At 48.6% G+C, this 57,671-nt stretch carries 45 protein-coding genes, 1 rRNA gene, 1 riboswitch and 1 other annotated feature (1 of these 48 cut by a window edge); of the genes, 31 read left to right on the top strand and 15 right to left on the bottom strand.

The window, feature by feature from the left end:
* Positions 1-2,331, bottom strand: the 5' portion of a protein-coding gene (gene acnA, locus ABGV42_RS18010) for an aconitate hydratase AcnA (RefSeq protein ID WP_347382862.1). It extends 384 nt beyond the left edge of the window; only the first 2,331 of its 2,715 coding nucleotides appear in the window; its start codon is at positions 2,329-2,331; the stop codon falls past the left edge of the window.
* A 383-nt stretch (positions 2,332-2,714) separates the two neighbouring features.
* Here acnA and ABGV42_RS18005 point away from each other — a divergent pair, with 383 nt between their 5' ends.
* The 14 genes from ABGV42_RS18005 (at position 2,715) to ABGV42_RS17940 (ending at position 18,295) form a co-directional block, all read left to right on the top strand.
* Positions 2,715-3,713: an amidase domain-containing protein gene (locus tag ABGV42_RS18005; protein WP_347382861.1), complete on the top strand. Its 999-nt coding sequence runs from the start codon at positions 2,715-2,717 to the stop codon at positions 3,711-3,713.
* A 131-nt stretch (positions 3,714-3,844) separates the two neighbouring features.
* Positions 3,845-4,945, top strand: a complete 1,101-nt coding sequence (locus tag ABGV42_RS18000; protein ID WP_347382860.1) for a D-alanine--D-alanine ligase — start codon at positions 3,845-3,847, stop codon at positions 4,943-4,945.
* Between the two features lie 61 nt (positions 4,946-5,006).
* On the top strand, positions 5,007-5,330 hold the full coding sequence (locus tag ABGV42_RS17995) for a hypothetical protein (protein ID WP_347382859.1): 324 nt from the start codon (positions 5,007-5,009) through the stop codon (positions 5,328-5,330).
* 156 nt (positions 5,331-5,486) lie between these two features.
* Positions 5,487-6,488 carry a UV DNA damage repair endonuclease UvsE gene (uvsE, locus tag ABGV42_RS17990; RefSeq protein ID WP_347382858.1) on the top strand — a complete coding sequence of 334 codons (1,002 nt, stop codon included), beginning with the start codon at positions 5,487-5,489 and terminating at the stop codon, positions 6,486-6,488.
* A gap of 107 nt (positions 6,489-6,595) precedes the next feature.
* Complete coding sequence (locus ABGV42_RS17985; protein ID WP_431523626.1) at positions 6,596-7,459, top strand: inositol monophosphatase family protein; 864 nt, start codon at positions 6,596-6,598, stop codon at positions 7,457-7,459.
* 228 nt (positions 7,460-7,687) lie between these two features.
* Complete coding sequence (locus ABGV42_RS17980; protein ID WP_347382856.1) at positions 7,688-7,954, top strand: hypothetical protein; 267 nt, start codon at positions 7,688-7,690, stop codon at positions 7,952-7,954.
* Positions 7,955-8,177: 223 nt separating this feature from the next.
* Entirely contained in the window at positions 8,178-9,500 is a 1,323-nt protein-coding gene (locus ABGV42_RS17975) for a stalk domain-containing protein (protein WP_347382855.1), read from the top strand.
* Positions 9,501-9,712: 212 nt separating this feature from the next.
* Positions 9,713-11,500: a cache domain-containing sensor histidine kinase gene (locus ABGV42_RS17970; protein WP_347382854.1), complete on the top strand. Its 1,788-nt coding sequence runs from the start codon at positions 9,713-9,715 to the stop codon at positions 11,498-11,500.
* Positions 11,475-13,028 (top strand): response regulator transcription factor, encoded by a 1,554-nt coding sequence (locus tag ABGV42_RS17965; RefSeq protein ID WP_347382853.1) that lies wholly within the window; start codon positions 11,475-11,477, stop codon positions 13,026-13,028. Before ABGV42_RS17970 ends, ABGV42_RS17965 begins: the two co-directional genes overlap by 26 nt.
* Positions 13,029-13,249: 221 nt before the next feature.
* Positions 13,250-14,533: an ABC transporter substrate-binding protein gene (locus tag ABGV42_RS17960; RefSeq protein ID WP_347382852.1), complete on the top strand. Its 1,284-nt coding sequence runs from the start codon at positions 13,250-13,252 to the stop codon at positions 14,531-14,533.
* Between the two features lie 139 nt (positions 14,534-14,672).
* Positions 14,673-15,575: a carbohydrate ABC transporter permease gene (locus ABGV42_RS17955; RefSeq protein WP_175395411.1), complete on the top strand. Its 903-nt coding sequence runs from the start codon at positions 14,673-14,675 to the stop codon at positions 15,573-15,575.
* A gap of 2 nt (positions 15,576-15,577) precedes the next feature.
* Positions 15,578-16,417 (top strand): carbohydrate ABC transporter permease, encoded by an 840-nt coding sequence (locus ABGV42_RS17950; RefSeq protein WP_347382851.1) that lies wholly within the window; start codon positions 15,578-15,580, stop codon positions 16,415-16,417.
* 123 nt (positions 16,418-16,540) lie between these two features.
* The gene (locus ABGV42_RS17945; RefSeq protein ID WP_347383283.1) at positions 16,541-17,707 is read left to right on the top strand and encodes a rhamnogalacturonan acetylesterase; all 1,167 of its coding nucleotides are present in this window, start codon (positions 16,541-16,543) and stop codon (positions 17,705-17,707) included.
* A 171-nt stretch (positions 17,708-17,878) separates the two neighbouring features.
* Positions 17,879-18,295 (top strand): sensory rhodopsin transducer, encoded by a 417-nt coding sequence (locus tag ABGV42_RS17940; protein WP_347382850.1) that lies wholly within the window; start codon positions 17,879-17,881, stop codon positions 18,293-18,295.
* 65 nt (positions 18,296-18,360) lie between these two features.
* On the opposite strand, the gene ABGV42_RS17935 is transcribed toward ABGV42_RS17940, so the two are convergent.
* The 5 genes from ABGV42_RS17935 to ABGV42_RS17915 form a co-directional block, all read right to left on the bottom strand.
* A complete protein-coding gene (locus ABGV42_RS17935) occupies positions 18,361-19,518 on the bottom strand; it encodes a Ger(x)C family spore germination protein (RefSeq protein WP_347382849.1) in 1,158 nt (385 codons plus the stop codon).
* Positions 19,515-20,984, bottom strand: a complete 1,470-nt coding sequence (locus tag ABGV42_RS17930; protein ID WP_347382848.1) for a spore germination protein — start codon at positions 20,982-20,984, stop codon at positions 19,515-19,517. Before ABGV42_RS17930 ends, ABGV42_RS17935 begins: the two co-directional genes overlap by 4 nt.
* On the bottom strand, positions 20,965-22,071 hold the full coding sequence (locus ABGV42_RS17925) for a GerAB/ArcD/ProY family transporter (protein ID WP_347382847.1): 1,107 nt from the start codon (positions 22,069-22,071) through the stop codon (positions 20,965-20,967). The genes ABGV42_RS17930 and ABGV42_RS17925 overlap by 20 nt, the downstream gene beginning before the upstream one ends.
* A 127-nt stretch (positions 22,072-22,198) precedes the next feature.
* Entirely contained in the window at positions 22,199-23,194 is a 996-nt protein-coding gene (gene trpS / locus ABGV42_RS17920; protein ID WP_347382846.1) for a tryptophan--tRNA ligase, read from the bottom strand.
* 159 nt (positions 23,195-23,353) lie between these two features.
* Positions 23,354-23,681 (bottom strand) — a binding site (T-box leader).
* A gap of 27 nt (positions 23,682-23,708) precedes the next feature.
* Positions 23,709-24,644 (bottom strand): DMT family transporter, encoded by a 936-nt coding sequence (locus ABGV42_RS17915; RefSeq protein WP_347382845.1) that lies wholly within the window; start codon positions 24,642-24,644, stop codon positions 23,709-23,711.
* A gap of 166 nt (positions 24,645-24,810) precedes the next feature.
* Between ABGV42_RS17915 and ABGV42_RS17910 the strand changes: the two genes are divergently transcribed.
* Positions 24,811-26,190, top strand: coding sequence for a PLP-dependent aminotransferase family protein (locus tag ABGV42_RS17910; protein WP_347382844.1), 1,380 nt, complete (start codon positions 24,811-24,813; stop codon positions 26,188-26,190).
* 98 nt (positions 26,191-26,288) lie between these two features.
* On the opposite strand, the gene ABGV42_RS17905 is transcribed toward ABGV42_RS17910, so the two are convergent.
* Positions 26,289-27,614, bottom strand: a complete 1,326-nt coding sequence (locus tag ABGV42_RS17905) for a glutamate-1-semialdehyde 2,1-aminomutase (protein WP_347382843.1) — start codon at positions 27,612-27,614, stop codon at positions 26,289-26,291.
* A 97-nt stretch (positions 27,615-27,711) separates the two neighbouring features.
* Complete coding sequence (locus ABGV42_RS17900) at positions 27,712-28,755, bottom strand: LCP family protein (RefSeq protein ID WP_347382842.1); 1,044 nt, start codon at positions 28,753-28,755, stop codon at positions 27,712-27,714.
* A 212-nt stretch (positions 28,756-28,967) separates the two neighbouring features.
* Here ABGV42_RS17900 and ABGV42_RS17895 point away from each other — a divergent pair, with 212 nt between their 5' ends.
* From ABGV42_RS17895 to bcp, 4 genes are read left to right on the top strand one after another with little or no spacing between them, the layout of a single operon-like run.
* Positions 28,968-30,014, top strand: a complete 1,047-nt coding sequence (locus ABGV42_RS17895) for an ABC transporter ATP-binding protein (protein WP_347382841.1) — start codon at positions 28,968-28,970, stop codon at positions 30,012-30,014.
* Complete coding sequence (locus ABGV42_RS17890) at positions 30,015-30,809, top strand: ABC transporter permease (RefSeq protein ID WP_095362146.1); 795 nt, start codon at positions 30,015-30,017, stop codon at positions 30,807-30,809.
* Positions 30,810-30,813: 4 nt separating this feature from the next.
* Positions 30,814-31,599: an ABC transporter permease gene (locus tag ABGV42_RS17885; protein ID WP_347382840.1), complete on the top strand. Its 786-nt coding sequence runs from the start codon at positions 30,814-30,816 to the stop codon at positions 31,597-31,599.
* 46 nt (positions 31,600-31,645) lie between these two features.
* The gene (gene bcp / locus ABGV42_RS17880) at positions 31,646-32,110 is read left to right on the top strand and encodes a thioredoxin-dependent thiol peroxidase (RefSeq protein WP_347382839.1); all 465 of its coding nucleotides are present in this window, start codon (positions 31,646-31,648) and stop codon (positions 32,108-32,110) included.
* Positions 32,111-32,168: 58 nt separating this feature from the next.
* Here bcp and ABGV42_RS17875 read toward each other — a convergent pair whose 3' ends face one another.
* Genes ABGV42_RS17875 through ABGV42_RS17855 form a run of 5 tightly spaced genes read right to left on the bottom strand, consistent with a single transcriptional unit; the run spans position 32,169 to position 37,417 of the window.
* Positions 32,169-33,290 carry a GerAB/ArcD/ProY family transporter gene (locus ABGV42_RS17875; RefSeq protein WP_347382838.1) on the bottom strand — a complete coding sequence of 374 codons (1,122 nt, stop codon included), beginning with the start codon at positions 33,288-33,290 and terminating at the stop codon, positions 32,169-32,171.
* Positions 33,291-33,313: 23 nt separating this feature from the next.
* On the bottom strand, positions 33,314-34,417 hold the full coding sequence (locus tag ABGV42_RS17870; RefSeq protein WP_347382837.1) for a GerAB/ArcD/ProY family transporter: 1,104 nt from the start codon (positions 34,415-34,417) through the stop codon (positions 33,314-33,316).
* A 19-nt stretch (positions 34,418-34,436) separates the two neighbouring features.
* Positions 34,437-34,670, bottom strand: coding sequence for a hypothetical protein (locus ABGV42_RS17865; RefSeq protein WP_095362151.1), 234 nt, complete (start codon positions 34,668-34,670; stop codon positions 34,437-34,439).
* A gap of 8 nt (positions 34,671-34,678) precedes the next feature.
* A complete protein-coding gene (locus tag ABGV42_RS17860) occupies positions 34,679-35,881 on the bottom strand; it encodes a Ger(x)C family spore germination protein (protein ID WP_347382836.1) in 1,203 nt (400 codons plus the stop codon).
* A gap of 21 nt (positions 35,882-35,902) precedes the next feature.
* Positions 35,903-37,417, bottom strand: a complete 1,515-nt coding sequence (locus ABGV42_RS17855; protein ID WP_347382835.1) for a spore germination protein — start codon at positions 37,415-37,417, stop codon at positions 35,903-35,905.
* A 177-nt stretch (positions 37,418-37,594) separates the two neighbouring features.
* Here ABGV42_RS17855 and ABGV42_RS17850 point away from each other — a divergent pair, with 177 nt between their 5' ends.
* Positions 37,595-38,839, top strand: coding sequence for an MFS transporter (locus ABGV42_RS17850; protein ID WP_347382834.1), 1,245 nt, complete (start codon positions 37,595-37,597; stop codon positions 38,837-38,839).
* Between the two features lie 40 nt (positions 38,840-38,879).
* Here the strand turns inward: ABGV42_RS17850 and ABGV42_RS17845 are convergent, their stop codons facing one another.
* Entirely contained in the window at positions 38,880-39,530 is a 651-nt protein-coding gene (locus tag ABGV42_RS17845; RefSeq protein ID WP_347382833.1) for a DedA family protein, read from the bottom strand.
* 308 nt (positions 39,531-39,838) lie between these two features.
* Here ABGV42_RS17845 and ABGV42_RS17840 point away from each other — a divergent pair, with 308 nt between their 5' ends.
* From ABGV42_RS17840 to guaA, 5 genes are all read left to right on the top strand, one after another.
* Positions 39,839-41,158 (top strand): polysaccharide deacetylase, encoded by a 1,320-nt coding sequence (locus ABGV42_RS17840; RefSeq protein WP_347382832.1) that lies wholly within the window; start codon positions 39,839-39,841, stop codon positions 41,156-41,158.
* Positions 41,159-41,258: 100 nt separating this feature from the next.
* On the top strand, positions 41,259-42,248 hold the full coding sequence (locus tag ABGV42_RS17835) for an AAA family ATPase (RefSeq protein WP_347382831.1): 990 nt from the start codon (positions 41,259-41,261) through the stop codon (positions 42,246-42,248).
* A complete protein-coding gene (locus ABGV42_RS17830; protein WP_347382830.1) occupies positions 42,245-43,477 on the top strand; it encodes a DUF58 domain-containing protein in 1,233 nt (410 codons plus the stop codon). The genes ABGV42_RS17835 and ABGV42_RS17830 overlap by 4 nt, the downstream gene beginning before the upstream one ends.
* Positions 43,464-45,776, top strand: coding sequence for a DUF4129 domain-containing transglutaminase family protein (locus ABGV42_RS17825; protein ID WP_347382829.1), 2,313 nt, complete (start codon positions 43,464-43,466; stop codon positions 45,774-45,776). The genes ABGV42_RS17830 and ABGV42_RS17825 overlap by 14 nt, the downstream gene beginning before the upstream one ends.
* Before the next feature lie 295 nt (positions 45,777-46,071).
* Positions 46,072-47,610: a glutamine-hydrolyzing GMP synthase gene (gene guaA, locus ABGV42_RS17820; protein ID WP_347382828.1), complete on the top strand. Its 1,539-nt coding sequence runs from the start codon at positions 46,072-46,074 to the stop codon at positions 47,608-47,610.
* A gap of 166 nt (positions 47,611-47,776) precedes the next feature.
* On the opposite strand, the gene ABGV42_RS17815 is transcribed toward guaA, so the two are convergent.
* Complete coding sequence (locus ABGV42_RS17815) at positions 47,777-48,718, bottom strand: ArsR/SmtB family transcription factor (protein ID WP_347382827.1); 942 nt, start codon at positions 48,716-48,718, stop codon at positions 47,777-47,779.
* 298 nt (positions 48,719-49,016) lie between these two features.
* Here ABGV42_RS17815 and ABGV42_RS17810 point away from each other — a divergent pair, with 298 nt between their 5' ends.
* The 6 genes from ABGV42_RS17810 to ABGV42_RS17785 all read left to right on the top strand — a co-directional run bounded on the left by ABGV42_RS17810 (position 49,017) and on the right by ABGV42_RS17785 (position 57,609).
* Positions 49,017-50,000 carry a glycoside hydrolase family 43 protein gene (locus ABGV42_RS17810; protein WP_347382826.1) on the top strand — a complete coding sequence of 328 codons (984 nt, stop codon included), beginning with the start codon at positions 49,017-49,019 and terminating at the stop codon, positions 49,998-50,000.
* A gap of 309 nt (positions 50,001-50,309) precedes the next feature.
* Positions 50,310-51,527: an extracellular solute-binding protein gene (locus ABGV42_RS17805; protein WP_347383282.1), complete on the top strand. Its 1,218-nt coding sequence runs from the start codon at positions 50,310-50,312 to the stop codon at positions 51,525-51,527.
* Between the two features lie 109 nt (positions 51,528-51,636).
* Entirely contained in the window at positions 51,637-52,512 is an 876-nt protein-coding gene (locus ABGV42_RS17800) for a carbohydrate ABC transporter permease (RefSeq protein ID WP_095293154.1), read from the top strand.
* Positions 52,513-52,557: 45 nt separating this feature from the next.
* Positions 52,558-53,403: a carbohydrate ABC transporter permease gene (locus ABGV42_RS17795; protein ID WP_347382825.1), complete on the top strand. Its 846-nt coding sequence runs from the start codon at positions 52,558-52,560 to the stop codon at positions 53,401-53,403.
* 212 nt (positions 53,404-53,615) lie between these two features.
* Positions 53,616-53,716, top strand: a riboswitch (purine riboswitch).
* 178 nt (positions 53,717-53,894) lie between these two features.
* Positions 53,895-55,271 (top strand): NCS2 family permease, encoded by a 1,377-nt coding sequence (locus tag ABGV42_RS17790; RefSeq protein ID WP_347382824.1) that lies wholly within the window; start codon positions 53,895-53,897, stop codon positions 55,269-55,271.
* A gap of 786 nt (positions 55,272-56,057) precedes the next feature.
* A 16S ribosomal RNA gene (locus tag ABGV42_RS17785) occupies positions 56,058-57,609 on the top strand.
* Positions 57,610-57,671: the final 62 nt, after the last annotated feature.

Here is a 57,671-nt window from a genome sequence, read left to right as displayed (position 1 = left end):
AATAACGATCAGGTTCTGACCTTCGTCCTGATACTTCATGGAAGCATCGTAGATGGACATCTCTTCATCCGTTGGCAGGTACTTCGTAATACCACCTTCCGTACCCGGAGCTACCTGGTTACGAATGCGAATGTTGGCAAACGTACCACGCATCATGACTTCATGGTTACCACGGCGTGAGCCGTAAGAGTTGAAGTCTTTGCGTTCAACGCCATGCTCTTTCAGGTACAGTCCAGCTGGACTGGATGGAGCAATATTACCCGCTGGCGAGATGTGATCCGTTGTTACGGAGTCAGCCAGCAATGCCATAACGCGTGCAGAGCGGATATCTGCGATATCGGTCAGTTTGTCGCCAAGGTTTTGGAAGAATGGCGGGTTCTGAATATAAGTGGAGTTTGGATCCCACTCATACAGTTCGCCTTCCGGTACAGGAATGTTATTCCAACGCTCATTAGCCGTAAATACGTTCTCGTATTTGTTGCGGAACATCTGAGCATTCAGTGAGCTTGCAATGGCATCCTTGATTTCCTCGGAGCTAGGCCAGAGGTCTTTCAGGAAGACAGGCTCGTTATTCGTATCATAACCGATTGGATCGGTAGCAAAATCAATATTAACCGTACCCGCGAGAGCATAAGCTACCACGAGTGGTGGAGAAGCCAGGTAGTTGGCTTTTACCTGAGCATGTACACGGCCTTCGAAGTTACGGTTACCGGACAATACAGCTGCTACAGTCATATCGTTCTCGGAAATTGCTTCGCTTACTTCGTCTGGCAGTGGGCCGGAGTTACCGATACAAGTTGCACAACCGTAACCGGCAACGTTAAATCCGAGCTGATCGAGGTATACGTTCAGGCCTGATTTTTCGAGATACTCGGTAACGACGAGGGAACCTGGAGTCAAGCTGCTTTTTACGTAGCCTGGTTTGGTCAGACCGCGCTCAACTGCTTTTTTCGCCAGAAGACCCGCTCCGAGCATAACGCTTGGGTTGGATGTGTTGGTGCAGCTTGTGATCGCTGCAATGACAACCGCGCCTGCTTTCAGTTCACTAGTGGAACCGTCAGGGTGCTTCACAGGCACTGTTTCTTCAATCTTCTCATCGCTCAGCCCGTATCCGCCTTTATCGACCGGGGTACGAATGATGCTGTTGAAGCTATCCTTCATTTGTGTCAGCTCGATGCGATCCTGCGGACGCTTAGGACCTGCAAGGCTTGGTACCACGGAAGCGAGATCCAGCTCGATCACATCGGTGAATTCTGGATCAACCGTGCTGGAAGTCCGGAACATGCCTTGTGCTTTGTAATAAGCTTCAACCAGATCCACTTGCTCGTCGGAACGTCCCGTACTGCGCATGTAGTTCAGTGTCTCGCTATCGACAGGGAAGAAACCAATCGTAGCGCCGTATTCCGGTGCCATGTTGGCAACAGTCGCACGGTCAGCGAGGCTGATGTTAGCAAGGCCTGGACCGTAGAACTCGACAAATTTGCCGACTACGCCTTTTTTACGAAGCATTTGAGTGACAGTGAGTGCCAGATCCGTAGCTGTTGCGCCTTCGCTCAGGCTGCCAGTCAATTTGAAACCGATAACGTCAGGTGTTACAAAATAGAGCGGTTGCCCAAGCATGCCTGCTTCGGCCTCAATTCCGCCAACACCCCAACCAACAACGCCGAGACCGTTGATCATGGTGGTGTGGGAGTCCGTACCTACGAGGGAATCCGGGAACACGACAGTTTCGCCGTCAATCGTTTTGGTTGCAGCGACGGAAGCCAGATACTCCAGGTTGACTTGGTGAACGATCCCTGTGGATGGCGGTACAGCACGGAAGTTGTTGAATGCCGTTTGTGCCCAGCGCAGGAAGCGGTAGCGCTCTTCGTTACGCTCGAACTCAACCTTGATATTGTAGTCGAGAGCGTCGTTGGTTCCGAATGCATCAACCATAACGGAGTGGTCGATAACGAGGTCAACCGGCACGAGCGGATTGATCTGTTTTGGATCGCCGCCTGCCTTTTTCACCGTATCACGCATCGCGGCAAGATCCACGACAACCGGTACGCCAGTGAAGTCCTGCAGGACGATACGTGCAGGGATAAACGGAATTTCCTTGTTATTGTCACGGCCTTCTGCCCAGCCGGTAAGTTGTTTCACATGTTCTTCGGTAATTGCGCGTCCGTCGAACTGACGAACTGCTGCTTCGAGCAGCACTTTAATGGAGAAGGGAAGCTTGGAAAGGTCGCCGTAGCCGCCTTCCTGAAGAGCATCGAGACTGTAGTAGCGGTAAGACTTGCCTCCGACCTCAAGACTGCGGGCTGCGGAGAAATGGTTCTTGGCTGACATACATGTACCTCCTTAAAATGTGTCGGTGAGATGAAGATAAAGTTCATTTAGGTGGAAGAACAGGCCTTCATCGTTCCGTGTCCTTGTTCGTTGGTTTCATCAGATGAAACGTAATTTCATAATTGCAACTTTAGTTTTAAGTATACCGTTTTCACCTCCGTACGTAAAGGGCTTTTTGCCTGTCCAAACAAGCTTTGAGAACAATGAAGGCGTTTTCGTGAATATTGGTTGGTTGCGATACTTCCTGCCTGCGAAGACTCCGAATTTCAGCCTTCGATCCGTGGTCAGAACACATACAACCGTTATACGCCTCATATGATTAGAAGTAGTTTGCACAGCTGAATTTTCCAGAGAGAACTCAAGTGCCAAAGGGGGACACAGGCTTGGAACGGGAATGGAAGAGTGCCTTATACACCTATGTGAACCAGTACAACCGCTGCGAAATCGACTATCGTCCACAGACGAGCGAGCGGATCGTCACCGATCCGGAATTTGTGCTGGAGCGGGGAGAGCGTATGGCCAGACTGGACGACTGGTATCGTAAACGGCGTGCAGTGCCTCTTCGCAGCGAGACCAGTGCCAAGCTTGTGCGTACGGTTACGGAAGGTCCGGAAGAATCGGTCGTGGATGTTCAACTGTACAGCAGGCTTTTCTATGAGAAGAGCGGAATCACCCACCGGGAGGATCGGATTGAGCGGGAACGGTTGACCTTTTTGCGGCAGGGCGGATCCTGGATGATTGGACGGGTAGAGAGAGAAGTGCCGGAGCGGCGTCCGGCAGGGGAGGGAAGACCCTTTCAGCAAGCCGATTTTGTACAGGCGAATAATCGGCCGCTGCTGAACAGGGAAGTGCTTGGCCAGGGAAGGAGTTCAAGGCAGCAATTATACCGGAGAGACCTGGCTGTCGCTTATGCAGATCGATGGTGGAATGCAGGAAACCCGGCATTTGAGGAATTCGAGGTAGACTGCACCAATTACGTCTCCCAATGTCTCTTTGCAGGGGGAGCACCCATCCACTATACTGGTAGAAGAGAAGCGGGCTGGTGGTACAAAGGCTATGTGAACAGCACCGAAATGTGGAGCTACAGCTGGGCCGTATCCAACAGTCTGGAGCGGTATCTGGGGAGCAGCAGCTGGGGTCTGACAGCAACTGAAGTCGATCGTCCGGAGCAACTCATGCTCGGAGATGTCATTCTCTACGATTGGGACGGAGACGGCAGGTTCCAGCATAGTACCGTTGTGACTGCCTTTGATGCGGGAGGCATGCCGCTTGTCAATGCACATACAGTCAGCAGTCGCCACCGCTACTGGGATTACCGGGATTCTTACGCTTGGACAGAGCGGACGGTGTACCGGCTTTTTCATATTGCAGATGAGTTCTAAATGAAGAAAGATATACAGGGATTTGGTGACGCGGACATTCAGTTCCGTGTAAAATAACCCTAAGACAAGAATAAAATTGATGCTGAACATGAGGTATGACGGCATCATGCACACATAATCGGAGGTAACGCATGAGTATGGATAAATTAACAGTTGGCGTCGTTTACGGCGGAAAATCAGGGGAACACGAAGTATCGCTGCAAACGGCGTTTGCTGTAACGAACGCTTTTGATTATGAGAAATATGAACTGGTTCCTTTCTATATCTCCAAGCAGGGGACATGGAAAAAGGGAGCTGTGATGCACGCGCCATTCGCGCAGATCGAGGACCTGAAGCTGGAGCAGGCAGCGGGCGGAACCCAGGAAGCGCTGAACGCCCTGTTTGCACGTTTGTATGGTGGAGAAGATGCACTGGACGTCATGTTCCCGCTGCTGCACGGTACGTTTGGTGAGGATGGTACGATCCAGGGGATGTTCGAGATGGCGGATATGCCTTATGTGGGTGCAGGTGTACTGGCTTCGGCAGGCGGTATGGACAAAGTGGTTATGAAAAAGCTGTTTGCACAGGCTGGAATCGACCAATGTGCCTTTACTTATTTTAATGCGACCCAGTGGAAGCAGACCGAGCACGACATGATCCTGCAAGTGGAGGAACAGCTGGGCTACCCATGTTTCATCAAACCGGCGAACCTCGGCTCCAGCGTAGGGATTTCCAAAGCACGTAATCGGGATGAACTGAAGACGGCCGTCGAATTTGCACTGCGGTACGATACGAAGGTTGTCATTGAGGAGTTTGTTGAGGCGCGTGAAGTAGAAGTGAGCGTACTTGGTAATGATGAGCCGATGGCTTCGGTGCCAGGAGAAATCGTATCCTCTGGTGAATATTATGACTATGCAGCTAAATATATTGATGGCCAATCACAGATGCTGATTCCCGCTCCGCTGGATCCTGAAGCCGCTGATCGTATCCGTGAGGCAGCCTTGCAGGCATTCCGTGCGATTGAAGGCAACGGTATTTCCCGGGCTGACTTCTTCATTCGCAAATCGGATGGGGCATTGCTTATTAATGAAGTAAACACAATGCCTGGCTTTACGCCGTATAGCATGTATCCATTGCTGTGGCGCGAGACAGGGGTATCGTATGCGGAACTGCTGGATCGCATGATTGAGCTGGCTTTGGAGCGTTATAACCGCAAGCAAGCACTGAACTACGAGAACGGCGTGCAGGCTTAAATTCTAAGTTGGAATCTTCAATTACACATTAACGTAGAAGACTTTACAAGGAGGGATATGGATGGGATTTCAGACTGAATTCAATTCCGTATGCAAATTCAAGAGCGAGCAGGAGCTGTTTGAACTGCTGGAATACGGCCGCGGCAAAATGGTAAAACAGGGCTTCCGAGTCTTTCCGACCGGTCAGAAGGTTATTGCCTATACACCTGACAATGTGGCGGTAGCCATCGTGAAGATCGTTGCCTCCATTGCGGAGATCAACTTCCAAGGGCACGAAGTGACTGAAGTGGAGATGCTGCTCATCCGCAAGCTGGATGAGGAAGAATCCCGCGTTCAGACTAAACTTGCGGACGAGATGTTCTTTGGTGAACAGGCGCAGGGATAAACCGTATTTCATGAATGGGACCATTGAACGACAATTGCACGGCAAGCGATTACGGTCTTTCTTTTAGGGTAAAACTTGGTTATATACAGTGACGGGAAAACCTGACGGCAGCAGATGCCGGACAGGAATTCCGCCCTAACAGAGAGGAAGAACACCATGCTTGTACGTTTTGGTTATGTGGCGATGTCTGTGCTGGTAGAGAATGCGTCTCCTTCCCGCACGATGACCATGGCCAGCTTCAAGAAAATCGATGACAGGGATGCAGCCATTCGCAAGCTGGAACGGATTGCAGCCGAGAATTTGCATAATACGTTACGTTTGCTCAGACATAACAAGGGCAGCCATATTCATGTATACCGCTTCTCCTCCAAATTGATTCCACTGGCAACCCATGAGGATCTGATGGATTGGGATCCATTCCCGGCACTCCAGTCTGATTTTGCTGCTATTGGTGATTTTGTGAAGGAGAATGGAATGCGCGTATCCTTCCATCCGGATCATTTTACCGTCCTAAGCACCCCGCGGGAGGAAGTGCTCCGGAATTCTATGCGTGACCTTCGTCATCATGTTCGGATGCTGGATGCCATGGGTCTGAATGCCACTGCCAAGAACAATATACATATTGGTGGTGCATACGGGGACAAGCCTAGTGCAGCGCTGCGCTTTGAGGAAAATTTTCTGAAGCTTGATCGGGATATCCAGGAACGAATGACACTCGAAAATGATGATAAAACATTCAACGTACCCGAAACGCTGGCCGTATGTCTGCATTTGGGACTGCCGATGGTGCTGGATATTCATCATCAGTGGGTCAATAATGAAGGCGAACAGCCATGGGATTTGTGGCCTGACATATGGAAGACGTGGCAGTCCCCGCTGGCACAGGCAGATTCCCCTGCAGATCGGCCATTGCCGCCGAAAATTCACGTCTCGAGCCCGAAGAGCGAGAAGGATATCCGTGGGCATGCGGATGGCGTTGAGGTGGAGCCGCTGCTATCCTTTTTGCGCCATATCGCTGCAGATACGCCGGAACTTGATGTCATGATTGAGGCTAAGCGCAAGGATGAAGCACTGGTGCAGCTCATGCAGAAGCTGGCATTTTACCACGAAGAAGGCGTGGAATGGGTGGACGAGTCTACCGTCATTATCCATCCCTAGAGCCAAAAGGGGCCTGGGCAGCAAGAAACTTTACAACCTGTGAGGCGTATACTTTTAACAAGTATTTTAACTTTTCGTAGATTGATATAGAAAGTAGAGTGAACGCTTTGAATGAGAAGGAAAAAACACCTTATGTCGTGACAAGCAAAAGCTATACTGCCGTTGCCATTAATGCGGCGTCCAAGGCGGGTGAATGGATCAAGAGCCGTCTCGGTACCATAGGAGAACCCGGAACTAAATATTCTCCGCAGGATCTTGTAACCGAAGTGGATAAAGGAGCGGAGCAGATGATCCGCCGCCTGATTTTAACCCACTTTCCCGACCATGTCATTCTTGGTGAAGAGGGTGTTGAACCGGGACCGGAAGCTTCTGCGAAAGCACTGAAAGAGGCACAGGAAGAGGAATTCCTCTGGATCGTGGACCCAGTGGACGGAACAACGAATTTTGTCCACGGATTTCCATTTTATTCGGTTTCCATCGCCTTGGCTCATCATGGTGAAGTCATTGTAGGGGTCATTTACGATCCTTCCAGAGACGAACTGTTTGTAGCTGAAAAAGGAAAAGGAGCTTACGTCCACGGAAACCGGATGGCTGTGTCGGATGAACAGGGGCTGGGTCAGAGCCTGGTTGCAGTGGGCTTCCCGGCAGATACAACCTATGCCCTGCCAGTCAATATGGCGGCTGTACAGGCCCTTGCACCGCAAGTACGAAGCCTGCGTGCAGGTGGGTCGGCAGCCTTGCATTTGGCGTATGTTGCTGCGGGTCGCCTCAGTGCATACACCGAAGTAGGACTGAAACCGTGGGATATTGCGGCAGGGGCACTGCTCGTTGAGGAATCCGGCGGCAAGGTAACCGATACAATCGGTACACCTTATCAGTTGTCGGTCAGTCATGTGGTTGCCACGAACGGCAAAATTCATGATGTCTTGACAGATGTACTCAAGGAAGCCAAAGCAACCGGCCTGGAGTGAGTTTATTAATTTCTTAATGGATTGAACAAACTTATATTGTACATGAACGAGGGGCAGAAAAAATCTGGAGAAGCGAAGCGTTCGCCTTTATCCTCGAATTTTTCCCTTTGAAAAGTAAACAAGAAAATTTGGGGATAACAGCGATCGGAAGATTGTTCAGACCATCGAAGTTTAGGTGCAATAGTATTTGCTCGTGCATTATGAACTTAATTAAAGGAGCGATGAACGATGGATGAATCCAAGGAACTGGAACGACGTTTGAGTGAAATGCTGACTGAAGGGGAGATGGAAGAGTCCGGCGACGCGAACAAGCGTGAACGCCAGCTGATTCCTCCCAAATATGAGGTGCGCATTCAGACGGAACGGGACCCGATTGTCGAAGAGACGTTGATGTACCGAAATATGGCCCGTGAAGTGGACGATCGTTATGATCGTTATCTGGAGCGTTCTGCGGAGAAGAAAAACGAAGCAGAACCTGAAAGAAAAGACCACTAATCTACACGGTTGTAACAAGCATACAAAGGGCTAGGAGTATAGGTTAACAGACTTCCCATAGAAGGGAAGTCTGTTATTTTGTGAGCAAGCCGGAGTCCTGCGACATGGCTACTTTTTAATGATAGAATAGAAATAGATGAACGTCTGCTACCGGAGACGAACCTGTGTAATAAAGTTCAAGTTATCATTTTATAGATGTGAGAAAAAGGGAGTGTTACCACGAATGAAGCGTACACGTACATGGAACAACACGTCGGCAGCATTGACAGCATGCATGTTGGCGGGAATGATGCTGTTTGCATCAACGGCACAGCCAGCACAAGCCGCCGATAACAGCACCAGCACATTACCTGCTGGTACAACCTCGGCAGCTGCCTCTTCAAAAAAGGATGCTGCAGCCGTAACGAAGGAATTCCGGATTGTCACCTTGGGAGATTCCATCACGGTAGGATACGAGCCAAATGCAAAGGGCTTGCCTTATGGTTATGTAGAGCGCTTGCAGGAGCAAGGTTTGCTCCACGGCCGTACTCAGGTGGATAACTACGGTATTGCCGGATTGAAGAGTATTGGCTTGAAGAATTTTACCTCTGCAATAAACGAGGGCAAAACTCTGACTTCTGACGCGATCCAGCCAAGTCTGCCAGATCCAAGAGCAGGACAGATGGGGGCCAATATTGCTGCAATCCGTGAAAGCGTAGCGGGTGCTGATCTCATCGCGATTACCATTGGGGGCAATGATGTATCGGAACTGCTTGGTACAGCCAATAACCTAAGTGATTCGGAATTGGAAGCCAAGGTAAAGGAACTGCTGGAAACGTATACTGTAAATGTTAACGAAGTGATTAATAATATTTACGCAATGAATCCCGAAGCCAAGATTGTCATTGCCGACCAGTACCAGCCTATGCCTGAAGTAGCGGGTAAAGCATTGTATGTCAAACTCATGGAAGCATCAAAGGGTTTTACGGCGACGATTGACGGCATTGCATCCCAATTCACCGCTCAGGGTATGGATGTAAAAGTGGCACATGTAGCCAAGGAGTTTGTCGGCGGCGAGGGAACCATGACACATATGATCAAGGATCGCGATTTTCACCCGAACCAGTTTGGTTACGAAGCCATCGCCAAGGTTTTTGCAGAAACGATCTGGGGCGATTATACAAAACTGACCGCGCCTGCAGCAGGTGAACCGATGAACATCATCGTTAGCGGCAAAACGCTGAACACACCGTATAAACCAATCATCCGTAGTGGGAAAAACTTTGTGGCCATTCAGGATATCGTGAATGCTGTAGGTGCTACCACCGTCTGGGACAATAAAACCTCAACGGCAACCATTACATACGGAGACCGTAAAGTAGCCGTGAAGATCGGTGCCAGTGCGGTTCAGGTTAATGGAGCATCCGTTGTAATTGATACACCAGCGTTCCTGAACAAGGTGGGCAAAGAGTCCAAAACGTATGTACCACTGGCCATGGTAGCCGAAGGTCTCGGCTTTGATGTGCAGTATGTAGCGAAGTTGAAAACAGTATTCGTTAATCCATAAGCAGCAACGTGTAATGATTCTATTCGAGAAGCCAGGTTGATCTGACAATCAATCTGGCTTCTTTTTTCACGGTGTCTTCGAATAGCACCCTATATGTTGAATAATTATGACTTGTCATCTGCCCATGGATGTGTAAATATGAAAATAACTTACAGTAGAACGAGACTCTCACACCTGCCTGCACCCTTCGCGGGGCCAAAGGAGCGCTTTGGATGAGAAAAATTAAGAACGCTTTCACATCGCTGCCGATCCATCACAAAACCATTCTTCTCATCGGATTTTTGATGCTGATCAGTTTCACGTTTTATGTATCTGTCCTGGGATATGTGTTCAAAATCTATGATCGCCAAATCTATGAAAAGTCGTCCCAGGTACTGAACATGTCTTCCGTGGGCATTGAGAATCAACTGCGCGAAATTGCCAATCTTTCCTTCAAGGTCATGTCGGATGAACCGCTCCAGCAGTATCTCTTGCAGTTGGATAAGGCGGAATCGGGATACGAGAAAAACGGCCTGCTCAAAAAAATAACCAACAGGCTTGTTGCATACGCAGGGTCAGAGAAGTACGTCTATTCCATGATTTTTATCGATAATGATAATAACGTTATGGCTGCGGGGAACCGGGAGGGAATATCGGAGTCCATGCAGGCGGAACTGGTTGCACTTGGACAGCAATATTCAGGATCCAATGCATGGTATACGAGCGGAGATCAGCAAGCGAGGCTCATATCCGTAAGGCAGGTCAAGTCTTTCACGGGTGGAGCCTTCACCTTGGAGAAGCTGGGAACACTGATTATCCGTGTACGGCTGGATCGCATTGTTCAGGATCAGATGCAGCATCCCGCAGAGGACTCACAGCTTCTGATTACCGATGGACGTGAAGTCATCTATCCCACCCAATCGTCAGTTAGTGATTCCGAGTTGGAATCGGAATTGAAGCGTACCCAGCCTTACGGGATTGCGATGTTCGAACAGGGAAGGAATTTTGTCGCCCGTGCGCATTCATCCTATACGGATTGGGTGTACCTTTACATGACGCCGTTTGACCAGATGTTCAAGCAGATTCAATTTGTCAAACAATTAGTGACTGTCATTTTCTTTATGATTTTGCTGGTCGCACTTGTGTTTGGTGCCAAGCTGTCCCGCAGTATTACACAGCCGATCGCCCAGTTGATCAAGAAGATGCGCAATATTGAAAAGGGGGATCTGGATAAGTTGGAGGAGGCGGCTCTGGGCAGTGTTCCGGTATCTTCCCAAAACGAAGTTGGGCTTCTGCATCGCACATTCAAGATGATGCTGCAGCGAATCAGGGAACTGATTGACGAGAATTATGCGAAGCAGCTGGTCATTCGAGAAACGGAATTGAAAGCGCTTCAGGCACAAATTAATCCGCATTTCCTCTATAACACGCTGGAGTCCATTAACTGGCTGGCCAAAGTGCAGAAGCAGCGGCAAATTTCCGAAATGGTCGAGGCACTCGGCTTCTTGCTGCGCAGTTCAGTAAATATGTCCGAGAAGTGGATCACGCTGGAGAGGGAGCTGGATATCGTCCGCAGTTATGTGACCATTCAGCGCACACGATTTGAGGAAAGGCTTAATTTTGATATGGATATTGCTCCTGAGGTGGGGAATGCACGCCTTCCAAAGCTAACGTTACAGCCTTTGGTGGAGAATGCCATTCACTATGCACTCGAACCAAGTATAGACCCGTGTAAAATTCGGATTCGAGCCAGAGCAGAAGATGACAAGATTATCATTGAAGTAGAGGATGACGGACCGGGCATGACCCCTGAGTTTCTGGTGCAGCTGCAGGAAGGACGAATTCAGACGAGAGGACAAGGCATAGGTTTATCCAACATCCAGGAACGGATCAGACTGACCTTCGGTGATGAGGGCAGCATGATCATGAGCAGCAATCCCGGTGCCGGGACCGTAGTATCGATCAGAATACCTTGGATCAGAGAGGACGATGACGATGTACAAAGTGATGCTCGTAGATGACGAACGTGTGATTTTGGAGGGAATCTCCCAAGTGGTGGACTGGGCAGCAGCCGGTACAGAACTGGTGGACACCGCCAGAAATGGGATTGAGGCATTGGACAAAATCGGTCATTCCAGACCTGATATTATCATCACGGATATATCCATGCCGGGTTTGGACGGACTGGGGCTTATAGAAAAGGCATCTGAAGCTTACCCTGGACTTCGGTTTATCATGCTGTCCGGCTACAAAGAGTTTGAATATGCCCGCCGGGCCATGCAATACGGTGTAAAGCATTACTTGCTAAAGCCCTGCAATGAAAATCAGATTCATGATGCCCTGTCGGAATTGCTTCAGGAGCAGCAGGATGCACAAGTGAAAGAGCATGTGGCTGGGGAGATGAAGCAGCGACTGCAGCGAGTGCTTCCCCATGTAAAAGAACAATTTTTGCTCGAGTTCATGACCAATCGTACGTATGGACCGGTCGATTTGGAGTATTATCAGGAACTGTTCGATCTGAAACTCGAAGCCAATCAAGTTCGCCTGTTATTGTTCCACATCTCGGACGAACATGACTACAGCCATTTATTTGCCATCAAGAACATTGCCAGCGATCTGCTGCCATATGTCCTATTAAGTACTACCATTGAAGGCAAGCTGCTGATTCTGCTGGAGGATTCGGCGGATTCCGCAGACTTAAGGGAGCGAATTGAGGAAGTGAGAGCAGCTTTTACCAGGCTCTATAAATTACAAGTGACGGCTGCACTTAGCGAAGCGGACCACATGGTCCAGTCACGGCGTCTGTATCGTGAGGCGCAACAATGTCTGAACCATCGCTTTTTCATCGGAGAAGGCAAATTAATCACGAAGAATGACGTGGCCATTGCCGGGGAATGTGAAGGCGTCCATGCCGAGCAGGATGCCGAACAATTGTGCCAACTGATTAAGTCGGGTAATAGCGAGGAGGCCAGTGCCGAAGTTGACCGTCTGTTTGAGCGCTTATCCGGACAGCAGCTTGATATTGAGGTAACCCGATCCTATGTCGTTCAGCTCTATTCGGCCATGATTCATGTTTGTCCGCCTGAAGAGGCAACAGAGTTTACTCAGCGGATGGCAGAGCTTCCCCACATGGATACTTTGTCTGAACTGAAGTCATTCGTCGCCAACAGTACGGCCAATCTGACCTCCGGTTATTATAAAAATCATATAAGCCGCCAGTCTTCCGCCGTGGAGAAGATGATGGATATTGTAGATAAACACTATGGCGAAGCTGATCTTTCACTGAACGGTGTTGCCCATCAGATGTTATATATGAATCCGGATTACCTGGGCAAAATTTTTAAAAAAGTGACAGGAGAAAACTTCTCCAACTACGTGAATCGCCTGCGCATTGAGCGTGCATGTGAGCACATTCGCCGGGGCGGGGATGTAAAGGTATTCGAGCTTGCAGAACTGTTTGGTTTCGGAGGCAATTCGCAATATTTCAGTCAGGTGTTCAAAAAGTGGACCGGGATGACACCGACAGAGTACCGAAGATCCGGCATATAACAATTGGCTAACGCTCTCTTGGCCAATGTATGAGGGGGACGAACAACACCGTGATGGTGGATGTTGTCCTCCTCTGTTTTTTGAACCAACAAGACGGATTTGTGTATTCAACTCTGGTCGTATATTTGCGAAAATGACATTATCAAGTTTGTGAAAGCGTTATCAGAAAAAGGAGATAACCCATTCACATTACCATATCCACACAAAAAGGGGAGATTGGCATGGTGAAAAAGGCAATATTCCTGATGATGGCTGTTCTGCTGGTATTTACGGCGGCATGCAGCTCTGAAGGAGAATCCGGAGGTACATCCGCAGATGGCTCGGTTACACTGCGTATCGCGTGGTGGGGCTCGGATGCACGTCATGAATACACGCAGAAGGTCATTGATCTGTACAAAGAGAAAAACCCGAACGTCAAGATTGATGTCGAATACGCCTCTTTTGATGACTACTGGAAAAAGCTCGCTCCACAAGCTGCAGCGAATCAGTTGCCTGACATTGTTCAGATGGATATTTCCTACATCAGCCAATATGCACAGAATGGTCAGCTGGAGGATCTGGCGCCATACCTTGGCAACCAGATCAAGGTGGATGATGTTTCCGAAAACGTCATCAGCACGGGTGTAATCAACGGCAAACAATATGGTGTACCTGCCGGGGTTAACGTACTCGGCTTCCATTATGACCCGGCTCTGCTCAAAAAGGCAGGAGTAGATACGTTCCCTGAAAACCTGACTTGGGAGTCATATGAAGCGTTGGGTAAACAAACCGCAGAGAAAGGTCTGTTTTTGGATGGCGGGGTAGCCCCGGATATCTTCTTCCATTACTTCCTGCGGACCAAAGGCTTGTCCCTCTACAATGCTGAAGGTACAGGTCTTGGATATGACGATGATAAACTGTTTGTCGAATTTTTCGGATTAATGCGTCGAATGATTGAGCAAGGTGCGGCACCTACACCGGATCTGGCTAACCAGACTAAGGGCATTATCGAGGAATCGGATCTGGTCAAGGGCAAAGGTATCGGTATCTGGCAATGGTCCAACCAGTTTGTAGCCGTACAGCAAGTAGCTAACCGTCCATTGGAGTTTGCTCCTATGCCTGGGCCGGACATGGAGAAGGGTCTTTACATGCAGCCAAGTATGTACTGGGCAGTAACTTCAAACTCGAAAGTGAAAGAAGAAGCAGCCAAATTCATCGATTTCTGGGTGAATGACGTGGAAGCCAACAAGCTGATCAAGGGTGAGCGCGGTGTGCCGATCTCCGGCGCAATCAAGGAAGCTATTGCTCCTGAACTGAGCGAACCAACGAAACAGGTATTTGATTTCGTAGCGGCCATGGAGCCAAAAGCTTCACCAATGAGCCCTCCGCCACCAGTCGGTTCACCTGAGGTCATTGCATCTCTGGCGGATACCGTCGAGGAACTGAACTTTGGCAGAATCACACCGGAACAGGCAGCAGAGACATTCCGTAAAAACGCCGAAGCCGTTCTGGCCAATAATAAATAACAGTTGAATGATTGCTTGCTCATCCCAACACCGGGATAGCGGGGAATGGGCTGCTCGCTTATCGCGAGGGCCTTTCCCCGTCCAATTGTTAACAGCCGGTTTGTGGAAGTAAGCAGATCAATAAAGGAGGTTCCTTCCGTTGAGGCAGTATTCGTCGTTGCGCAGAAACCTGACCGGGTATGCATTTATTAGTCCTTTTATTATCGGCTTTTTGGGCTTTACGTTGATCCCGATGTTTGTCTCCCTATATATGTCGTTTACGAGTTATAACCTGTTCACTTCCCCGCGATGGATTGGGATGGACAACTACACCAAAATGTTTTTTGAGGATCCGAAGTATTGGAACTCAGTTAAGGTAACGTTCCTGTATGTATTCATTGGTGTACCGCTTAGACTGGTCTTTGCACTCTTCGTCGCCATGATCCTGAATACCGGTTCCCGTATGGTCGGAACATATCGTACCTTGTACTATCTGCCATCCATTATCGGTGGTAGCGTGGCTGTGTCGATCATGTGGCGTAACCTTTTCAGTAATGAAGGAGTTATCAACAGTGCTTTGACGGCGATCGGAATCGGGCCTATCAGTTGGTTCGGTGATCCGGATGCATCTCTAGTTATGCTAATCTCGCTGTCGGTTTGGCAGTTCGGTTCCTCCATGTTGATCTTCCTCGCAGGTCTTAAAAATATCTCCCCCGAGATGTACGAGGCAGCAGGCGTGGATGGTGCAAACCCGGTACGCAAGTTTTTTAGCATTACATTGCCTTTGCTTAGCCCAATCATCCTGTTCAATCTGATCATGCAAACGATCGGCGCATTCATGACCTTCGTACCTGCGTACATCATCTCCAAAGGAGAGGGTGGTCCAATGGATGGTACGATGCTCTACTCGCTGTACCTGTTCCGTCAGGCCTTTATGTTTAACAATATGGGTTATGCTTCGGCAATGGCCTGGATCATGCTTATCATGATCGGCATACTCACAGTAGCCGTGTTCCTGACATCCAAGTTCTGGGTGTTCTATGAATCTGAAGGAGGGAAGTAACGATGGTTTGGAAAAATGTAAAGTGGCCGATTTATCATCTGTTCGTTGCAGCGCTAGCCCTCCTGATGCTTTATCCGGTGCTTTGGATGTTGTTCAGTTCATTCAAGGAGAGCCGCACCATCTTCGTTACTGCGGAGTCCCTTTTCCCTACGGAATGGATCTGGAGCAACTATGTGGATGGGTGGAAAGGCGCGGGTGGAAGACCGTTTATGGATTACATCACCAATTCACTCGTGATCGTAGTCATCTCCACCATTGGTGCTGTGTTATCCTCGTCGCTTATTGCCTTCGGTTTTGCCAGACTTAACTTCAGAGGCCGCAGCTTCTGGTTCTCCCTGATGATGCTGACTCTGATGCTGCCGCATGACGTCGTATTGGTTCCACAATACATTATCTTTACGAAGCTGGGCTGGTTGAATACGATTCTCCCTATTGTTGTACCTACATTCTTCGGAATGCCATTCTTCATCTTCCTGATGGTGCAGTTCATTCGTACGATTCCGAAAGAGCTGGATGAAGCGGCGACCATTGATGGATGTAACAAATTCAGATTGTACATTCAGATTATCATGCCGCTGATTAAGTCCTCGCTGGCGACTGCCGCAATCTTCTCCTTCTACTGGAGATGGGAGGACCTGCTGGGACCGGTACTATATCTGAACTCACCAGATAAATATACGGTATCGATGGCGCTCAAAATGTTCCTGGATAGCGAGTCTGCCTCCAACTGGGGAGCGATGTTCGCCATGTCCATTGTCAGTCTCGTTCCGGTCGTGGCCGTATTTTTCATTTTCCAGAAACAGATTGTACAGGGTATGAGCACCAGCGGACTGAAAGGATAAAACCTTAATCACTTTGACTGGATTATCTATTCTTCCGAAAAACCGAACAGGAGGTTGTTCCTATTGGATAAAGCTCTGGGTAGTCAAGTCGCTGCCCCCGAGGCAGCGGCCCGCTATGAAGAGATCGTTACGCACTGGAAATTCGACTTCGGTCCGGGTACGGGGGTTGAAGGGTACCGAAAAGTGTCAGCCAATAGCATCTACGGGGATACGATCGGTTACGGATTTGAGCCGGATTCCCTTGTTTATGAGAAACAGCGATTTGGTGAAATAGAAGATCTGGACATCGTACAGCAAAATCAGGAGTATTTGGGGCAGGCCAATGTGTCTGCCCGATTGCGTTCAAGCTTCTGTATTCCACTCAAGGCATCGTTTATCGTTGATGTGCCGGACGGCACTTATCAGGTACTGCTCATTGCTGGAGATGAACTGGCTGAGACGGTCACTAGAGTCAAGGCTGGTGAAGGCAGATTGGTGCTGCCAACGATCCGTACGCTACCGGGACAATGCGCCGAGGTCAGATTCTCGGTTGTGGTAAGAGGCGGAAGGCTTCGTCTGTCTTTCTCCGGTCCAGCTCCACGGATCAACGCCTTGGAGATTACGCTCGCCAATCAGACGATGACCGTATTTCTTGCGGGAGATTCCACGGTAACGGATCAGCCGGAGAGTGGATATCCATACTGTGGCTGGGGACAGCTGCTGCCGGCTCAATTCAAGCATGATGTTGCCGTTGATAATCACGCCCAGTCAGGACGGAGCTCGCGCAGCTTCATCAATGAAGGCCGATTGGATGCGATCATGAAGCATATCAAGCCCGATGACTTCTTGTTCATTCAATTCGGACATAATGATGAGAAACCGGACCCGGAGCGGGGAACGGAACCATTCACAACCTATAAGGAATATTTGAAAAAGTATATCGATGCAGCCCGCGAAGCCGGAGCTCGTCCGGTGCTGGTGACACCCGTGCATCGGCGCTTTTTTGCGGACGACGGCACGCTGAACGACACGCATGGTGATTACATTATTGCCGTGCGGGAGCTGGCACAAGAGGAAGATGTTCCGCTGATCGATCTTGCTGAACGTAGCCGTATTCTGTTCGAGCAGGCGGGGATCGAAGGCACCAAGGAAGATTTTATGTGGGTGCTTCCGGGTGAATATCTGAACTTCCCGGCAGGCGTGGAGGATAACACGCACTTTCAGGAACGCGGCGGACGGCGTCTTGCCGCGCAGGTAGCGGAAGCTATCCGTGAGCTCAGGCTGCAGCCGCTGCAAATGTATTTAAGGTAGTTGAGGAGGCGCTGAAGAGAAGAACCCGCGTTCCGAACAGGGATCTCCCTTGCTAGAAGAGAAGATGGAAGGAAGCCGGGACGTTCAGCGTTTGAAGCAAGACGCATCTGTTAAAGTGTTAGGCGCAGCCCTCTGGGCAGTTAAACATCATTCATAGAGGAGGATCACCTAATGGCAAGAGAGCATACTGAAACAGACCGTTTGGCAAAGAGTGAGACAGCAGTGGCTACAGGTCACACCTACTGGGTTATTCCAGACGGTTACATACCACCAGATAGTCGGGGCGCCCTGGAGAGTCATGAGAGCATCTGTGTTCTGAATACCGGTCAGGACGATGCTGAACTTGATATAACGATCTTCTTTGAAGACAGGGAGCCGATCGAGAACATTGAAGCGAGCGTACCGGGAAGAAGGACCAGACATATCCGGACGGCATCACTTCATTCCGGAGATCAGTTCATCCCTTCAGGTGTGCCGTATGCCATCACGGTTTCCAGTAATGTCCCTGTCATTATCCAGTACAGTCGTTTGGATACCACGCAGCCTGAGCTGGCACTCATGAGTGTCATGGCTTTTCCACTGACTTAAACCTTAATGCCAAGACGACCAGCAACCTTGCATCTACTGCAGGTGGCTGGTCGTTTTTATGTGCATTACTCCGTGTATTTGTATGTGCTGGCATTGAGGATTTTTACATGAACGTTCACTTTTCCAAGTTTGAATCGTTTAATCGGATCCGCTCGGTGCTGAACCTCCTTTTTCCACAATGCGAGGTCATGACGATATAGATGTTCCACAAAACCATAGGAATCGATCTGGCGTGATTTGTTTTTTTCAAACGTAGTACGGATGGCAGACTCGATCTGTTTCTCGGCTGCTTCCTCCATCGTTTGGGGAGACTGGTGAGAGACGTGTTCTTCAACGATGATGCCTTTTACCGAAGTAGACAGGTCGAAGGTGACCCCGCTGCCTTCCGTCCTTGCTGAAATTTTGGTATGCGGGTCATGGAGCCTCAGAGTCAGATCAGGCAATTTCCCCCCACTCTTGTATACGTACAACGGATACTGGTAGACATGATCGTAATTTACGAATCGAGTACCATCTGCGTCTTCACCTGACACCTTGCCTTGGTTTTTGCCGTTTGAAATGACGAAAAATCCATCGGTTTTAACTAAAGGGGGATTCTCATCCCCATTGAACCAGGTTTGATTTTTGTTAGTGATTGATGGCAATAGGATGACCGAAGCAGGCTCACGAAACCCGTCAAGAAGTTGATGAAGGCGGATGGGTTCAAAGGCAGAGAACTGCTTGTATAGTTTGATCGGTTCGAATAGCTCAATGGTTTGCGTAGATTGATTTAACAAGGCAGAGGGAGCAAGAACATCGGGTATGCTTTGTTCCGTACCGTAAATCCAAGGTGTATATCTCAGCTCACCGGAATGCAGCAGCGTATTGAAAATATCCTCGAGCCGATCGTTAAGGGCTTTTTTCGATAAAACAATAGCTTTAACATGGGTCCATAGGGTTTGCTGCTGTGAAGTCTGATAGAGGTCGTTAATCGCCATGCTAAGTGTTGTGCCTTCGCCTCGCCCAATCCAAATATCGCTTGCTTGCCGTGAAGTTGGCCCCTCTTGCTTGGCAATACTGGAAAAATCGATCAGTTGGGCATAAGCGATATACTTGTCATCCTCATAATCGATCCCTATACCCGTAATAAAGTTAATGCTCTGAACCTCTTTGGAATCCCAGCACCCCGTCAGTATGATCAGACAACTCATAAGCAAAAGGCCCATGGAAAGCCATCTGTTCAAGGCCGTTTCCTCCGACGCGTGGAATCCTGAGTATGGAGTGCGGCCGGGCGCTTGGTTCTTTTCATGGATGGCTGCATGGATATGGCCTGGGTAAAGTCACCGGGAATATAGGGAGAGACGGGGGACAAATAGGACACGCCATAACACTCCAAGGAAACGAGATGTACCAGCACGGCAAATAGCCCAAGCATGAAACCGAACAATCCAAGGAGGGAAGACAGGACAAGCATCCCGATTCGAACTTGGGCTGTGGCCCCACTCAGTACCGTATTCACCAAAATGTAGCTGGAAATGACCGAGATGGCCACGGACACAATGATGGTGGGGGAAGTAATTCCGGCACGAATAGCAGCATCACCGATGATGAGCCCACCAACGACACTGACGGTCTGGCCCAATGCACGTGGAAGCCTGCGGCCTGCTTCATTGAATAATTCAAACATGAAGATCATCAGAAATGCCTCTAGTGTCACTGGTAAGGGTAAGCCCATACGTGTTCCGGCAATCGTTGCAAGAAGAGGTAGAGGGATTTGCTCTACATTAAAACTGGTCAGACCGATATAGAAGGCCGGAAAAAAACAGGCAATAAGCAAACCTGAAATCCTCAAAATCCGTTCAAACGTCACAATAAAAAAAGGCGTACTCTCATCTTCCGGTGACTTTAACTGATTGAAGAGCGTAGTTGGTGCAATGATGGCTACGGGTGAGCCCTCGATTAGAACAGCAAAACGCCCATTTAAGAGTGAACTCACGACATAATCGGGTCGTTCTGTATTATCCGTGAGAGGGAAGATACTACGGATGCCTCCCATAATCGAACGTTCCATAACAGAAGTGCCGAGAATGCCATCAATTTCAATCTTGTCAAGGTTCTGGCGAGCTTCTTTTAGAATCTCCGGATTAATGATGTCTTTAACATACAACAGGCCAATGGCAGTCTGCGTACGACCACCTTTTACGTATTTTTCAAAGCACATCGAAGAGGTTTTCATCCGTTTGCGGATGAGTGCGATATTAACGCTCAGCTCCTCGGTGAATCCATCTCGGGGTCCTTTTACGGAGGACTCGATAGCTGATTCCTCAGGGTTTCTGCCTGGAATGCTTGCAATATCCAAACTGCAGGACTGATTTCCATTTCCGAAAATGAGCAGCAATTGTCCACTGAAAATCAACAGATTTAAATTTTCCGTATCTGTAAGGTCTTTCACCGGATTTAATGTTAAGCCCAATTCTTTGGGGTGGAAATTCTCCTCGAGCAGGGTATGATCCTCCAGCCGGGGGATAATAAACTGATTGAGTTGTTTGCCATCGACTAAGCCGTCGCAATAGAGCATAATGACCGACATATCCGTTTCATCTTTGGCAGGAAAAGTCTGAATAACGACATCCGCACAGGGATTAAATTGTTCTTTCAAAGAGGCAAGCAGTGTTTCATGGGACGTGATGTCAATCGTTGGGTGCTCCATGATGTTTCCTCCTCTGATGGCGTGAACTGATGAATGCAACGGTAGTTACAATAATGGCTAATCCACTTAGATAGATGAGATTAAACGGGAATACATATTGGACAAGCAGCTTTTCGAATGTCATATCGTCCAGACGGTACACCATGGAGAGGATGAAGAAAACGGCGATTGAAATAAACGTGATGATCCTTCTGGAGGTGCTCTTAATATTCCAAATTTCTACCACAATATACATGGCAAGACTTATTCGGGTAAATGAGCCGGCGAGCCACTGATAGATGGAGAAGAAATCGGTCTGTGCAATGTATTTGCCCAAGGAGGCAATTCTCCATTCCTCAAAAGCAGGATAACGCATTTTGGCAGCCTCAAAAGGATTAAATTCTACGATAGCCCCCACAAGTGGGCCAAGTGTCAATCCAAGAATAATAAAAGCAAGCATAACGTACTGCCATACACGTATCCGCTTCGACAGATGGGGCTGTATATACCAAATGAACAGCAGCTCAAACATGCCTGCGAGGCTGTACACCATACCGTGAAGAACGGGACGCCAGCCATGTTCAAGAACGGGGAGCAGACGGCTGTAATCCTTGTATTGAGTATTTACGATTGCGACATAGAAGCCAAGCAGCACAACGAGAGGCAGAACGAGTCCTGCTGTAAATGCGAGCGAACGAATGCCTTTATAGGCCGCATAGGCACAGAGCGACATAAGAGCAATGCTTGTTGCCAATATGGGTGTCTCCGTCAGATAACTGGTTTTAGCCCAGGTGGTGGTATCGTGCAGGGTGAAATAGATGACGGACAAGAAAAAGAGGCTGTTTCCGATCCGGAAGAGCAAGCCCAGGGGTTTTCCCAGATGGGAAGTCAGCCATTCATGTAAGGTTTGATGCTGAAGAAAACGAGAGACGTAGGCAAGCATGAGCGCAAACACCAGATAGGGTCCTGCCGATAACAGGACAGAAATCCAGGAGTCCCTTTTAACCGCACTTAATAAGGCAGGAATGATCAGGACGTGGCTGATTAGGCCAACAGATAACATAATTAACATCATGGCTTGCAAAAAAGAAGGTTGTCTAGGTTTCATGCTGAGGGGTCCCCTTTTCGCGATAGACTATCCTCAGCAGTGTTAACGTGATTTGTGTGCTTCATACAGGCAAGCGAGTGTTATGTTGAAGTATCCCTTCCTCTCATTCTGGCTTTTTCCTTAAACTTTAAAGGTCAAAATAACGAATCCCCATCGCTTCTCGTACTTCCAGCATCGTTTCCCGCGCGACTTTACGTGCCTGACGGGTTCCCTCAACGAGAATTTCTTTCACCTCGTTTTCCCGCTGCTCATAATCATTTCGCCGTTCACGGAAGGGCGCAAGCAAATCGTTAATCGCAGTGCCAGCAAGACGCTTGCAATCTCTGCATCCGATGGAACCTTGGCTGCAGCTGGCATGAATCTCTTCGGCGTGCTCCTTCCGGAATAACTGATGATATGCAAATACCGGACAGATGTCGGGGTGGCCTGGGTCGGTACGATGGATGCGTGCAGGATCGGTCTTGGCCTTGGTCAGTTTGGCATGTATGTCATCATGACTCGCATTTAATGAGATGGTGTTGCCCATGCTTTTGCTCATTTTGCCGATACCATCGAGTCCGCCGAGCCTCTCTCCAGTCAAAATGCGAGGTTCAGGCAGAACCGGAGCGTATAGCTCATTGAATCTCCGGACCAGTTTGCGTGCAGTCTCGATATGCGGAATCTGGTCTTCGCCTGCTGGAACGAGCGTCGCTTTGCAGAATGCGATATCTGCAGCCTGACTGACCGGATAGCCCAAGAAGCCGTAGTATAGATCCGTATATCCGCGGTCACGCGCCTCCGTCTTGATGGTTGGGTTATGCCGAAGCGTGTTCACGGTGACAAACATGGAGAAGATCACCGTTAATTCCGCGATCTCCGGAATCATGGATTGGATGAACAGCGTAGCTTGGTTCGGATCAATACCTACAGCGAGATAATCGAGAGTCACTTGATAAACACTGTCTGCAATCAACCCTGGCTGATCGTAGTGAGTGGTCAACGCCTGCACATCCGCCAGTAAAATATATGTTTTGTATTCTTTCTGCAATTGCACCCGGCTGCGCAGGCTGCCCACGTAATGGCCGAGATGAAGCTGTCCTGTTGTTCGGTCTCCAGTTAAAATAACATCCTTGTTCATATTCATGGTTCATTCTCCTTTGATATTGTAATGGTTCGAGCATTCTAATCTGCTGACGCCACCAGCCATCTTCCACGACCATCACCCCCTTTCAGCCTGTTACAGTGTTAGGTATTCAAATAAAAAAGCCTCGTCCTTCATCCTGCTCCACGTGAGGGAACAGAATAGAAGGACGAAGCTTTTGCTTCGCGGTGCCACCTTAATTGGCCGCTGGTTGCGGCCCGCTTTGAGGGATACGGATCAAGGCTGCGGGTACTCGGTGAGAAAACCAAGGAGAGTCGGCCGATGTCGTTGATCGATATCCTGTCCATGGGTAACGGCTGAACATGCCACCTTGCCTACTTACAGCTCCGAACCCCGAGTGCAGGATACAGACCGTGTTCAGCTCGGAACTCCGAAGCCCATTTCCATACGACCAGTGCACCGGCTTCCACCATCCGCCGGCTCTCTGGAGCACCATATCGTATGTACTTCTCTTCATCATCGTTGATAACGTCCATTTACAATTTTTAACATTGTATCATGCTTTGACTTCACTGACCAGCCTGTGTTTTCTGCCACTCATATTGGTTCCAAGCACCCCGGCAATAATCAGGATTGCACCGACAAAATGGTATCCACTGACCGGTTCATGCAAAATCCAGGCGCCGCCTGCAATGGAAATCAAGGTGGACAAGTTGCTGAATACGCTCATCTTGGAAGCTTCCAGATGGGTTAACGCGTAACTGGATAGCAGAGTCGAAATCATGGTGGAGAGGATGGCCAGATAGGCCAGTGCTCCAAGGTAAGATGCATCCCCAAGAGGTGTTACATAATCGCTAATCGTACCATTGGATAAATGACGGATGACTGCAGAGGAGTTAAAAACAATACAGCCAACCATTAGGGTAACCCAGGTTAATTCCATCGGTTTGTACTTCTGGGTGAGCGGTCTGGCAAGCACGCCATACCCTGCAAAACAAACGGTGGAGAGCAGCAGCAGGGCAACTCCCTTGAAATTGCCTGAAGTCATTCCGCTGCCTTTCATCACGAAGATGAAGACCACTCCGGCAACAGATAGAAGCAGAAACAGCTTTTGCAGCACAGAGGTCCGTTCTTTCAAGAATATCGAAGCAAGAATAAGGGTGAAGACAGGGGCCATGGCCTGGATGATTCCAGCTTCAGATGAATTGGATGATACAAGTCCAAATGCCTGAAAGGCAAAAAACAAAACCGGAGAGAGCAGGCCAAGCGGTATGATCCGCCACAGATCCCCCAGTGTGAGCCGGATTTTGATCCATCCCAGGACGACCGGAATGCTGACGACGAGAAGGGATAGGGCAAACCGGTGTGCAAGCACATCTATAGGATGCGCCACTTGGACGGTCATTTTGACAAACAGAAAAGATAAACCGATGATAGCCGCGTACATTACGGCTGCGGTATAGGCATAGGCCCGATGACGTGTCTTGTTCATTATGTTTCCTCCAATAGGCTGTTTACTGAGTCGGACTGGGCAAGTATTCGGTTGTTGCCATATGCTGTAAGGTCCTTATTCAATATACTGTCAGTTCTGTCGTGGTACAATATAGAAAAGCATGGATTGTACCGGTACAGTTATGTGGGGAGGACGGGTTATTTTTATGAAAAAATATGAAATAATTGCGGAGTCGCTGCAGCAATGGATACAGGAACAGCTGCAGCAGCGGGGTCATCAACAGTGGGTTGACAAGGGAATTAAACTTCCGGCGGTACGTGTGCTGGCTGAACAACATCAGTGCAGTGTAAGCACGGCGATTCGTGCCTATGAATGGCTGGAGCAGCGGCATCTCGTGTATGCTGTTCCACAATCGGGTTATTACGCTGTACAGAATGGAGTAGGTGCAGAAGACGTCGACTGGAAGGGACCGCTGGATTTTGCCTCTGCTGCCCCCGACCCCCGGGTATTTCCGTATTCCGATTTTCGTCATTGCGTCGATCAGGCGATGGAGAACAATCAGGCGGAGTTGTTTTTATATGGTACGGAGCAAGGATTGCCATCCCTGATCCATTTGTTACAAAGGCAATTTGCTGATTATCAGGTGTTTGCCCGTGCAGAACAATTCTTTATTACATCCGGCGTGCAGCAGGCGCTTGCTGTACTCGCCTTGATGGCTTTTCCGAATGGAAAGAAACGGGTTCTGGTTGAGCTTCCCAGCTATCATCTTATGCATTCCCTGCTGGAAGGTCTGAATGTACCGATTGCCGGGGTAAGACGTACGCTGGAAGGTCTCGACTGGGAGACGCTGGAACGGCAATTTGGTGAAGGCGATATTAAATTCTTTTACGTCATGCCGCGTTTTCACAATCCGCTGGGGACGTCGATGACCGTTGCCGAGAAGAAGAGATTAATTAGGCTGGCAAAACGATACGATGTGTACTTGGTGGAGGACGACTACTTGGCCGATCTGGAGGAAAATACGAAGCAGGATCCACTATTTTCTTACGATACGGAAGGCAGGGTTATCTATTTAAAAAGTTACTCCAAAATTCTGTTTCCCGGCCTGCGCATTGGTGTAGCGGTCCTTCCCACTGCTCTTGCCTCTTCATTCGGGGGGCACAAAAAAATGCTGGATATCGACACCTCTGTGCTGTCTCAAGCTGCACTCGAGGTCTATATCCGCAATGGCATGTTTGCTCATCACGGCAAAGTCATTCGCAGCCGTTATGCAGCCCGAATGCAGAAGGTTCATAAGCAGCTGGCTGTTTATCCGGATTTTAGTCCATTTACCGATGCACCGCGTACAGGTGGAGAGCATACGGTGCTGCCATTGGCTGGAAATATGCCACTTGGCGTATTGTTATCCCGGTTGGAAGAACGCGGAGTTATTGCGGGTACAACCGAGCGTTACTATCCTGAGGGAACGCAGCAGGATAAAATGCTGAGGCTGAATATATCTAATGTGCCGAAGCAGCGGATTGAAGAGGGGATGCGAATCATACGTGAGGAGGTATTGAAGCTGCAAACCGGAAACATGAAGTGATTTTTTTTGCAGCCCTAGATACAAAAGGCGTACAGCCAAGCTGAATATTCAGCCTGGTTGCACGCCTTATCTGTAACGCTAGATATCTTAGCTTAGGACTATTCTTGAGCCATAGCCTTGAAAGAGGCTTCAGCCGCTTCCAGTGTTGCTTGCACATCCTCATCTGTATGGGCCGTAGTCAGGAACCACGCTTCATACTTCGATGGAGCCAGATTGATACCGCGGTTCAGCATATGCCGGAAGAAGGAGGCAAACTGTTCCCCGTCTGTATCTTGAGCCTGATCATAATTCGTTACCGGGTGATCGCAGAAGTGTGTGGAGAAGGCACCACGAATCCGGTTAATGGTTAGGGCGATACCGTGACGATCGGCAGAAGCCTGCAGACCTGATGTCAGATCAATGGCCAGTCGTTCCATTTCTTCGTATACGCCTTCGCCCTGAAGGACTTCCAGACAAGCGATACCTGCAGAGATGGAAGCAGGATTACCGGCCATTGTTCCGGCTTGGTAGGCCGGTCCGAGCGGAGCAACCTGTTCCATGACATGCTTGCGTCCGCCATAAGCTCCAATTGGCAATCCGCCACCGATGATTTTGCCGAGAGCAGTCAGATCCGGTTCGATCTCGGCATGATTGGCAAGGTCGGCGTATGTTTGCGTAGAACCATAGTGGAAACGGAAAGCCGTAATGACTTCGTCATAAATAACGAGCGAACCGTTGGCACGTGTCATGGCACACAGTCCTTCCAGGAAGCCAGGCTCTGGCATAACCATGCCGAAGTTGCCGACAATCGGCTCCACCATTACCGCTGCAACATCATCACCCCAGCGCTCTAGGGCATCTTTCAGGCCATCCAGGTCATTGTAAGGAACCGTGATAACTTCATGTGCGATGCTGGTTGGAATACCTGCACTATCCGGAATCCCGAGTGTGGAAGGGCCTGAACCTGCAGCGACCAGCACCAGATCGGAGTGACCGTGGTAACATCCGGCAAACTTCACGATTTTATTGCGTTTGGTATAGGCGCGCGCCACGCGGATGGTGGTCATTACTGCCTCGGTACCGGAGTTGACGAAACGTACCTTATCCATGGAAGGAATGGCTTCCTTCAGCATTTTGGCAAGCTTGATTTCAAGCTCGGTTGGTGTACCGTATAACACACCGTTCGCTGCGGCTTCACTAATGGCCTGGGTAATATGAGGATGAGCGTGTCCAGTTACAATGGGTCCGTACGCTGCCAGATAATCGATGTAACGGTTGTCGTCAACATCCCAGAAATGGGCACCTTGCGCCTTTTTCATAAAAACGGGTGCGCCGCCGCCAACAGCTTTGAAGGAGCGAGAGGGACTGTTTACGCCGCCTACAATATGCTCAAGGGCCTCTTTATATAAGGATTCGGATTGGGGACGAGATGAAAATGAGTTCATGGCATTACTTCCTTTCGGCTATATAGTTTCTTGCAAGTTTTTCGTAACACAACACAGCGAGAGGGCAGCATATATAGCTGCCCTCTGCGTGATTACATTACTGAGCCGGTTGCTCCGACGGTTGGTCTTCACCGCTTGCTGTTTTATCTTCGGTTCCAGTCGTACTGTCTTCTGGTTCAGCAGGCGGGTGAATGATATCCTGAATATGCTGCTTCAATTTCTCTTCATCGGTTACCGTCAGGACTTGAGCTCCACCTGCGGTCCGCTCTTCCTTCAGCATGTTCATCGGCGGAATCTGCTCGCTGCCGTTCATGCTGCTCTGATATCCAAGTCCACCCAATTTCCACATATCCGAGAGTGTCAGATTAGTATCCACATAAGGGCTGACTTGTTCCAGAATGGTAGGAAGCTTGGCGATGGTTGTCGTGGATTGCATCTTCGCCGCGACGGCCTTCAAGAATTCACGTTGACGCTCGGAACGAGCGAAGTCGGACATTGCATCATGACGGAAACGCACGTACATGAGCGCTGTTTCTCCATCCAGATGCTGGTAACCTTTCTTCAGATCAATATCGTATTCGTTATTGTCTGCCTTGCTTGTATAGTGCATGTCCTTCTCTACGTCAAAATCCACACCGCCAACGGCGTCCACCAATTTGATGAATCCTTGGAAATCGGTATACACATAATATTGGACAGGGATACCCAGCAGGTCGCCAGCCGCCTTCATTGCTGCATTGGGACCATGGGTAATAGCGGTGTTAATTCGCTCCTTGCCATATCCGTCTATATCGACGTAAGTGTCTCGCAGAATGGAGAACAAGTTGATTTTTTTGGTGAGTGGGTCGAGCGATACGACCATCATGCTGTCCGAACGGGGAATTTCCCCTTCTTTGAGGCCGCGGGCATCCACGCCCATAACCAGTATATTTACGGTTTCGGTGCCTTCCCATTTCGGAGGGTCCGGTGTATTTACTTTTTCGACATTTTCAATGCTGGCGAACGGAGATTCGTCGCCTTCCTTTTGCAAGCCATTCAACTGATTGAGAATAGAACCGAAATAAAATGCCGCTGCTCCTCCAACGATCAGCACGAAGGCGGCAAGAGAAATCCAAATGGTTCTCTTCGTCTTTCTGGTCATGCTAGCTCTCCTTTGTATTTGAGATAAAATAAAAAAACGAGTTCGTGTGCCAAAGTAACGTAGCCTGAAGCCTTCCGTGCACGTCTCTTCCAGACTTCAATCAGAGGACGCAGCTTAAGCTATTTTAAAAGCTTGCTGAATTTTGACTGATACCATTATAATTTCTTTTTGGGCTACAAGCAATTTCAACAAAATCCAAGTGAGGTATAATCATGCTGGCGATTGATGTCAAAGATTTGCGCAAGTCGTTTAGCGTCCAGAAAAGTCGGGGTGGACTGAAGGGCGCATTTCAGGATCTGTTTAAACGACAATACCAAGAGGTATTGGCTGTGAACGATATTTCGTTTCAGATTCCGCAGGGTGAAATATGCGGATATATTGGAGAGAACGGTGCCGGCAAATCAACAACGATCAAGATGTTGACCGGCATTTTGGTGCCTACTTCAGGGCATATATCGGTTGGTGGATATGTTCCGTATCAGGAACGGGAGAAATTTGTACAGAATATTGGTGTCGTATTTGGTCAGCGGAGCCAGCTGTGGTGGGACATTGGCGTGATTGAATCATTCCATCTGCTGCGCAAGGTATACCGTGTGGACGAATCCGATTTCCGCAAACGGCTGGATGAGCTGGTTGAGCGGCTGCAGCTGCAGGATCTGCTGAATCGTCCGGTGCGCAAGCTCAGCCTGGGACAGCGGATGCGCTGCGAGCTGGTGGCCGCATTGCTGCACAATCCCGATATTGTTTTTCTGGATGAGCCGACCATTGGTCTGGATATTGTCGTCAAGTCGGAAATTCGTGAATTCCTGAAAGACATGAACAAGGAACACGGAACGACCATTTTGCTGACCACACACGATCTGCAGGATATTGAAGCCCTGTGCTCCAGAGTTATTATGCTTGATGCAGGGAATATCATCTACGATGGCGGTCTGGATCACTTGAAATCCCAATGGGGCAAGGAACGGGAAATTCGCTTCAAATTCGGCACGAGCCACTCACTGGCACAGATGCAGGAATGGACTGTCGCTATGCCCGTACGCTGGACGGTAGAGAATGAGCTGTCCGCATCCGTCTGGATTCCGCTGGAACTCAACGTGTCAGATGTACTTGGCCGTGTAGTGGGACAGGCTGATATTACGGATATTCAGATTATTGAGATCAACACCGATGAGATTGTTCGAAGTATCTACCAATCCGGTTCTGCCGAGCGTCCCGAGATTGTGGGAGCAGGGAAAGAAGCGGTGGGTGTATCCTAGATGAATAGTGCATTTTTTGATTTTATGCGAATCCGGTTTCTAACGATGCTGGCATACCGAGTGAATTATTATTCCGGCATTTTGATATATACGCTGAATATCGGCGTGTATTACTTTACATGGCAAGCCATTTATGGTGGCAGCGGAGAACTGGGTGGTTTTACGGCAGCCCAGATGACCACATATGTGGCGGTATCCTGGATGGCGCGTGCGTTTTATTTTAACAACCTGGACCGTGAAATTGCTGCAGATATTCGGGATGGATCCATTGCGATTCAATTTATTAGGCCTATTAATTACGTTATGGTCAAAATGATGCAGGGTCTCGGTGAGGGCGTTTTCCGTTTCCTGCTGCTTATGATTCCAGGCATGCTCATTGCGATTCTGCTGTTCCCAGTCGAACTGCCAACTGCACCTTCAGCGTGGATTGGATTTCTTGTCATGCTGTTCTTCAGTTTTCTCATTAACTCCCAGATTAATGTTATTACGGGACTGGCTGCTTTCTTTGTAGAGAATAATGAAGGCATGATGCGCATGAAACGGGTCGTGGTCGATTTGTTCTCGGGTCTAATCATCCCGATCAGCCTCTATCCGGGCTGGATGTCTGCGATCATGAAGGTATTGCCTTTTCAGGCTATCACGTATCTGCCGGGTTCCGTTTTCACCGGGAGAGTGGAAGGCACTGGCATCTGGAGCGTACTGGGTATTCAGGTGCTCTGGTTTGTCATCCTGCTCGTACCAATGATGCTGATCTGGCGTCAGGCGCGCAAGCGTCTGTTCGTGCAAGGGGGTTAACAGCATGTACTACTTAGGCCTAATCTGGGAATATTTAAAAAACTACATGAAAACACGACTGACGTATCGTGCCGATTTCTGGGTCGAGATTATTTCGGATCTGCTGTTCCAGGCAACGAATCTGATCTTTATCTTTGTAGTTTTCCGACACACGGATAACCTCGGCGGCTGGAGCGAGAGTGAAGTTCTGTTTGTATATGGATATTTTATGGTGCCCTATGGCATCTTCAGCTGTTTTATCAATCTCTGGGGATTCAGCGAGCGGTATATCGTTAAAGGTGAGATGGACCGCATTCTGACACGTCCGGCGCATAACCTGTTTCAGATATTGCTCGAAAATGTGGACCCGCCTGCACTTGTTGGTTCGTTTATCGGGCTGATTATCATGATCTTCAGTGGAGCGGAGATGGGGCTTGTCCTGGAATGGTGGCATATTCCGGCGTTAATTATTTTGGCGCTTAGCTCCGTGTTAATCTACACGGGAATCTATACCACACTGACGTCGCTGTCCTTTTACTCGGATGCACCGACAGGTATTCTTCCCTTGATGTACAACATTCAGGGCTATGGACGTTATCCGGTAACGATCTACAATCGTGCCATTCAGGTATTGTTAACCTGGGTCATTCCGTTTGCCTTTGTCGGGATCTATCCTGCAGCATTGTTCCTAGATCGAACAGAGATGCATCGCATGGCACTGCTGACTCCAGTGATGGGACTGATTTTCGGGGCGATCGGACTTACGCTGTGGAACTATGGCGTGAAACGCTACCGTGGTGCTGGTTCGTAGAGAGAAGCCCATTGACTAGAGGGTAAGACTAAGGAGGAAGAGAGAGATGACATTAACGGAAGGCAAGCTCGCTCCGGATTTTGAACTTCCGGCGAGTACTGGGGAGACGGTGAAGCTCTCCGATTACCGCGGACAGCGGGTACTGATCTACTTTTATCCCAAGGATATGACTTCGTCCTGTACACAGGAGGCATGCGATTTTCGGGATCGCCATAAGGAGTTTGAGGGGTTAAATACGGTTATATTGGGCATTAGCACGGATCCGATGAGCAGGCATGAACAATTTATTGCCAAATACGGATTGCCGTTCACCCTGTTATCGGATGAAGAACATCAGGTTGCCGAGCAATACGGAGTGTGGCAGCTTAAAAAGTTGTACGGCAAGGAATACATGGGCATTGTCCGTTCCACATTCCTCATCGATGAAGAGGGGAAGTTAATCAAGGAATGGTCCAAAGTCAGAGTTAAAGGACATATTGAAGCAGCTTTGGAGGCTGTGAAGTCCCTGTGAAAAGTGAAAAATTCAACGAAGGCAGTGTTCTCGGGTATCACCGTGGACACTGCCTTTTTTATGAGGTTAAGCGTTTGGCCGGCGGTTTCTTCCTCTGGAAGCGGAGCCTATGAACGAGCAGCAGGAAGAGCGGGATGATCAGGCTGACCGTCACATTCCAGTCAAGCCATGCGGGCATGACGGTGTTGGTATAGAAGATGATATTGGGTCCAATCAAAACGGCTGCAGCAAACATCAGCATTGCTGAAGGCAGGATCAGGGGCTTATAACCGTTTAATTTGAATAACTGAGCTGTTCCCAAAGCAAAACCGAACAGATACAGCATGCTTTTGAAATAGGTGGAGATAAGCCAGGCGATGGCCATCAATGCTTCGATTCGTTCGAAGAAATTACCGATATTGATTTTTTGAGCCAGCGTATAGGAAATATAGAAACCATGCTGAGTAAAAATCGGGCCGAAAACCATAAGAGAGACGAGAACTAGCATGCTTAGCAGAATTCCCCCTCCAAGGGCCGCAAGGAGCATGTCCCGTTTGAGATGAGGTGCGCTTGCGACGTACGGAAGGAACATGGATAGCACGATCAGCTCGCCAAATGAAGAGAAGGCTCCCCTAATGATGCTATTTATCAAACTCATCCAGGGAGCATCTAGAAAGGGCCGGAGTCTAGCGAATTCAGTTTGCGGGAGTACTCCCAACAGAAGGAGGATCATAAAAACGACTACGATGGGAGCAAGAAGTTCACTGCTTGCCCCCATTGTCTTAAAGCCATTCACAACTCCCCACACCATAGGACAGATGAACAGGGTCAAAATGACACGGATGGGAGTTTGAAGATAGATCTGCGTCGTCATAAAGTCGCCTACTTCGCGGAGGCATATGGCAGCGCCGATGATGAAATAGAACAGATACCCGGCAGCGAGGATGGTACCAAGCCATGGACCGAGCAATTTTTTGCAAATTTCAACCAGGGACAATTCGGGATGGGTACGATGCAGCTTGAACAGAATCCATACTACCAATAGACCGATTGGTTGGCTGAGCAAGGAGCATATCCAAGCGTCCTGTCTCCCATATGCAGTGACGAGCGATGGATAAATGAGAATCATGTCACCGACCAATGTCAGGAAGGTCAGCAAGGTGAATTGTCGCACCGTAAGGCGATCTTTAATCAGCATCATGCTTGTGCTCCTTCAACATGTGATCAGTTGGATATCGATTTTTTTCTTTTTTTGAATATCATGACAAGCAGCAGAATCCCAGGCAGCAGAATCCCTAAAGTTGTATCCCAATCCACCCAATATGGAACGATGGTAATGACAATAAAGGTCAGGTTAGGAGCCACTACATTGGCCATTCCAAACACCAGCATGCATGCTGGCAAAAGGAGAACCCGATACTGTTTAAGCTTAAAGAGTTCTGCTATTCCTACCATGAAAGCAAACAAATAAATCATTGCTTTGAAATAGGTGGAAATCAGCCAGGAGGTAGCCATAATGGCCTCGATACGTTCAAAGAAACCTCCGATACTGATTTTCTGAGACAAAATAAATGATGCATAGATACTGTGCTGAGTCAAAAATGCACCGAGCACTAACAAGGATATGGTAACTAGCATTGCCAGCATTAAGTTCCCCAGGCCAGCGGCAACGATCACATCACGGGTTCGATGAGCTTGTCTCGCAGTGTAAGGTAAAATCATAAGAATGGGGATAGTCTCACCCACCGGATAGATGATGCTTACGAGGATACCCTGCATAATGGAGACCGTGTCAGTGTCAGTGACGGGTTTTAAGTTACTGATATCCACTTTGGGCAAAAGGCAGAAAGAGAGGACTAGGATAAATACGATTACGATCGGAAGCAGCAGTTCGCTTGTCCGGCCCATGGTTTCCAGGCCTTTATAAGCTCCCCAGCCAATGGTAATGACAAACATTAGAGTAATGATGCGGATGGGTGTATATTGAAAGATTTGGCTAGTCATAAAATCCCCGATTTCCCGTGTGTGTGTGGAAGTCCCAATGAGAAAGAAGAATAAGTAAAAGCACGAAAAGAAAGTCCCTGGCCAGAATCCCAAATGCTTACGTGTAATCTGAACTAGGTTTTTACCCGGATTCATATTGCCCAGTTTAAGGAACATGGCCATGAGTCCCATACCGAGCGGAATTCCGATGAGGGCGCAGATCCAGGAATTTTGCTTCGCATAGGACGTGATGACGGAGGGATAGATGAGCATCATATCTCCAATAACCATCATGAAAGTCAAGGTTGCCAACTGCCTTGTGCCAAGCCGTCCTTGCTCCAGCATCCGTCTTCCCCCCCCTTTCCTAAGTTCCGGTGATATTGGCCAAAAATTGATTCACAGGTTCATAAATCCACATAATGATATAGAGGGGACTTGGAAATTCCCATAAGTTTGCTGCGATCACGCTAAAGAAGGTGGCAACAAGCAGCATGCTGCTGTATACTGCGGTTTCTTTCCACTCCTTACGGCGGATTAGACCAGGAAGATCGATCCAGCCTACGATAACTCCCACAACAATGACTGTGACCGTGATCATGCCTGATCTCACTCCTTCATTTCATTTTTGAATGAATTGTCCAAAGTTCCCGTACGTTTAATCTGTACGTTGGCTTCGTACTTTACGTCCAGCTTGTCGAAGTAATTGTTCCAGTCGTTCTCGACCTTTTTAAAAAGCTTGGGGTCGGCATGGTATACTTCCTGCCCGAATCCAAAAATATCGGCATGGTATTTTCGCCTTACGGAGTTCACCGAAGTCTGCATGAGCTCGATTAGTTTCTCCTCGCTCTCCTCTTCCAGTTTTCTGAGTGTTTCCATTGAACCGATTTTGACACCGCATTCCACAGCAGCGATGGAGGAAACATTCTCAAGCTTGATATGAATAACAGGTTTCCCGTCCACGATTTTGGCTTTTCGTTTCGTCGAGGTGCGCAGTGCTTTGAACGTTACTGCTCCGCCATTGCCGCAAGGAAGATGACTTACCGTGGATACCACATTGTCCCGGATGTAGTTATATCCTTTGGATTCCTCCTCGGTTAACCAGCCGATCAGCTTATCTTTTCTAAATACACTTAATCCGGTAGTTTGAAGACTGGCTGGAGATCTGATGGAAGATATATTATCCTTGCTCCCGCTTATTTTCTGATTTCCGATGATCTCTACGCCGGTAATTACAGGCTGAATACCAGGGGTTAGCATATTATCAACCAATTCGTCTCCAGTGACGGTGGTTGTAGGAGACCAGGTTTTGGCGGATACGTCCAGAGAATTAAACAGCTTCTCAGCGGGGATATTTTCCAATGGCGTAAGCAGATCCAGCACTTTGGAAGCCGTGGTCTTACGGGCAACCATGACATAATAATCCGGTCGTACCGAAGGTTCCCGCATCATGGCTTCCATGACATCATATATCCCATCCTTGCGGGCATATTCCTCACCAAAGACAAGGATGCGCACATGAGCCATGAAGATGCGACGGGGACTGGTTTCAGTCAGCTTCTGAATGGCTTCAAATAATGTGTCTGCAGTAGCCTGATATTGGGTTACGGGAGTGCCTTTCCCGCCTCCGGATTTGGAGGATACCTCATTGGGAACGACCACTTGGGCGCTAACCTTGATTTTATCTCCATCCTTATCTATCCCGAGACCTAGCATAATTCCAAGTTCATTGAGTTCTTTACGATCCCAGCAGCCGGTAAGGAGAGGGAGCAGAACCGCAAGGGATAAAACCAGTCGGATGTATTTGTTCATACGATGTTCTCCTTGCCGCGATCAGCGTTTCATTTTTTTGTTGGACTGTCTGGTTTTGTTCGGTGTACCCGTACTCAGAGGGCGGGTTTTCATGTGAGACCAGGGTACGCGAAAGATCGTATCCTTCAGATCCTTCTGAACCAAAGGAGCAAATGGTGACATATAGGGTACTCCAAATGAGCGAAGGCTGCAGAGATGAGTTACTGTAATGAGCAGAACGACCAGAATGCCATAGAAACCAAAGGCAGCAGCCAGTATCATCAATACGAAACGCAATATGCGAACCGAAATGGATAATCCATTCTCCGGAATGACGTAACTGGATATCGCGGTAATTGACACGATGATGACCATCGCTGCAGACACAACCCCCGCATCAACTGCCGCTTGACCAATGACAAGTGTTCCCACGATGGAAACAGCCTGACCGACCGTTTTTGGAATCCGAATTCCGGCCTCTCGCAAGATTTCATAGGTAAGTTCCATCAAAATGGCTTCAATGAAGGCAGGAAAGGGAACACCTTCACGCTGGGCGGCCAGACTAATCAGCAGGTTCGTCGGCAGCATCTCCTGATGGAAGGTAGAAATGGCGATGTAAAAGGATGGAGCAAGCAGAGCGATAAAAAAGGCCAGATAGCGAATCATTCGAATCAGTGTACTAATGTCAGCACGCTGATAGTAATCTTCTGCAGATTGAAAGAAATGCACAAACAGTGCCGGAACCAGTAGTACAAAGGGGGTTCCGTCCACAATAATGGCAACACGTCCTTCCAGGAGTGCAGCGGACACCGTATCAGGCCGCTCACTGTTATAGACTGTCGGAAAGATTGTCCCGGTCTTGTCTTGAACCAGTTCTTCGATATATCCGCCTTCCAGAACGCTATCGATATCAATCTCATCGAGCCTGCGCCGGAGTTCTTCCACCACTTCCGAATCCACGATATGTTCCAGATATAATACGGCAACTTTGGTCTTGGTCACTCTTCCGACTTCTCTTTCTTCAATCCACAGATGAGGATCACGAATTCGTTTGCGGATCAGGGAGGTATTCGTACGCAAGTTTTCATTAAAGCCTTCCATAGGTCCGCGCACGACTGTTTGGGATACAGGCTCGGTAACAGCACGGTCTTCCCAGCCGGCTGCTCCGATTTTCAGGCCTTTGGTTGAGCCTTCGATTAGCAGTACTGCCGACCCCGATAATAAGGCGTTAAGTACATCCTGAATATTGTCTACCAGTAGCACATCACTGGCAGCAAGGATGTCATTTTGGAGATAGCTAAGGCGTTCATCGTCTGCCGAGAACCCCGGAAGATCATGTGTCTGAAGCAGAGATCCCAGGATGGCCTGATTCAGAATCTGAACATCGACCAACCCATCGATGTATAACAGTATGGAAGGCCATTTATGTAAACATTGGAGCGGGCGGATCATCAAGTCGTTGCTCTGGCCCATCACTTGTTTGCAATATTCCGTATTTTCAATCAGATTCGGTGAAATTAGCTTCTGTTCATGATCGCTCTGTGCCGCAGAACTCATAACTTTCACCTCCTTACCTCCCTATATTTGCAAGTTAGTATGACCTGGATGAATTCAACTTATGACAAAAAAAGAAGTGATGCCAAAACGAACATATACAAAAGTAGATTGCCAATTTCATTTAATTAGAATAATATCTAATTAGATTTATATCTAAATTTAAGGCGTGATATCGTAATGACATTCAGTTTAGGTTTTAAACGCTTGCTGCACGCAGAACCCAATTACAGACAGCTTTTCATGGCGGGATTATTGAACGGAATTGGAGATCGATTCAGTCAGGTGGCCATGCTCGCCTTGATTCTTGGAACAACCGGTTCAGGTCTCGCTGTAGGTCTGGCACTTGGGTTAAGGGTGTTTCCTTTTCTTCTTCTGGCTCCGTTAGGGGGTGTATTAACACTTCATTTTAGCCGGCGATCGATTATGATCGTTACCAATCTCCTAAGAGTACCCGTGGCTTTAAGTTATTTGCTTGTGCACCAAGCAGATGATCTATGGATTCTCTATACAGCGAGTACGCTGCTCGCTTGCGCTGAAGCAATCTATGCGCCTGTCCGCAAATCAGGAATCCCCTTGCTGGTACGTTCGGAAAACCTGCATAAGATTAATGGGCTCGAACAGGTCATGAATGGATCTGTTCTCATCGTGGGAGCTTTTTTGGGTGGTATCGTCTCATCTGTCATGGGTCCTCAGGCTGCTTTTGTAATCAACGCACTTGCTTTTCTGTTTGCCGCTGCTTTGATTCGCAAGATGTCGTTCCCACCACTCAGCATGAATCAAGTCGATGAAATGGTGGGGAGGGAGCCTGCCCGGAAGCATGTCGGGATTGCTCGGATGCTGTGGCAGTTCATCTGCTCATCTGTCCCTTTGCAGATCCTTGTTGCGTTTGAGTTGTGGGTTCCTGTTATTAATGGGATTGATAATGTTCTGATCAGTGTGTATGCGATTGAAGTGTTCAAACTCGGAGATTGGGGTGTGGGTTTGTTTTACGCAGCACTGGGGATTGGACTTGTGCTTAGCAGTTGGGGGTCTCGTTATTTGCAGCTGTGGCTGCTCCCTGGGGTTGTAGCCTGTCTATTCATTGAAGGCTGTTTATTAATGCTGTTAAGTGAGGCTAGGCTCGCATCAGCTGCTGTCCTGATGTATATTCTGCTGGCCTTTATGTCGGGTATGGGAAACACATGTCTGGATACGCTGCTAATGCGGGAAACCCCGGAGAAATACCGCGGGGTTGTCTATGGTTTAGTGACGGCATGCAGCAGTACGATGCTTGGGTTATCCATGTTTGGCGCAGGGATACTTCTGGAGTTGTTGGAACCGCGTAGACTTGGTTTTGCAGGGGGATTGGGATTTGCAATGATTGCGCTCTTGCTCGCAGCCTACGCATGGATTCGTGCACGGGAGGTTTTCAAAATGAAATAACCAAAAAGAGTCGCACTGGTGGCGACTCCGTGGATATGCTTCATTCTGCATTCTGTTTTTGTCTAATTGGAGAGGACTTGCGAACGGAGCGTTGTCCCCAAGCTTTCCGGTAGCGGTACAGCACGGCGGCGATCAGTAACAATCCAATGCCTGCAACGATATAGGCGGCATATTGATGCGCAAGATGGAACACGGCGTTCCACTGTGGACCAAATACTTTTCCGATGCCTAGAAATAACACAACCCAGAACAGTGCACCCGAGTATGCATATAGAGCGAATTTGCGAAAGGGAACAGCCGCTATACCTGCGAAGTACCCGGTGAAATGACGAACACCCGGTATGAAGTATCCGATGAAAATCAGAGCATTACCATACTTGGCAAACCACTTTTGCGTTTTATCCAGCTTGTCCTGTTTGAATAGAAACCATTTTCCGTAGCGGACGATGAAGGGCAGGCCGGCCTTGGCCCCAATGAAGTAAGTGATCGTCATGCCGATTGTCGTTCCCAAAAAGGCAAGTACGGCAAGAATCCCGAAGTCCAGTTGTCCTTTGTACGATAGGTATCCTGCGTAAGCCATGGTTGTTTCTCCCGGGAAGGGAAGAGCGATAAATTCCAGCAATAAGCCAAAAAACAAAACGCTGTATCCATAGGATCCAAATAGATGCTGGATCTTTTCAAGCAATTCCAATAGATTTCACTCTCCTGAAGACAGGGGAATCGGATGACTCTCCATGCTGTCCTGTTTACGATCAATGCAGCCCGCCGTCAAATGAAACGTTTGCAGTGCTTATCCCCGTAATAGCAGTGGTTCCGGGAATAAGTGCCTGTTCATTATGCTACCCAATCCTAAGCCAAGAATCAATCATGTGCTAACCCAAATTGTGAAAAATATAAAACAGAAACGCGTCTTTTTTTCGTAAAGCCTCCATATAATTCTAACAAATCTGCTAAAGTCTATCAGCAGAATCACTAGAGACGTTGGAGGATGATTCGTAAATGATACGGAGAACGGATTTCAGAGTGGTAGAAAAAGAAGAGCAATCCCTAAAAGCCCAACCCATACATAAGCATGCATCCCCCGCCTGGCCATCTTGTCTGCTTCGTCTTGCGGTGATGATATGTGTATTTGCTTCTTATGCCTGGACGGCATATCCTTCTGAAGCCGCTGGCGCAGAAGCCGTTGTTCCTAAGAATGAGAGCAACAGTGAAAAGGTAGTCTATCTGAGTTTTGACGACGGACCAGGCAAGCATACCCGTGAAGTATTGGATATTTTGCGCGAGGAACAGGTTCAAGCCACATTTTTTGTCCTTGGAGAAGAGGCAGAACGTTATCCTGAACTGATTCAGGCCGCAGTGGAAGAGGGTCATGCTCTCGGCAATCATACGTATAACCATCATTATGATGAACTGTATAGTGATTTTAAATCGTTCTGGAAACAGGTGAAGCAGACGGAAGAAATCGTGAACCGCATCACCGGATTCCGCCCAAACCTGGTACGGGCGCCTGGCGGAACATATGGACATTTTGATCAAAATTATTTCGATCTGCTCGAATTGGGTGGGTATACCGTGATGGACTGGAACGTGGACAGCGGCGATTCGAAGCGCAAGGGTGTACCAGCGAAAGAAATTTTGCGTAATGCCACCAAGGTGCCTTCGGATACCAGCTCAGTCATCGTGTTAATGCATGATGGTGGAGCTCATGCCGAGACGGTCAAGGCACTACCGGGAATTATCGAATACTACCGTGATCACGGATATCGTTTTGACACCATGAACGCGGAGAATCAACCTGTACAATTCCGTGTTCATCCTGAAGGAAAATATAAATCTCGCAAAGCACCTGGCGCCGAGTGGGTTACGGAACATGTGAAAGCCAATCGTAACCTATGGCTAACCGGCAAGGAACTTAAGGTAGAGATTGGCCTTGCTGCTGCCACATTGAAGCAAGGGGAATTTCGCGTGGAAGATCAGCGGATCATGGTGCCATTACGACCGTTTATGAAAAAGTTTGGCGGCAGCATTCGCTGGGATGTGGAATCCAGAACGGCGACTGCGGTATGGAAGGACAGAGTTATCCAGGCGGACAGCGTCCGCGGGGAACTGAAATCCACATCAGCGAGTCTATCGAATGATAGAACGATACAGGGAGCAGTGCAGGGGCAGGGGGGGACGATATGGGTTCCGCTGCGAGAACTGCTGGAATTAATGGGGCTGGATGTATCTTCGCTGCAATCCGATGAATCCGAGTGGATCGTGAAGGCCAATTTGCCTCTCGCAGCAGCGTTAAACTTCTATTTGTACAGAACGATATGAATTAACGAGTCCAGACAGGACTAATCTCTCTACTTCCGGGCAACAATGAATCATAGATTACTATGGCTCTGAAATGCCAGATGGAAGGAGAATGAGAGAGATGTCGTATATTCGAATGGAACATGAACATGCGGTCGAACTGCTGAACAGGGTGATCAAGCGGGTCGAAAGTGTAATTATAGGCAAAAAACAAGAGATTCAATATGTCCTTACTGCAATGCTGAGTGGGGGGCACGTGCTTCTGGAAGATGTACCGGGGACAGGAAAAACGATGCTGGTTCGGGCTGTCGCTTCTTCATTGAACTGTTCCATGGGCCGTATTCAATTCACCTCCGATGTCATGCCAGCAGATGTTACAGGTACATCCATGTATCAGCCTCACACGAGTGAATTTACATTCCGGCCAGGACCTGTTATGTCCAACATTGTACTGGCTGACGAGATCAATCGGGCGTCGCCCCGGACCCAGTCTGCCTTGCTGGAAGCGATGGAAGAACGGCGAATCACGGTGGATGGCACGACACATGCTTTGCCAAGGCCGTTCTTCCTGCTGGCCACGCAGAATCCACTGCAATTTGAGGGCACATATCGTTTACCCGAAGCGCAGCTGGACCGTTTTCTCATGCGAATCGGACTCGGATACCCGGAACCGGAACAGGAAGTGGAACTGCTAACCAGAGTACACAGCAGAGAATTGCTGGATGAACTGCGTCCGGTGGTGCTCGCTGAAGAAGTGGTTGCGATGCAGCGTGAAGTCAGACATGTGCATGTTGATCCCGTAGTCAAACAGTACCTGGTGGCGGTTGCTGTAGCTACTCGCAATCATCCGGCCGTGAGGCTCGGAATCAGTCCGCGCGGAACGCTGGCCTGGATGGCTGCGACGCAGGCATATGCCTATCTGCAGGGGCGAAGCTATGTCATTCCGGATGATGTAAAAGAAGTGGCTGTGCCTGTGCTTGCCCACCGAATCGGGTTGAAAGCCCAGAATAGAACGGAGGCATTTCGTGGGCAGGAACAGGTCGTTCAGGATGCCTTATCCTCTGTTCCCGTACCTGTGCAAATGACAGCTCAGGGAAGGAGCCGGCGATGATGACCGCGCCCGTCCAATGGCTGTTCCATGCGGTATTAACAGCAGCTTTTGCTTGCCTTTACATATGGCATGGAGGCAAGGCAGCACTGTTTTTGTCCATTACGGCCTCTCTTATCCTGATTAGTGGTGTCGTCATTTATCTATTGGGACCGCGCCGAATTCGCATTCGCCGGCAAATGAATTCGGAACGGATTATGGTTGGGGAGATGGTGCGTGTTCAGGTGCAAGTGGAGTTCGAATGCCGAATTCCACTGCTTTGGATCATGCTTTGTGAGGATACGCCCGCTGGTGTGCATCGTAAATTACTTTTTCCGGGAATGAGACGCAAGTTTGCCTACCAATATCAAATGTCCGGCTTGCGAAGAGGGCTGTATCAATGGGGTTCAGGTCGATTGTACTGGGGAGACGTATTCGGCTGGAATACAGTCTCTGCGGAAACGTCGGGCAGTACTCCTCTCGTTGTTGTTCCATCTGGATCAGCGTTCGGAGATGGTGAGTCTGCAGCATTCTTGGCTATAGATGAAGGAACTTCGGCAAACCCAAAAACCGGTCAGGGTAACCGAAGTCCCGAGTTCCGGGAGTATCAACCAGGAGATCCGCTGGGACGCATTCACTGGAAAAGCACGGCCAAGACGGGCAAGCTTCAAACCTTTTTGCCTGAAATATCTGAATCAACGTCGATAGGTATACTGGTGTATGAAGGCAGGACTGGATATGAACGAGGAATGCAGGGGGCGAAGGAGCATCCGGCGTTTGAACGTGCCGTTAACATGGCTGCCCGCTGGGTGTATACAGCTGTTCGCGATGAAGTTCCCTACCAACTCTGGAGGACGGGGGAAGAGACTGGCCCGGATAAGCACCAAAGGTGGTTAAGCGATCTGATCCATGTGGAGCATGTAAATCTGTCACTGGACAGTTTGGCCCAGGCGAGCATATCCAGTGCTGACTCATCCGTTTCATCTCTGGTGAATACAACTATGCTGGATCAGTGGCCAGCGGGGACACGAATTATTGTCCTTACTGGCAGGCTGGATGCCGTGCTGACCGGCTGGGTGGTGGATGCAGCTGAGTTGGGACATGAGATAGAAGTGCAGTTAACCGAGACACCGGTGGTTGAGGATGACCAGTGGACGGAACAGCTTCGTCTAAGCGGGGTAAGAATTAGCACGATCACAGACCGTTCAATGCCTTCCGTTGGAAAGGCGGGTGTCTCGGATGTGGGAGCGTAATCATGGAGATACGGCGGCTGTCCAGTCGGCCGAAGACGTTTCGGTACTCGGTCCGGACTCCACATCCCAACGTTCTAAGAGAGAACCTGCCGTGTATAGAATAAGCATTTCTGTCATTCTGCTGCTTCTCTCTCTGGAATGGATTTACCCGATTACTTCCTCGGGACAACAGGGAAGCGAGCGTTTTCTGGCGGTGATGGCCGGACTTACAGGTGCGCTCCTGATGGCGGGATTACTGCGTGTAGGCTGGACGTTAGGGATATTGCTTCGACTGCTTATGGCTCTGACAGCTCTATGCCTGATGTATGGGGGGAGTGATCCTGCTGGATGGGCTCTCGGATACCCGGGAACTTGGATGGAGGATACACGCTCATTGATGGAAAGTGGGCGCTTTTATTCCATCAGTACGGAGACAAGAGGTTTGTTGATGATGTGTGGATGGAGCATGCTCATGGCTTCCGTGCAGTCTCTTGTATTGATGCGGCGAAGTGTGATGCTGTTCGGCAGTGCTACCCTGCTCTACTTGCTGCTTCTGGAAACCTTGGCCGGGCTGGATGTCTACGCCTCTGTAGTACGCTCCGTCCTATGGATTCTGCTGATCCAGGCCATATTGCAGCTGCTTCGTCTGTTGGAAGGAGTCACTACACCAACCTTTCACCGATATCCCTATGTTCGTTGGTGTGCGGTGGCTGCTGCGGCGGCAGCAGGGATGGTACTGTTCGCTGCCCTGCCCGGGCGTGTTGTCCCCGTTCCTGAGCCGGAACGGATATCGCTTGACCAGATTGGAGAACGCCTCGCCCGCTGGGCAGGCTATACACCACGCGGCAGCATCCCTGCCTCGGCATCTGTCACAGGATACAGCACGGCGGATGCACCAATGGGGTCTCCGTTGGTACAAGGGAACGCCGTCTTTTTTACAGCAAAAAGCCCTGAAGTTACGTACTGGCGCGGAGAGACCCGTTCCTATTATAACGGCAGTACATGGAGTGATCCTGTACAAAACTTTCAAAAGGCCAGTCCGGCAGGTCTGTTTCGTGCCGATGGCTGGGAGAATCAAGCCTACTGGACACGCATTCGCCAAACGGTCACGATGGAGCGCCCGTGGAGAGGACCTAATCCACTCTTTACTGGAGGAGTCCCTTTAAACCTGTCTTTTCAGGATAAGAATGAAAATAACGAAGCCAATAGGATGTCCCTGCTCTCCAATGCAGATTCGGCTACGCTCTGGCTTGCTGGCTCCAGCAGTCGTGAACCGATCAAGACGTATACAACCGATGTCATGATTCCCGCCGCGTCGCCGGAGCAGCTTCGTCTATTGGGGGAGGCGCGTAGCTCGAGTCAAGATCCGGCAGCCATCCGCAGAACCTATTTGCAGCTGCCCACATCTCTGCCTGAGCGGGTACGATCACTGGCAAGTGACATTATCCAGAAGAGTGAATCGCGTTATGATGCAGTTCAGGCCGTGCGGACCTACCTGGCAGAGCATGCTGAATATACACTGGACACGCGCATGCCGCCTCGCGGAACTGATTTCGTCGATGACTTTCTGTTTGTCACTGGAGAGGGCTACTGCAATCACTTCTCCACGGCAATGGTTGTGTTGCTTCGCGCAGAGGGAATTCCCGCGCGTTGGGTAAAGGGATTCGGTGCAGGCACGCCGGACCCAGAGGTACCGGGTCAGTATGTCATTACCCAGGGGGATGCTCATTCCTGGGTGGAGGTGTACTTCCCCGGCGCAGGCTGGATGCCGTTTGAGGCTACGCCGGGCTTTGCTTTGCCGCAAGGCGATGGCGTGGGCGCCGCAGCGGTCGCCGGGGCGCAGCCCGGCGAGGTGAACCCGCCGCAATCCGGCGGCGGGCTGGGTAGTGCGGGCGCCTGGCTGCTGGAGCGCGCCCGTGCTCTTGCCGCGGAGCCATGGCTCGCGGCAGCCCTTGCGGCAGCGGTACTGCTAGCCGCTGCCGGGGCCTTGCGCATGCGGCGGCTGCGCCCCGCGCTGCGGCTCAGGCTGCTGCTGGCATGGCCGCGAAGCAGCTTCCCGGACCGTGAGCGGCTGCTCAGCGCCGCAGCTCCGGTCTGGGCCGCGCTCGCGCGGCGGTACGGCCCGCGGCCGCCAGGGATGACGCTGCGGGAGTATGCAGCGTCACCCGCCTTGGCCGCAGGCACGGACGCCGCGGACATCGCGCGGTTTGCAGCCGACTGGGAACGGCTGCTGTACGGGCCGGACCGTCCGCTGCGCACGGACAGTCTTGAATTCCTACGCCGGGCACTTCGACTCGCCCGGCGCCTGCAGTCACCGTAACATCGCCCGATAACGTCTTGCTCGCCGAAATGCGAATAAGGCGTCTTTGGGCGATTTTCTCTATATTGCCTTGTTAGTGTCTTGGTATTGTAGTGTCTATTTTACATTTCAATTGGCATGAAACATTCATTTGAAAATGAAGCGAATGGAAGTGGGGAATTTGTAGAAAACTCACAATGAAGGGGTCTTCATCTCAAATGTTGCAAACTGCCCACAAAAAGGAGTTTCGTCTTTCCTTGACGGTATGTTTTGTCGTTGCGTATAATTAGTTTCATTAATTGAGGGAGGCACGGTAATGAATAAGCAAAATGAAATTGTGGTTGTCCTTGACTTTGGGGGCCAATACAACCAGTTAATCGCCAGAAGAATCCGGGATCTTGGCGTATACAGCGAGCTTTTGCCGTATAACACACCGGCAGAGAAGATCGCAGAATTGTCACCAAAAGGTATTGTATTCTCCGGGGGTCCGTCCAGCGTGTACGCTGAGAACGCTCCGCACGTGGATCCAGGTGTTTATGATCTGGGACTTCCAATCTTCGGGATTTGCTACGGTATGCAGCTTATGGCACAGCAGCTTGAAGGTAAGGTAGAACGTTCCGAGAAACGTGAGTACGGAAAAGCTGACCTTGAGTTTGCCGCAGGATCTGCACTCGCACAAGGCATTGAAGGCGAACATACGGTATGGATGAGTCATGGTGACCATGTGGTTACATTGCCTCCGGGCTTCAAACTGGATGCAGGCACGGAAAGTGCGCCGATTGCTGCGATGAGTAACGATGAGCGCAAATTGTATGCTGTTCAGTTCCACCCGGAAGTGCGTCACTCCGTTCGCGGTAACGACATGATTAGCAACTTCCTGTTTAACATCTGTGGTTGCGAAGGCAACTGGACGATGGAAACATTTATTGATGACACCATCAAAGATATCCGTGAAAAAGTGGGCGACGGTAAAGTACTGTGTGCACTCAGCGGAGGTGTGGATTCTTCCGTTGTAGCTGCGCTGCTTCACAAAGCGATTGGTGACCAACTGACATGTATGTTTATCGACCACGGTCTGCTGCGCAAAGGCGAGGCCGAAAGCGTAATGGAGACGTTTGTCGGCAAGTTCGACATGAAGGTTGTCAAAATCGATGCGCAGGAGCGCTTTATGTCCAAGCTGGCTGGAGTGGATGATCCGGAACAAAAACGTAAAATTATCGGTAACGAGTTTATTTATGTATTTGATGAAGAGTCCAAGCAGTTTGATGATTTCGAATTCCTGGCGCAAGGTACACTGTACACGGACATCGTGGAAAGTGGAACAGCGACAGCACAAACGATCAAATCTCACCACAACGTGGGTGGGTTGCCTGAAGATATGAACTTTAAGCTGATTGAGCCACTGAACACCTTGTTTAAGGATGAAGTGCGTAAAGTGGGTACAGAGTGCGGCCTGCCGGACGAAATTGTACATCGTCAGCCTTTCCCGGGTCCGGGTCTTGCAATCCGTGTTCTAGGAGAAGTTACAGAAGAGAAGCTTAAAATCGTTCGTGATTCGGATTACATCCTGCGCGAGGAGATTGCCAAAGCTGGTCTGGACCGCGAAATCTGGCAATACTTCACGGCTCTGCCGAACATGAAGAGTGTAGGTGTTATGGGTGATGCTCGTACGTATTCCTACACTGTAGGTATTCGCGCCGTAACGTCCATCGACGGTATGACGGCCGACTGGGCACGTATCCCTTGGGATGTGCTGGAGAAAATCTCCGTACGTATCGTAAACGAAGTTGATAACGTTAACCGGATCGTGTATGACGTGACTTCCAAACCACCAGCAACGATTGAGTGGGAATAGGTTTACGGATAAACGGTAGCTAACTAAAAAACTCCCTTTGATCATGTATTGCACATGTCGAAGGGAGTTTTTTTATTGCCAGTGATGACAACTCAGAAGTGCCGATTGGAGAAAATATAACTACAGAACGCATTCGCATCACCAGTCTTTTATGCAGCGATAAGGTTCACAAAACCTCTGATTCATGTTCTGGCTTTTCAGTGTTGTCGGTGTAATACAGCCGGAAAATAATGTCTTGATTGTGGTTCCCGAATCCTTGTCCGAACAATGTAACGCCGCCGATGTGATCTGCATCCTCCTTGACGGCAATGCGAAGCGACCAGTAACTGTTGCGAATGCCGATATCATCGATGGAAACGTCAGACAATTTCACGCCATCCATGAACGTGCCTTCCTTTTTGATAATCAGATGCTTCAGCAGGCCGTACTGATTTACACTCTCGAACCACCACGGCGGATTCAGTTTGCCTTTTCCTCCGAAGTCACCCGGGCTCGTCCACATCCCTACCTCCACGCCATTGACGATAAATGAAATATCGGAAGGCCAGTTATTGTTGGTCAGTGGTGCCTCCGAGGAAATCTCCATCGAAATCTCCAATTCTTCCGGATTCTCATCTCCCATGAGATAATTCGGTACCTTGTATTCAATATAGCCTTGTCCAAACCACAGAATTTTGGCTTTCAGTCGATCAGGATCAAGAAAGTACCGGGGGTCATCAAAAATACCGATAATGGAATCCCTTGTACATATACCACAGGTCGGTTTGATCTGCAGATCAGTGAAATGCCCTACGGAAATTTCTGTTTTGTGAATCTCCCGTTGAATGACGTCCTTGGTCGGGAATGCGATTTCAAGAGTGTCCATGCGAAGAGAGCAGACCTTTTGGGCCGCTCCGCCTTTACCCGGGGCCATGTTGGATTCAATAACACCGGCTTTTTCTAGTTTTTTGACATGCATGGTCATAATGGCGCTGCTAAGTCCCAGTGCTTCGGCCAGTTCTTTTATATTCATAGAGTTCTTGGACAGCAGATGAACGATCTGAATGCGTACACTGCTGGATAGGGCTTCGAAGATATGCAGGTTTTTTTCGTTCAGGTCGATTTTCAATGTAATTCCTCCGAAAGAAATGAAATATTAACATTTATGTGAATGGTAAATGTAGAATATTATAATATCGAATTCTGAATATAATCACAACGTTTTTAAATAAATAATACCAGATATACAACATGAAAACAGAAGAATTCGGAAAAATGTAAAAACAAACCATGAAATAACCAAAAAAATCCTGCGTAGTTATTGACACGTTTTGCTCAGTAACTTAATATTTAGGTGAATTAATAACAAATTTACGAATATATCAACAAAAACATTAACTAATCAGTGCAGAACAGGAGATGACAGCGTGAGTACAGTTTCGAAGAAGGAATCATTTGTTAATCCGATTATACCGCAACGAGCCGACCCATGGGTATACAAACATACTGACGGCTATTATTATTTTACAGGTTCCGTGCCTGAGTATGATCGAATTGAGGTTAGAAGAGCCCGCACTGTTCAAGAACTGGATAGCGCTGAACCCGTCGTTGTATGGCATAAGTATGATGAAGGACCGATGAGTGCCAACATTTGGGCACCGGAAATTCATTATGTCCACGGTAAATGGTATATCTATTTTGCTGCAGCACGAACAACGGCTACGGTAGAAGGACTTTTTGACCATCGCATGTTCGTGCTAGAAAATGCCTCGGCGAATCCGCTCGAAGGGGTTTGGGAAGAAAAGGGGCAAATCAAGACGAAATGGGAGAGTTTCGCGCTGGATGCGACCTCATTCTTATATGAAGATGTTCAATATCTGGTTTGGGCACAGAAGGATCCAGATATCGTGGGCAATTCCAACCTGTATATTGCCTCCATGGAAAATCCATGGACACTCGCTTCCGAGCAAGTGATGATCGCAGAACCGACACATGATTGGGAGAAAATCGGTTTTTTGGTCAACGAAGGCGCAGCCGTCTTGAATAGAAATGGCAAGATTTTTATTTCATTCTCGGCGAGTGCTACCGACCACAATTATTGTATGGGACTGCTGTATGCGGAGGAAGGTAGTGACCTTTTATCGCCAAAAAGCTGGAAAAAGCTGCCTAAACCTGTATTCCAAACCGATGTAGAGGCAGGACAATACGGTCCTGGACATAACAGCTTTACCGTATCGCAGGACGGAAGTCAGGATATTTTGATCTATCATGCTCGCAACTACAAGGAAATTGAGGGAGACCCACTGTATGACCCGAATCGCCACATGCGAGCACAGGTGTTCGGTTGGGACGAGTATGGATTTCCGTATTTCGGCAAACCCGTTCCAGATGGTCGCCCGGTGAATGTATAACAAGATGCTAAAGAATAAATAAAAAAGTGGAACAAAGTGGTTGACAAATGTAAGCGCTATGAATTACGATAAATTCACATAAACGTTAATTATTAATTTAAACATTAACGTTTATGTGAAAGAACGAAGGGAGTGCTCCTAGGCAAGCTTCCTTCAGCAAGTATACACGGTATACAGGGACAGCTTCCAAAGAAAAACTGCAGATCCCTGTGATTTTCTTAATAATTTGAATGCGTTTACAAATGTGCTTAGGATTGATCATTCTAGGGGGGTTCTTGTGTGAAACGTACAAAAAAAGGTTTTGTAATCATGGTATCTACGCTGTTTCTGCTGGTTTTTGTGCTGTCGGGTTGCAGTACAGACGACAAAAATACGATTACGTTCTGGACGCCTCTGACTGGAGAAGATGGAGCCTATATGGACCAGTTAGTTAAAGAATATAACGCCACTGAACCAGAAATCAAATTAAAACATGTGATTACGTCTGATATGTACACCAAGCTGTCTACGGTAATTAACTCCGGTAAAGGGGTCCCGGATCTGGCTATTATCCATGCTGACCGTGTTCCGGGCTTTGTGAAGCAAAACGTGCTTGAACCCATGACTACAATGCTGGCCACACAGCCGGAAATCAAGGAAGAGAACTATTTGCCGCAAGCATGGTCGACAGGAACAATTGATGGGACACAGTACACTGTCCCTCTCGATATCCACAGTAATGCCATGTACTACAACAAGGATTTGCTGAAAAAGTATAACGCGGAATCATTCCTGGATGATGATATTGTCACGATTGATGAGATGCTCTCTTTGCAAGGCAAACTGGATGAAGGAGACTTCGTCGTGAATGATGCTTTGCTCGGATGGGTTATCCTCGGACAATTGCAGAATGTTGGCGGAGATGTGCAGAAGGATGGAAAACCAGCACTGAACACTCCTGAAATGAAGGCTGCATTTGAAAATGTCAAAAAGATCGCCGATGCCGGTCTCATGACTCCGTTCGGTGAAGATGGATACCTGATGTTCCAATCCGGTAATGTCCTGTTTTCTACAGATGGTACATGGAGCTCAACCGCTCATGCCACTGTTGAAGGTCTGAATTTTGGCGTGACCAATGTATATTCACCTACGGCTGATAAGTTTACAAACCGTTCTTCGTCCCACCTGTTTGCCATGCTGAACAATGAAGCGAGAACGGACGAGAAGGAACAAGGGATCGGTAAATTCCTGGAGTTTATCCGTCAGAATTCAATGGAATGGGCCAAAGCGGGACAGACCGTTGCGAGTAAACAGGTTATTGAGAGTCCGGAGTACAAAGACTACATGCAGTCGTTCTTTACTTCGAACGAGAAGGAGATCGAATCGCTCTACATCTACACTTACGAGTATTACCCGTATGTAGCTGAAGCGGTCGACAAATACGCGGCTGATATTGTTCGTGGCAATGTGGAGTTGGATGCGACACTGCAAACCATGCAAAAAGAGGTTGAGGACAAAATTGCTCAAGGAAGCAGTGGTGCCCAGTAACACTTGAATTGCATAACGGATGTACTGTACATCTCGCCATTCTACTGTAATAGAAGCAATGTGTCGCAAGAGTGGCACATTGCTTTTCCCAAAGGAGAAATGAAAGGATATGAATAAACGATCATTTGCACCGTTCTTATTTGTTGGTCCTCATCTAATCCTGTTTTTGGTGTTTATACTGCTGCCAACGATCTACGGGATTTATGCCTCTTTCACCAGATGGAACCTAATTAACGATCCGGTTTGGGTCGGTTTTGAAAATTATAGGACGATCCTGTTCGACCAGGATTCCTCATTTCATTTTCAATTCTTTAATGGTTTAAAGAATACGTTGATTTTCGTGGCACTGAGCGTTCCGCCGTTAATCATTATTCCGCTGCTTGTTGCTGTAGCCCTTGAACATAAAAAGGTGAAATTCAAAGGCTTCATGCAGGCGATTATCTACATTCCAGGTATGATCTCCATATCTGCTGCAGCGCTCATCTGGTCTCTTATTTTCAATAAACAGCTCGGCATCACGGGTAACGTATTTGGATCAGAGATATCCTGGGCAGCCAATCAACCGTATGCTTGGATCATTATTATTGTGATATCTGTATGGGGGGCGGTCGGTGGTAACATGATTATCTATCGCGCTTCCATTAATGGTGTACCTAGCGATCTGTACGAAGCAGCCGAGATGGATGGTGCCGGTCCGGTACGCCGATTCTTCAGCATTACGCTGCCTTCCATCCGTTTCCCGTTGATTTTTACATTTGTCATGACAACAGCGGGTTCGTTTAACGTATTTGGTCAGCCGCTGATGATGACCGATGGTGGACCACAGCAGACTACGCATGTTCTCATGATGTATATTCGCCAGCTTGCGTTTGGCTCCGGTGAGTCAGTAGCAGGTATGGCTTCCGCCATGGCTGTGCTGTTAGGACTGGTTATTCTGGTCATCTCCGCATTGCAATATTACGTAATGAACCGGAACGCCAATTAGAGGAGCAGGATCGAACGTGGATCGGGAAGGAGCAGGTATATCAACATGGTCAAAAAAATAAGTATCTCCAAATATATATCCTATCTATTTTTGGTAACCATTTGTGTCATATGGGTGGTGCCCGTTATTTTCGGGATCACGACTTCGTTTCGCTCGCAAGCAGAAGTGGTGTCGGCCGGGTTCCGATTATTTCCCAAAGAGTGGGACTTTAATAACTACGTCGCCATACTGGAAAACACTTCAACCGCTCCGATTTTGAGATGGTTGAGCAACTCGCTGCTCATAGCAGTATCTCATACGGTACTTGTTGTTTTTGTTATTTCCCTTACAGGTTACGGATACACAAGGTTGAAGTTCAAAGGGAGAGACGCCTTGTTTTTCACGCTTCTCGGGATTTCGTTTTTCCCGGGTGTCGTTAACCTAATCCCTTCCTACAAAATCATTGAGGCGCTTGGGTGGGTCAATACGGCTTGGGCCATGATTATTCCGGGGCTGGCTGGTATGGGCAATATCTTCCTCGTCCGTCAGTTCATGAAGGGAATACCTGGCGAACTGGACGAGTCTGCTAAAGTTGATGGTGCAAGTGATTTCCGAATTTATTACTCCATCATTTTACCTCTGGTGAAACCGGTGTTGATTGTGTGCGGTCTATTCTCGTTCATTGGGTCCTGGAATGATTTCCTATGGCCGGTTATCGTATACACAGATGTCGAGAAAATGCCGATTACTGCTGGACTGCTGTTACTGCAGGATATTTACGGCAACTATCGCATGATTGGACAGCTGATGGGTTCGGCGATTCTGGCCATTATTCCAACACTCGTACTGTTTATTTTTGCACAAAAGTATTTCCTTCAATCCATTAACCTCAATTCGGGAATCAAAGGATAATGCTGAGTTGCTGCATTGTTTGTTAAACCGGTTTTTTGCCAGTAGAATAAAGTATAGGTTGGATTATGAGCTGCCGTTTATACGGTAGCTTTTTTGTTTTGAAATTTATAGCGCTTTCAGAACACGAACGTTTCCGTATAAACATATAATTAACATTCGTTTTTATCATTGACAGAAAAGGTCGGCGCTTCTAAAATAGGGATGGGAAAACAAACAAATAGCGCATACTACTTCGTATAATCCTGGGGATATGGCCCGGGAGTTTCTACAAGATCACCCTAATGATCTGGCTACGAGCAGGAGAGGCTAAGCACAGCAAAATTCTATATGACTGCGTGGTTAACTATAATGGACGCACATTAGAATTTTTTTTGTTCTTGGCAGTAGGCTACGCCTCTCCTTATAGCTAACCCTGGGTGAAGTAAGTCCGTCCAGGGTCTTTGTCGTTTTTCAAAATGGCTTCAACATCTCTAAGGGGGAGTTAGTGGATTATGGATCGTTTCTTTAAACTAAAAGAAAACGGAACGAATGTTAGAACGGAGATTGTTGCAGGTCTTACTACCTTTATGACCATGGCGTACATCCTTTTTGTTAACACATTGTTCCTCGGATCGGCCGGGGCGGGGATGTCGGATAACGCAGTGTTTTTTGCAACAGCCGTAGGTGCTGGGCTTATGACCATCATTATGGGATTGTTCGTTAACATCCCGATTGCACTCGCGCCGGGTATGGGATTGAACGCATACTTCATGACGGTTGTATTGAGTTCGAATGGGGCAATTACCTGGCAGGCTGCTCTCGGGGCGGTATTCATCTCGGGTATCGTATTTATTATCTTGACCGTGACGAGAATTCGTCAGATGCTGCTTGTGGCTGTACCTCAAACATTGAAAATGGCCATTACGGTCGGTATCGGTCTCTTTATTACGATTGTAGGTTTCAAATTGGCCAATCTCGTTGCTGTTACGGTTAATGTTGCGCCAGATGCAGACCTTAGCCAGCCGATTCCCGGCAGCAGTTTCAATTTGTCGCTCGGTAATTTTGTGACGCATCATGATGCGCTATTGGCATTGATTGGATTGATCCTTATTGCTGTACTGATGGTTATGCGTGTAAAAGGTGCGCTGCTCATTGGTATCGTTGCTACAACTCTAATTGGTATTCCAATGGGTGTTACGAATCTTAGCGGACTATCCGGTGCAAGTTGGCTGCCTAATTTCAGTGATCTGGCTGTTGGACAGTTGGACCTGAAGGGCGCGATTAGCCTTGGATTGTTTGAGATTATCTTCATCTTTACCTTCGTTGAATTGTTTGACACGTTCGGTACAATGGTTGGGACTGCGACCCGGATGGGGATTATGAAAGACAAGCAAAAAGGCGAGAAAACAATTGGTAAAGCAATGCTCGTCGATGCAGTAGGTGTAAGTGCGGGGGCGGCATTGGGTACGAGTACAATTACTGCATTCGTTGAGAGTGCTTCCGGTGTTGAAGCAGGTGGACGTACGGGTCTGACTTCGGTAACGACTGGGATCTTGTTCATTCTGGCGCTGTTCATTGCTCCGCTTGCGCTGGTTGTTCCGTCTGCTGCTACAGCTCCTGCCTTGATTATCGTAGGTGTATTGATGATGAGCCAGGTGCGCAGCATTGAGTGGGATGATTTCCTTCAAGCGTTCCCTGCATTCCTTACAATTGTATTGATGCCTTTCACAGGCGGAATTGCAAACGGGATTTCAGCAGGTATTCTGTCTTATGTTATTCTGGCGGTATTCAGTAACCTGGTGACGGATCGCAAAGTGAAGATTCACTGGTTGATGTGGATTCTTGCAATTATTGTTCTATGCCGCTACATCTTTATGGGCGGAGAATAATTTAGTACTATTATATAGAAGAACGAAAGCTTCTGGGCTTTACCGGGGCTTTCGTTCTTTTTTTATCTATAAAGACTCAAACTCTTTGGGGTGCTTGAAGCTGTTGCTTTTCATTCTATTAGGATGTAAACTCCTTTCTATTATAAAGAGGGAAGTGGGGAAAGTTGAAGTCAATTGGTTTATGGCCTGGAAAGGGCATACGTACATTAATAAGGATACATAGCATGAGTTAAATAAATAGAAGGAAGGACTCGTCTAAGGTGACATGTTTATATGATGTTGGAGAGACTTTGGATAGGCAGCACCCATTTTGTTAGGTCTTGCTCATCAATCCTGCTAGAGGAGCTTTTGCTGTAACGTTGTAACTATATGTTGCAACTATATAATAGAAGGAATTATTTAAAGAGAAGTCGTTTATGTTCGTGCTCAATTATATTTCAGAAAAAGTACTTGCATAAAAAATATGTACATGGTATATTCTAATTCCGGCCAAGAAAACACGAGAAACACGGTGCGGTAAGCAAACTGAAAGCTTCGAAAGAAACTTAAAAAAATGCTTGCTAAATTGGTTCGGAAGTGGTAAGATATAAAAGTTGCTGAAGAGAACAACACTCGGACGCAAACGACGTTTGATCTTTGAAAACTGAACAACGAGTGAGTAACGATCTTGCTTGCAAGATCGACGCTGAGGAATCGGTACATGTCATCTGACTGTATGATTTCAAAGCAAAAATGAGATTTTAATCTCGTCAGATTCAAAATGAGCTAATCGCTCTTTTCAATACTTTATTGGAGAGTTTGATCCTGGCTCAGGACGAACGCTGGCGGCATGCCTAATACATGCAAGTCGAGCGGAGTTGATAGAAAGCTTGCTTTCTTGATACTTAGCGGCGGACGGGTGAGTAACACGTAGGCAACCTGCCCTCAAGCTTGGGACAACTACCGGAAACGGTAGCTAATACCGAATACTTGCTTTCTTCGCCTGAAGGAAGCTGGAAAGACGGAGCAATCTGTCACTTGAGGATGGGCCTGCGGCGCATTAGCTAGTTGGTGAGGTAACGGCTCACCAAGGCGACGATGCGTAGCCGACCTGAGAGGGTGATCGGCCACACTGGGACTGAGACACGGCCCAGACTCCTACGGGAGGCAGCAGTAGGGAATCTTCCGCAATGGGCGAAAGCCTGACGGAGCAATGCCGCGTGAGTGATGAAGGTTTTCGGATCGTAAAGCTCTGTTGCCAGGGAAGAACGTCCTTGAGAGTAACTGCTCAAGGAGTGACGGTACCTGAGAAGAAAGCCCCGGCTAACTACGTGCCAGCAGCCGCGGTAATACGTAGGGGGCAAGCGTTGTCCGGAATTATTGGGCGTAAAGCGCGCGCAGGCGGTCATTTAAGTCTGGTGTTTAATCCCGGGGCTCAACCCCGGATCGCACTGGAAACTGGGTGACTTGAGTGCAGAAGAGGAGAGTGGAATTCCACGTGTAGCGGTGAAATGCGTAGAGATGTGGAGGAACACCAGTGGCGAAGGCGACTCTCTGGGCTGTAACTGACGCTGAGGCGCGAAAGCGTGGGGAGCAAACAGGATTAGATACCCTGGTAGTCCACGCCGTAAACGATGAATGCTAGGTGTTAGGGGTTTCGATACCCTTGGTGCCGAAGTTAACACATTAAGCATTCCGCCTGGGGAGTACGGTCGCAAGACTGAAACTCAAAGGAATTGACGGGGACCCGCACAAGCAGTGGAGTATGTGGTTTAATTCGAAGCAACGCGAAGAACCTTACCAGGTCTTGACATCCCTCTGACCGGTACAGAGATGTACCTTTCCTTCGGGACAGAGGAGACAGGTGGTGCATGGTTGTCGTCAGCTCGTGTCGTGAGATGTTGGGTTAAGTCCCGCAACGAGCGCAACCCTTGATCTTAGTTGCCAGCACTTCGGGTGGGCACTCTAAGGTGACTGCCGGTGACAAACCGGAGGAAGGTGGGGATGACGTCAAATCATCATGCCCCTTATGACCTGGGCTACACACGTACTACAATGGCCGGTACAACGGGCAGTGAAGCCGCGAGGTGGAACGAATCCTAAAAAGCCGGTCTCAGTTCGGATTGCAGGCTGCAACTCGCCTGCATGAAGTCGGAATTGCTAGTAATCGCGGATCAGCATGCCGCGGTGAATACGTTCCCGGGTCTTGTACACACCGCCCGTCACACCACGAGAGTTTATAACACCCGAAGTCGGTGGGGTAACCGCAAGGAGCCAGCCGCCGAAGGTGGGATAGATGATTGGGGTGAAGTCGTAACAAGGTAGCCGTATCGGAAGGTGCGGCTGGATCACCTCCTTTCTATGGAGAATTGTTTCCCGAGTGGAAACATTCAAATCAGCAGGTTCACTGAACCTGCGACA

Source organism: Paenibacillus pabuli (assembly GCF_039831995.1).
In the GTDB taxonomy this organism is placed as follows: domain Bacteria; phylum Bacillota; class Bacilli; order Paenibacillales; family Paenibacillaceae; genus Paenibacillus; species Paenibacillus pabuli_C.
This window is presented reverse-complemented; position numbering and strand designations above follow the sequence as displayed.

Bases quoted from the DNA above. Each gene is read 5' to 3' on its own strand.
- ABGV42_RS17800 (WP_095293154.1), top strand. From the start codon at position 51,637: ATGAATAAACGATCATTTGCACCGTTCTTATTTGTTGGTCCTCATCTA.
- ABGV42_RS17890 (WP_095362146.1), top strand. From the start codon at position 30,015: ATGAATAGTGCATTTTTTGATTTTATGCGAATCCGGTTTCTAACGATG.
- ABGV42_RS17860 (WP_347382836.1), bottom strand. From the start codon at position 35,881: ATGAACAAATACATCCGACTGGTTTTATCCCTTGCGGTTCTGCTCCCT.
- ABGV42_RS17795 (WP_347382825.1), top strand. From the start codon at position 52,558: ATGGTCAAAAAAATAAGTATCTCCAAATATATATCCTATCTATTTTTG.
- bcp (WP_347382839.1), top strand. From the start codon at position 31,646: ATGACATTAACGGAAGGCAAGCTCGCTCCGGATTTTGAACTTCCGGCG.
- ABGV42_RS17835 (WP_347382831.1), top strand. From the start codon at position 41,259: ATGTCGTATATTCGAATGGAACATGAACATGCGGTCGAACTGCTGAAC.
- ABGV42_RS17865 (WP_095362151.1), bottom strand. From the start codon at position 34,670: ATGATCACGGTCACAGTCATTGTTGTGGGAGTTATCGTAGGCTGGATC.
- ABGV42_RS17915 (WP_347382845.1), bottom strand. From the start codon at position 24,644: ATGAACAAGACACGTCATCGGGCCTATGCCTATACCGCAGCCGTAATG.
- ABGV42_RS17995 (WP_347382859.1), top strand. From the start codon at position 5,007: ATGGGATTTCAGACTGAATTCAATTCCGTATGCAAATTCAAGAGCGAG.
- ABGV42_RS17925 (WP_347382847.1), bottom strand. From the start codon at position 22,071: ATGAAACCTAGACAACCTTCTTTTTTGCAAGCCATGATGTTAATTATG.
- uvsE (WP_347382858.1), top strand. From the start codon at position 5,487: ATGCTTGTACGTTTTGGTTATGTGGCGATGTCTGTGCTGGTAGAGAAT.
- ABGV42_RS17855 (WP_347382835.1), bottom strand. From the start codon at position 37,417: ATGAGTTCTGCGGCACAGAGCGATCATGAACAGAAGCTAATTTCACCG.
- ABGV42_RS17950 (WP_347382851.1), top strand. From the start codon at position 15,578: ATGGTTTGGAAAAATGTAAAGTGGCCGATTTATCATCTGTTCGTTGCA.
- ABGV42_RS17930 (WP_347382848.1), bottom strand. From the start codon at position 20,984: ATGGAGCACCCAACGATTGACATCACGTCCCATGAAACACTGCTTGCC.
- ABGV42_RS17840 (WP_347382832.1), top strand. From the start codon at position 39,839: ATGATACGGAGAACGGATTTCAGAGTGGTAGAAAAAGAAGAGCAATCC.
- ABGV42_RS17875 (WP_347382838.1), bottom strand. From the start codon at position 33,290: ATGATGCTGATTAAAGATCGCCTTACGGTGCGACAATTCACCTTGCTG.
- ABGV42_RS17910 (WP_347382844.1), top strand. From the start codon at position 24,811: ATGAAAAAATATGAAATAATTGCGGAGTCGCTGCAGCAATGGATACAG.
- trpS (WP_347382846.1), bottom strand. From the start codon at position 23,194: ATGAATATGAACAAGGATGTTATTTTAACTGGAGACCGAACAACAGGA.
- ABGV42_RS17975 (WP_347382855.1), top strand. From the start codon at position 8,178: ATGAAGCGTACACGTACATGGAACAACACGTCGGCAGCATTGACAGCA.
- ABGV42_RS17940 (WP_347382850.1), top strand. From the start codon at position 17,879: ATGGCAAGAGAGCATACTGAAACAGACCGTTTGGCAAAGAGTGAGACA.
- ABGV42_RS17805 (WP_347383282.1), top strand. From the start codon at position 50,310: ATGGTATCTACGCTGTTTCTGCTGGTTTTTGTGCTGTCGGGTTGCAGT.
- ABGV42_RS18000 (WP_347382860.1), top strand. From the start codon at position 3,845: ATGAGTATGGATAAATTAACAGTTGGCGTCGTTTACGGCGGAAAATCA.
- guaA (WP_347382828.1), top strand. From the start codon at position 46,072: ATGAATAAGCAAAATGAAATTGTGGTTGTCCTTGACTTTGGGGGCCAA.
- ABGV42_RS17790 (WP_347382824.1), top strand. From the start codon at position 53,895: ATGGATCGTTTCTTTAAACTAAAAGAAAACGGAACGAATGTTAGAACG.
- ABGV42_RS17870 (WP_347382837.1), bottom strand. From the start codon at position 34,417: ATGCTGGAGCAAGGACGGCTTGGCACAAGGCAGTTGGCAACCTTGACT.
- ABGV42_RS17850 (WP_347382834.1), top strand. From the start codon at position 37,595: ATGACATTCAGTTTAGGTTTTAAACGCTTGCTGCACGCAGAACCCAAT.
- ABGV42_RS17980 (WP_347382856.1), top strand. From the start codon at position 7,688: ATGGATGAATCCAAGGAACTGGAACGACGTTTGAGTGAAATGCTGACT.
- ABGV42_RS17825 (WP_347382829.1), top strand. From the start codon at position 43,464: ATGTGGGAGCGTAATCATGGAGATACGGCGGCTGTCCAGTCGGCCGAA.
- ABGV42_RS17965 (WP_347382853.1), top strand. From the start codon at position 11,475: ATGTACAAAGTGATGCTCGTAGATGACGAACGTGTGATTTTGGAGGGA.
- ABGV42_RS17830 (WP_347382830.1), top strand. From the start codon at position 42,245: ATGATGACCGCGCCCGTCCAATGGCTGTTCCATGCGGTATTAACAGCA.
- ABGV42_RS17905 (WP_347382843.1), bottom strand. From the start codon at position 27,614: ATGAACTCATTTTCATCTCGTCCCCAATCCGAATCCTTATATAAAGAG.
- ABGV42_RS17900 (WP_347382842.1), bottom strand. From the start codon at position 28,755: ATGACCAGAAAGACGAAGAGAACCATTTGGATTTCTCTTGCCGCCTTC.
- ABGV42_RS17895 (WP_347382841.1), top strand. From the start codon at position 28,968: ATGCTGGCGATTGATGTCAAAGATTTGCGCAAGTCGTTTAGCGTCCAG.
- ABGV42_RS17885 (WP_347382840.1), top strand. From the start codon at position 30,814: ATGTACTACTTAGGCCTAATCTGGGAATATTTAAAAAACTACATGAAA.
- ABGV42_RS17960 (WP_347382852.1), top strand. From the start codon at position 13,250: ATGGTGAAAAAGGCAATATTCCTGATGATGGCTGTTCTGCTGGTATTT.
- ABGV42_RS17970 (WP_347382854.1), top strand. From the start codon at position 9,713: ATGAGAAAAATTAAGAACGCTTTCACATCGCTGCCGATCCATCACAAA.